Below are 57,671 nucleotides of genomic sequence, written 5' to 3' on the forward strand. Positions count from 1 at the left end.
GCCCCCGGGCCCCCGGGCCCCCGGGCCCCCGGGCCCCCGGGCCCCCGGGCCCCCGGGGTCAGCCGCGTGCCGCCGGGGTGGCCTGCGCGGCCCGGTACAGCGACTCGGTGTCCGTGAACTTGACGCGCGGCCTGCCCTGGGCCGCGCCCGCCGCCCGTTCCGCGCGGTCGATCGCGTGCCAGGCGTCCACGCCCAGCGTGTCCGTCGTCGTGCCGACGCCGCTGCCGCCGTCGCGTATGGGCCGCGTGAGGCGACCGGCGGCGAAGTCGTTCAGGAGGGACTCGACCGTCTCGTGGGCGCAGGTCTTGTTCGTCCCGATGAACCCGGTGGGCCCGCGCTTGATCCAGCCCGCGACATACACGCCGGGCGCGACCCTGCCGCCCTCATGGGGGACGGTCGCGCTGTCCTCGTCGAAGGGCAGGCCGGGCACGGGCCGGGCTCGGTAGCCGACCGAGCGCAGCACGAGCCCGGTGTCCAGGGTCCCGGTCTCGCCGGTGGGCCGGGCGCGTACGGTGCCGTCCTCGTCGGTGTGCAGCGCGGTGGCGGTGATCTCCAGACCTCGCACGGAGGTGTCTCCGGTGAGCCGCACCGGACTGGTCAGAAAGCGCAGCACGATACGGCGGCGGCCCTCGACCGGCGTCCGGGCGGCCAGCCGCGCCAGGAGCCGGGTCTTCTCGGTGGCGGCCGGGTCCAGGCCGTCCGGCCAGCCCTCGACGCGGACGTCCACGTCCTCGATGGCGGCGAGCGCGAGGAGTTCGGGCAGGGTGAACGCCGCCTGGGCGGGCCCGCGCCGGCCCAGCAGGACGACTTCGCGGATCCTGCTGTCGCGCAGCGCGGCGAGCGCGCGGTCGGAGATGTCGGTACGGGCCAGCGCCTCGGGGTCGGCGGTGAGGATGCGGGCCACATCGAGGGCGACGTTGCCGTTGCCGATGACGACGGCCCGCTCGGTGTCCAGGACGTGGTCGTCATGGGCGTGGTCGGGATGGCCGTTGTACCAGGCGACGAAGTCCGTCGCGGAGACACTGCCCCGCAGGTCCTCGCCCTCGATGCCGAGGCGCTTGTCGGTCGCGGCGCCGACGGCGTAGAGCACCGCGTGGTGCTCGCGCAGCAGATCCGCGTGGGTGAGGTGCGTGCCGACCTCGACGCCGAGGCGGTAGCTGAAGCCGGGCTGCGACTCGATCGTCCGGAAGAGCTGGGTGACCTGCTTGGTGTCCTGGTGGTCCGGTGCGACGCCGACGCGCGCGAGGCCGTACGGCGTCGGGAGCCGGTCGTACACGGTGACCCGCACGCCGGGGTGGCGCAGCAACTCGTCGGCGGCGAAGAGACCCGCGGGGCCGGCGCCGACGACGGCGACGGACAACTCGCCCGCCGGGAGGGCGCGTCGCCTGGGCACGACGTACATGGGCGTGCGGTCGGCGTGCGGATTGTCCTTGTAGTAGGTGGCGTTCAGTTCCAGGAACGGCAACTCGGCGCCACCGAGGGCCGTATGGGGCTTGAGCGCGTCGACCGGGCAGGCGGTCGTGCAGGCGCCGCAGTCCACACAGGTGAGCGGATCGACGTACAGCATCTCGGCCGTCGCGAAGCCCGGTTCGCCCGGTGCGGGGTGGATGCAGTTGACCGGGCACGCCAGCACGCAGGAGGCGTCGGCGCAGCAGGATCGGGTGACGACGTACGGCACGGCGGGCTGGTCTCCGTTCGGGGAATGGCGAGGCGGAGCCGGTGACGGCTCAGTCGGTGTGCAGGGCGGGCTCGCCGCGGAAGCGCGCCGGGCGGCCGTCGATGCGCAGGGCCCGCCACAGCGGGCGGGACACCTTGTTCATCAGGCCGATGTCCTGGGCGAGCATCCGCACGTCGGAGAAGAGGTCGTGCAGCATCCTCCGGCCGGCCTCGGACTTCCAGAACACGTCCTTGATCACCCAGGCCGGGATGCCGACCTGCGCGGCCGACTTCCGGTCGGGGATCATGATGACGTCGCACAGGGACCGCATGATCAGCGGGAAAAGGACGGACAGGGCGCCGCGGCGGACCTTGCCGAAGCGCGGCACGCGCAGCCGCAGGAACTCATGCGCGAAGGAGATGTGGCGGGCCTCCTCGGCGATGTGGATCTGCATGATCCGCTGCGGGAGGGGATGCACCGGCTCGCCGCTGCGCAGGGCGCCCTTCTGCAGATGGTCGATGGGCTCCTCGCCGGCCAGGATGCCGGTGAAGAACGCCTCCGGGTAGAGGGACCCGGCCAGCGGCAGGACCCGGCTGAGCTGCCGGAACCAGCGCTTGCCGCCCGCGGTGTCCACACCGGTGCGGTTCACCAGCTCCTGGAACATCTGGGTGTGGTGGGTCTCCTCGGTGATCTCGTGCGTGAGATACCTGAACTCCTCGTTCTGGTTGCCCAGTTGGTAGATGTAGTCGAGGGCTCCGCGCATGAGGAGGTTCTCGAACTGCATCCCGACCTTGGCGATGACCGCCCAGCGCCAGATGCCGATCCGGATCCGGGCTTCGAGGGGCTGCTCCTGGTACCAGGGGTGGGCACCCAGGGCGTCCGCGCTGGTGAGCACCCAGCGCGGGTCGTCGAGGTCCACGGCGAACTCGGGGTCGTCCCACTTGATGTCGGTGAAGGCGTTGAAGTTGACGTTCACGGAGCCCTCGGACAGAGTCCGCAGGCGCTCGTCGTAGAGCTTCCTGGTCAGGTTCGCGGTCATCTTCGTCCTCGGTTGTCTGCTCGGCCGCCGGGGGGAGGCGGGTGCGCGGGCCGGTGCGGTGGTGCGGTGGTGCGGTCGCGGGGTTGCTTTTCCGGGCTGTTCGGGCTGGTCGTACGGGCCGGACGGTCAGGCGACGCGGGGCGTTTCCTGGGGGTCGGCCGCGTCGGCCGTGGTGTCCCTGGTGTCCTTGGCGGGCGGGCTCGTGGCGGACGTGCGTGCCGAGGCCGGCGTGCCCGCCTTCTCGAAGCGCAGGGGGCCGTCTTCGATGGGGGCGTCCTGGAGCATGGCGCGGTCGCGGTAGTAGTTGTTCCACAGCCGCCACGGGGCGCGGGTGCCCTGGCGTGGCATGACCTGGTCGGCCCGGGTGATGTAGCCGGAGGTCAGCGCCTCGCCCATGACGGAGGCCGCCGAGCGGTCGCTGTCGGACGCCAGTGGGGTGGCGACGTCATGTCCGTGGCGCCGCATGTACGCGATGAGCCGGGCGGTGTAGTCGGCCGCCAGATCCGCCTTCAGGGTCCAGGAGGCGTTGGTGTAGCCGATGACGAGGGACAGGTTGGGCACGCCCTCCAGCAGGACCGCCTTGTAGAGGACGCGGTTCCTGATGTCCACCGGGCGGCCGTCGACGGTCAGCGCCATACCGCCCAGGAGGCGGACGTTCAGGCCCGTGGCGGTGACGACGATGTCGGCCTTCAGCTCCTCGCCCGACTTGAGGCGGATGCCGTCGGCGGTGAAGGTGTCGATGTGATCGGTGGCGATCGACGCCTTCTTGCCCTTGAGCACCTTGAACAGGTCGCCGCCGGGCACGATGCACAGCCGCTGGTCCCAGGGCTTGTAGTGCGGGCTGAAGTGGCGCATGTCCACGTCCTTGCCGGCCCGGGCCCGTACGAGGCCGAGGAGTATCCGGCGGGCGAGGCGCGGGTACTTGCGGCAGAAGAGGTAACTCCCGCGCTGCAAGGCGATGTTGCGGGTACGGGCGATCCTGTGCGTCAGCCGGGCCGGGGCGCGCAGCAGCTGCAGGACGCGGGTGAGCGGGTCGATCTCGGGCAGCCCGAGGATGTAGGTGGGGGAGCGCTGCAGCATGGTGACGTGCGCGGCCTTGTCGGCCATCGCGGGCAGCAGGGTGATGGCGGTGGCACCCGAGCCGATGACGACCACGCGCCGCCCGGTGTGGTCGAGGTCCTCGGGCCACTGCTGCGGATGGACCAGCGTGCCCCGGAAGTCCGCCTCACCGGGAAACCGCGGGCGGTAAGGGGTGTCGTAGTCGTAGTACCCGGTCGATCCGATGACGTGGCCGGCGCTGTACGACTCGCGTGCGCCGCTGCTCTCGTCCTCGACCTCGACGGTCCACCGGCCGGTGGCGTGCGAGAAGTCCGCGCTGATCGCCCGGCGGCCGAAGCGGATGCGCTCCAGTACGCCGTCCTCGGCCGCGGTGTCCTCTACGTACCGCCGGATCTGCGCGCCGTCGGCGAGGATGCGCGCGTCGTGCCAGGGGCGGAACCCGAATCCGAAGGTGTGCATGTCGGAGTCGGAGCGGACGCCGGGGTACCGGAAGAGGTCCCAGGTGCCGCCGACGCGGGCCCGGCGTTCGAGTACGACGAGCGAGGCGCCGGGGATGGCACGCAGGACGTGGCAGGCGGCACTGACGCCGGAGATTCCGGCGCCGATGACCAGGACGTCGACGTGCTGCTGCTCCATCGCGAAGGTTCCTCACTGACGACTGACGGTTGCTCAGAACGGGTTCGACTTCAGCGCGCTACCCGCAATTTACCTGCGACACCATGTTTCAGATACCCCCGGTAACGTGTCGTAAGTCACATCAGGGTCCCCTTTGAGGGCATGGGCTGCGCCGACCGTGCCCCGCCGGCGGCGCGGGTAACTGCGCACCCGGCCATGACGCACCCGCACCCGAAAAGACACCTCGCTCATGGGGCTCACGCCGCGCAGCGCCCCCTCTTTGTCCACTGAGTGGAAAAAGTCGTAGGTAATTCCTGCGCAACTTCTTCCCACCTCCGGCAGCCACTGCTACGTTCCCCTCGAAAGACAACAACGGCGGTGCCGATGAGGCGGGGAGGGGCTCGTGAGACGTATGACAGCGCGACCCGGGAACGCCCACCAGGCGCGCCTGCTCAGACTGCTGCGTGACGGCGGCCCCAACTCACGGGCGCAGCTGGGAGACCAGGTCGATCTCTCCCGGTCGAAACTGGCCGTGGAGGTCGAACGGCTCCTGGAGACCGGCCTCGTGGTGGCCGACGGACTCGCCGCCTCCCGCGGCGGCCGCAGGTCCCACAACATCCGGCTCGCCCCGGCACTGCGCTTCCTGGGCGTCGACATCGGGGCCACCTCGATAGACGTGGCCGTCACCAACGCGGAGCTGGAGGTGCTGGGACACATCAACCAGCCCATGGACGTACGCGAGGGCCCGGTCGCGGTCTTCGAGCAGGTCCTGTCCATGGCAGCGAAGTTGAAGGCATCGGGACTCGCCGAGGGGTTCGACGGCGCAGGCATCGGGGTACCCGGTCCTGTTCGCTTCCCCGAGGGTGTCCCGGTCGCCCCGCCGATCATGCCGGGCTGGGACGGATTCCCCGTCCGCGAGGCGCTGAGCCAGGACCTCGGCTGCCCCGTCATGGTCGACAACGACGTGAACCTGATGGCGATGGGGGAGCAGCACGCGGGCGTGGCCCGCTCCGTGGGCGACTTCCTCTGCGTCAAGATCGGTACCGGTATCGGCTGCGGGATCGTCGTAGGCGGTGAGGTCTACCGCGGTACGACGGGCAGCGCGGGCGACATCGGCCACATCCAGGCCGTGCCGGACGGCCGCCCGTGCGCGTGCGGCAACCGGGGCTGCCTGGAAGCCCACTTCAGCGGCGCGGCCCTGGCCCGCGACGCCACGGACGCCGCCCACCAGGGGCTGTCCCAGGAACTCGCGGCACGACTGGAGGCGGCGGGCGCCCTGAGCGCCATCGACGTCGCCGCCGCCGCTGCCGCGGGGGACGCCACCGCACTCGATCTGATCCGCGAGGGCGGTACCCGCACCGGCCAGGTCATCGCCGGACTCGTCAGCTTCTTCAACCCGGGCCTGGTGGTCATCGGCGGTGGAGTGACCGGCCTCGGCCACACCCTGCTCGCCGCGATCCGCACCCAGGTCTACCGCCAGTCACTGCCTCTCGCGACCGGCAACCTACCCATCGTCCTGGGGGAGTTGGGCCCCACCGCCGGAGTCATCGGCGCGGCCCGCCTCATCAGCGACCACCTGTTCTCACCCGCGTAACACCCGCTTCCGCAGCCGCACACACGCCACTTCTCCCTGAGCCGACCCTTCCCGAGCCGCCACCACCCGGCCTCGCCCTGCCTCACTCCGCCCTGCCCTGAAACCGGCCCACATGCCGAGGGGAACCGTCATGGCACCAGAACCACCCCTTCTCACGATGTCCGGCATCACCAAGTCGTTCCCCGGTGTCCGGGCCCTCGACGGCGTCGACCTCGACGTCCTGACCGGTGAAGTGCACTGCCTGCTCGGCCAGAACGGCGCCGGGAAGTCCACGCTCATCAAGGTCCTGGCCGGCGCCCACCAGCCGGACGACGGCACGATCGGCTGGCGCGGGGAGCAGGTCACCCTGCGCTCGCCCATCGCCGCCATGCGCCTGGGCATCGCCACCATCTACCAGGAACTCGACCTGGTGGAGGGACTGTCGGTGGCCGAGAACGTCTACCTCGGCCATGAACCGACCTCGGCCGGTTTCGTCGTGCGCGGCAAGGACGCCCGAGCGTCAACGGCCGCGCTGCTCAAGCGACTCGGCCATCCGGAGATCGATCCGGCGCGACTCGTCGGTGAGCTGTCCGCCGCCCATCAGCAGATCGTCTCCATGGCCCGGGCTCTCTCCCACGACGTGCGCCTCATCGTCATGGACGAACCGTCCGCGGCCCTGGACCCGGACGAGGTCGACAACCTCTTCCGCATCGTCGGGGACCTCACCGCGGACGGCGTCGCCGTCGTCTACATCTCCCACCGACTTGAGGAGATCCGCCGCATCGGCGACCGGGTCACCGTCCTCAAGGACGGCCGGGCGGTGGCCGGCGGACTGCCCGCGAAGTCGACGCCGACCAGCGAGGTCGTCGCGCTGATGACCGGCCGGAACGTCGAGTACGTCTTCCCGCCGCGACCCACGCACCAGGACCTGCCGGAACCGGTCCTGGAGGTCCAAGGGCTGTCGCGAGACGGCGAGTTCGAATCCCTCGACCTCACTCTGCGCCCCGGCGAGATCGTCGGACTCGCGGGACTCGTCGGCTCCGGCCGCTCCGAGATCCTGGAGACCATCTACGGCGCCCGTAAACCCAGTACCGGACAAGTGCTTGTCGGCGGGAAGCAGTTGAAGGCGGGCAGTGTCCGGGCCGCCGTCGCCGCCGGCCTCGGTCTCGCTCCCGAGGAGCGCAAGGCGCAGGCCCTGCTCCTGCTGGAGTCCGTCACCAGAAACGTTTCGGTGTCCTCCATGTCCCGCTTCTCCTACGGGGGTTGGCTGGACCGGACCGCCGAACGGGACGCGGCGCGCAAGGCGACCCGCGAACTGTCGCTGCGCCCCGACAACCCCTCCGCCCTCATCCGCACGCTCTCCGGCGGCAACCAGCAGAAGGCGGTCCTCGCCCGCTGGCTGCTGCGCGGCTGCCGGGTCCTGCTGCTCGACGAACCCACCCGCGGCGTCGACGTCGGCGCCCGCGCCGAGCTGTACGCCGTCATCCGCCGCCTCGCCGACGAAGGCCTGGCCGTGCTCATGGTCTCCAGTGAAGTACCCGAGGTCCTGGGCCTCGCCGACCGCGTCCTGGTGCTCCGAGAGGGCCGGGTCGTCCACCGGGCGCCCGCCCAGGAGCTCGACGAACACCGCGTACTCGACCTCGTCATGGAAGGAAGCCCGGCGTCATGACGCAGCCCGTGTCCCCGCCCCGGGACGACACCCCGAAGCTGTCATCGAAGGCGGAACCCGCTCCGTGGCGGGCGGTCGTGGCCCGCGCCGACGTCCGCACCCTGTCACTGCTCGGTGTGCTCGCCGTCCTGATCCTCATCGGAGGCATCACCAAGCCCGACGAGTTCCTCGACACCCGCAACCTCCAACTCGTCCTCACCCAGGCCTCGGTGATCGGTGTCGTCACCGTCGGGATGACCTTCGTCATCATCTCCGGCGGCATCGATCTGTCCGTCGGCGCGATCGTGGCCCTCGCCTCCGTGTGGGCCACCACCGTCGCCACCCAGGACTACGGCTTCGTGGGGGTCCTCTTCACGGCGGTGCTCGTCGGGGTCGGCTGCGGTCTGGTGAACGGGGTGCTGATCGCGTACGGCGCCATGGTCCCGTTCATCGCGACCCTCGCCATGCTCGCCTCGGCCCGCGGCCTCGCCCTGCAGATCACCGACGGCAACACGCAGGTCGTCACCATCGACGGCATCCTCGACCTCGGCGAGCGGGACTCCTACATCCTCGGTGTCCCGCCCCTGGTCCTGATGTTCGCGGTCGTGACGATCATCGGCTGGCTCGTGCTCAACCGCACCACCTTCGGCCGGCGCACGGTCGCCGTCGGCGGCAACGCGGAGGCCACCCGGCTCGCCGGTATCGACGTACGCCGCCAGCGCCTGTACCTCTACCTGCTCTCCGGACTGTGCTGCGGCATCGCGGCCTTCATGCTGATCATCCTGTCCGGGTCGGGCCAGAACACCAACGGCAACCTGTACGAGCTGGACGCGATCGCCGCGGCCATCATCGGCGGCACCCTGCTCAGCGGGGGGCGCGGCACCATCGTCGGCTCGGTGCTCGGGGTGCTGATCTTCACCACGATCACCAACATCTTCGCTCTCAACAACCTGCAGAGCGACGTCCAGCAGATCGCCAAGGGCGCGATCATCGTCGCCGCCGTGCTCGTCCAGCGCCGCACGGCGAACACCACGTAGAGCCGTATGCGGAACACCCCGCAGAGCCGCATGTGAAGCAGTACACGCAGCAGTACACCAAGCAGCACACGCAGCAGTACGTGAAGCACCCCGCACAGCACCGCCCTGCACGACCCGAGGGACTCGCCTTGAGGAAAGGGACCACCGCCATGCCAGAGCTCACGAGCCGCAGAGGACTGCTCTTCGGCACCGCCGCCGTCTCGGCCGGTGTCCTCCTCGCCGGTTGCACCAGCAACGAGTCCGACGACGAGCCGGCCTCCAACGACCAGCCCGCCGCCGACGACAAGAAGGGCAAGCAGGTCACCATCGGCTTCGCCGGCCCGCAGGCCGACCACGGCTGGCTCAACGCGATCAACGACAACGCCAAGAGCCGCGCCAAGAAGTACGAGGACGTGACGCTGGAGATCACCGAGGGCTCCAACGACACCGCGGCCCAGATCGGCCAGATAGAGACGCTGATCAACAAGAAGGTCGACGTCCTGGTCATCCTGCCCGCCGACGGCAAGGCCCTCACCCAGGTCGGCCTCAAGGCCATGCGGGCCGGTATCCCGGTGGTCAACCTCGACCGCATCTTCAACTCCCCGCAGGCGTACCGCTGCTACATCGGCGGCGACAACTTCGGCATGGGCCTCAACGCCGGTCACTACATCGGCGAGCAGCTCAAGGACAAGAAGAACGCCAAGGTCATCGAGCTGGCCGGACTCGACAACCTGGAACTCACCAAGCAGCGCACGGCCGGCTTCGACGCGGCCCTCAAGAACTACCCGAACATCAAGAAGGTGGCCCGCCAGGCCGCCGAGTTCACCGTCGAGTCGGGACAGGCCAAGATGTCCCAGCTGCTGCAGGCCCAGTCGAGCTTCGACGCCTTGTGGAACCACGACGACGACCAGGGCGTCGGCGCCCTGCGCGCCATCGAACAGGCCGGCCGGGACGACTTCATCATGGTCGGCGGGGCGGGCGCGCTGTCCGCCATGCAGGCCATCGAGTCGGACAACAGCGTCCTCAAGGCCACCGTCCTGTACCCGCCCACCATGGCCGCGTCGGCGATCGACCTCGCCCGCGCGCTCGGTCAGGGCAAGGGCGTCAGCGGCCTCGCGGAGTTCGAGATCCCCTCGTCCCTGACGCTCTACTCGGCGGTCGTGGACAAGGAGAACGTCAAGACGTACCTGCCCACCGGCTTCAAGTAGGCCGTGCTCCGCCACGGGTGCCCGTCGTAGGCGCCCGCCAGGAGCGCCCGTCAGGGGTGCGGGGAAGTGCGCGGCCGGCCACACCGGACCCGCGGTCTCCGATCCACCGCACCCCGGCGGGGCGCCACCCCCCGAGCCACGACGAAGAGGAGGACCTCCGCATGGCACAGCCGCAGCAGCCCGACGAGGCACAAGCCGGGGCACAGGCAGGGGCACAGTCCGGTGCACAGGCCGGCAGACCCCCGCTGGGCGTGGGCATGGTCGGATACGCGTTCATGGGCGCCGCCCACTCCCAGGGCTGGCGCACCGCGGACCGCGTCTTCGACCTCCCGCTCCGCCCCGTCCTCGCCGCCGTCTGCGGCCGTGACGCGCAGGCCGTGGGAGCGGCGGCCGACCGGCTCGGCTGGGCCTCCGCCGAAACCGACTGGCGGGCCCTGATCGCCCGCGACGACGTCGACCTCGTCGATGTCTGCACCCCCGGTGACAGCCATGCCGAGATCGCCATCGCCGCGCTCGCCGCGGGCAAGCACGTGCTGTGCGAGAAGCCCCTCGCCAACACGGTCGAGGAGGCCGAGGCGATGACCGCGGCCGCCGAGGCCGCCGCGGCGCGCGGCCAGGTGGCGATGGTCGGCTTCAACTACCGCCGCGTGCCCGCGACGGCGCTGGCCAGGAAGATGGTCGCCGAGGGCCGCATCGGCGCACTGCGGCACGTGCGGGTGACGTACCTTCAGGACTGGCTGGTGGACCGGGAGTTCCCGCTGACCTGGCGGCTGCGCAAGGAGACGGCGGGCTCGGGCGCGCTCGGCGACCTGGGCGCCCACATCGTCGACCTCGCGCAGTACCTGGCGGGCGAGCCGGTCATCGGGGTGTCCGCGATCACCGAGACCTTCGTACGGGAGCGGCCGCTGCTCTCCGGGGCGTCCAGCGGCCTCTCGGCGGCCGGCGGCGGCGAACCTCCCGTCGAGGCACGCGGGCCCGTCACGGTCGACGACGCCGCCCTGTTCACCGGACGGTTCGCCTCCGGAGCCCTCGCCTCCTTCGAGGCCACCCGGTTCGCGACCGGCCGCAAGAACTCCCTGCGCATCGAACTCAACGGCGAGAAGGGCTCGTTGGCCTTCGACCTGGAGCGCCTGAACGAACTCTCGTACCACGACGGCACGGAACCGGCCGCGCACGCGGGCTTCCGCCGCATCCTCGTCACCGAACCCGACCACCCGTACCTGGAGGCCTGGTGGCCGCCGGGCCACGGCCTGGGCTACGAGCACACCTTCGTGCACCAGGTCCGCGACCTGGTCCACGCGATCGCGGACGGCGGGCGGCCACTGCCCTCCTTCGCCGACGGGCTGCAGGTGCAGCGCGTCCTGGCGGCGGTCGAGGAGAGCGCCGAGAAGAACTCCGTCTTCACCCCCATAGCCAGCTGAGGAGGGCCAGTCCCATGCCGCGCACCTTCACGCTCTTCACCGGCCAGTGGGCCGACCTGCCGCTCGAAGAGGTCTGCCGCCTCGCCCGCGACTTCGGCTACGACGGCCTCGAACTCGCCTGCTGGGGCGACCACTTCGAGGTCGACAAGGCCCTCGCGGACCCCGGATACCTGGACTCCCGGCGCGAACTGCTCGACAAGTACGGCCTCAAGTGCTGGGCCATCTCCAACCACCTGGTCGGCCAGGCCGTCTGCGACGCCATCATCGACGAACGCCACCAGGCGATCCTGCCCGCCCGCATCTGGGGCGACGGCGAGGCCGAGGGCGTACGGCAGCGGGCGGCGGCCGAGATCGCCGACACCGCGCGGGCCGCCGCGGCCTTCGGTGTCGACACCGTCATCGGCTTCACCGGCTCCGCGATCTGGCACCTGGTCGCGATGTTCCCGCCGGCGCCCGAGTCGATGATCGAGCGCGGCTACGAGGACTTCGCCACCCGCTGGAACCCCATCCTCGACGTCTTCGACCACGAGGGCGTGCGGTTCGCCCACGAGGTCCACCCCAGCGAGATCGCGTACGACTACTGGACGACCCAGGCGGCGCTCAAGGCGGTCGACCACCGGCCGGCCTTCGGGCTGAACTTCGACCCGTCCCATTTCGTCTGGCAGGACCTCGACCCGGTCGGCTTCCTCTACGACTTCCGCGACCGGATCTACCACGTCGACTGCAAGGAGGCGCGCAAGCGCCTCGACGGCCGCAACGGCCGCCTCGGCTCCCACCTTCCGTGGGGCGACCCGCGCCGCGGCTGGGACTTCGTGTCCGCGGGCCACGGCGACGTGCCCTGGGAGGACGTGTTCCGGATGCTGCGCTCCATCGACTACCAGGGTCCCATCTCGGTCGAGTGGGAGGACGCGGGCATGGACCGCCTCCAGGGCGCACCCGAGGCACTCACCCGCCTCAAGGCCTTCGACTTCGAACCGCCCACCGCGTCCTTCGACGCGGCGTTCGGCGGCAACGACTAGCCACCCCCCGCGCAGAGTTCTCTCCGGGGTGACGGCGCACCCCGGCGTATCGCACCCGCATGTACCACCAGCCCCATTCTGGAGGCACCCGTGCACGCGAACGACCCCACCAGCACCGACAGAACCGACAGTCACAGAGCAGACAGCCACGAAACCGACAGCCACGGAAGCGACCGTCACAGAGGCCGCCCGAAGATACGGTTCCGCAAGGCGGTCGCCCTGCTCACCGGCGCGCTCCTCGCCGGTGCCTCACTCACCCTCGCCACGCCCCCGGCGGGCGCGGCCACCGCGGACCCCGGTGCCGCTCCCGCCGCGCCGGCCACGTCCGCGTCCGCCGCGGAGGACTTCCAGCAGGTCACCCTCGCCAAGGGCGAGCCCGAGACCGGCGAGCCCATGTCGCTGGCCGTCCTCCCGGACCGCTCGGTGCTGCACACCTCCCGCGACGGCGAGCTGCGGATCACCGACAGCGCGGGCAACACCCGCCTGGCCGGCAAGCTCGACGTCTACTCGCACGACGAGGAAGGCCTCCAGGGCGTCGGCATCGACCCCGGCTTCGCCGACAACCGCTTCATCTACCTCTACTACGCCCCGCCGCTGGACACCCCGGCGGGCGACGCCCCCGAGACGGGCACCGCGGCCGACTTCGCGCCCTTCGACGGCGTCAACCGCCTCTCGCGGTTCGTCCTGAACGCGGACGGCACCCTCGACAACGCCAGCGAGAAGAAGATCCTCGACGTCCCCGCGACCCGCGGCATCTGCTGCCACGTCGGCGGCGACATCGACTTCGACGCGGACGGCAACCTGTACCTGTCGACCGGCGACGACTCCAACCCGTTCCAGTCGGACGGCTACACCCCCATCGACGAGCGGGCGAACCGCAACCCCGTCTTCGACGCCCAGCGCACCTCCGGCAACACCAACGACCTGCGCGGCAAGATCCTGCGCGTCAAGGTGAACGCCGACGGCTCGTACTCGATCCCGGACGGCAACCTCTTCGCGCCCGGCACGGACAAGACGCGGCCCGAGATCTACGCGATGGGCTTCCGCAACCCGTTCCGCTTCAGCGTCGACAAGAAGACCGGCATCCTCTACGTCGGCGACTACGGCCCGGACGCCGGTGCGGCCGACCCCGCGCGCGGCCCCGCCGGACAGGTCGAGTTCGCCCGCGTGACCGAGCCCGGCAACTTCGGCTGGCCGTACTGCACCGGCGACAACGACGCCTACGTGGACTACGACTTCGCCACGAAGACCTCGGGCGCCGCCTTCGACTGCGCCGCGCCCAAGAACACCTCGCCGAACAACACCGGTCTCACCGACCTGCCCCCGGCGCAGGCAGCCTGGATCCCCTACGACGGCGGATCGGTGCCCGAGTTCGGCACCGGCTCCGAGTCCCCGATGGGCGGACCGGTCTACCACTTCGACCCCTCCCTCGACTCGCCGGTCAAGTTCCCCGAGGCGTACGACGGCGACTTCTTCGCAGGTGAGTTCGGCCGCCGCTGGATCAAGCGGATCTCCTCGGACGGCGACGGCACCGTGCAGTCCATCAACGACGTGCCGTGGACCGGTACCCAGGTCATGGACATGGCCTTCGGCCCGGACGGCGCGCTGTACGTCCTCGACTACGGCGTGTCCTGGTTCGGCGGCGACGAGAACTCCGCCCTCTACCGCATCGAGAACGCCACCGACGGCCACTCGCCCGTCGCCCAGGCCGCGGCCGACAAGCAGTCCGGTCAGGCGCCGCTGAAGGTCAAGTTCTCCTCGGCCGGCTCCACGGACGCCGACGGCGACACCCTCACGTACAGCTGGGACTTCGGCGACGGCGGCACGTCGACGTCCGCCAACCCGACGCACACGTACAAGGCGAACGGCACGTACACCGCGACCCTGACGGCGAAGGACCCCGACGGCCGCACCGGCAGCTCCAGCGTGCAGATCGTCGTCGGCAACACCGCCCCCAAGGTGACGCTCCAACTCCCCGAGGACGGCCAGCTGTTCGCCTTCGGTGACGCGGTGCCCTTCAAGGTGAGGGTGACCGACCCGGAGGACGGCACCATCGACTGCGCCAAGGTGAAGGTCACCTTCGTCCTCGGCCACGACAGCCACGGCCACCCGGTGACCTCGGCGAACGGCTGCTCCGGCACCATCCAGACCAGCGCCGACGGCGGCCACGACGAGGACGCGAACATCTTCGGTGTCTTCGACGCCGAGTACACCGACGGCGGAGGCGGCGGCCAGCAGGCCCTCACCACGCACGACCAGTCCGTCGTCCAGCCCAAGCACCGGCAGGCCGAGCACTTCGGCAAGTCCCAGGGCGTGACGATCACGGAGCGGGCCGGCGCCCACGGCGGAAAGACCGTCGGTGACATCAACAACAGGGACTGGATCTCCTTCGAGCCGTACGTCCTGAGCAACGCCACGAAGCTCACGGCACGCGTCTCCTCCGCGGGCACGGGCGGCAAGCTCGAAGTCCGCGCCGGATCGCCCACCGGACGCCTGCTGGGCAGCGCGACCGTCCCGGTGACCGGTGGCTGGGAGACCTTCCAGGACGTCACCGCCTCCCTGTCCAAGGCGCCGCGCGGCACGACCACGCTCTACCTCGTCTTCAAGGGACGCGGCACCGGGGTCCTGTACGACGTGGACGACTTCACCTTCACCACCCGCTGACCCGTCGATCCGCTGAAGGAGGTCTTTCATGCGAGCAACTGGCCGTACCGTGACCGCGGTCGTCGGCGCCGCCCTGCTCATCGGGTGTGTGTCGGGACCGGCCGCGTCGAACGGGTCGAAGGGGCACGCGGCCGGTGAACGGGTCCTCGTGTTCTCGGAGACCGCCGGGTTCCGGCACGACTCCATCCCCGAGGGGATCGCCGCCGTGCGGGCCCTCGGGGCCGAACACGCCTTCACGGTGGACGCCACCGAGGACTCGCGCGCCTTCTCCGCGCGGAACCTCGCCCGGTACGACGCCGTGGTGTTCCTCTCCACGACCGGTGACGTCCTCACCGCCGGGCAGCAGAAGGCGTTCGAGAAGTACATCGGGCAGGGCGGCGGTTACGTGGGCATCCACGCCGCCGCCGACACCGAGTACGACTGGGAGTTCTACGGTGGCCTGGCCGGCGCCTACTTCCAGTCGCACCCGGCGATCCAGCCCGCCCGCGTCGAGGTCGAGGACCGGGGCCACCCGGCCACCTCGCACCTCGGGGAGTCCTGGAACCGCACGGACGAGTGGTACAACTACCGCTCCAACCCGCGCGACCGGGCCCATGTGCTGGCCTCGCTCGACGAGTCGTCGTACACCGGCGGCACGATGAGCGGCGACCACCCGATCGCCTGGTGCCAGGAGTACCGGGGCGGCCGCTCCTTCTACACGGGCAGCGGCCACACCAAGGAGTCGTACGCCGATCCCGCCTTCCGGCAGCACCTGCTGGGCGGCATCCGCTGGGCCGCCGGTGACGCCCAGGCCGACTGCCGTCCGGAGAAGGGCTACACGCCCCTCTTCGACGGGAGTGCCGAGTCACTGGCGGACTGGCAGCAGGCGGGGCCGGGTTCGTTCTCGCTCTCGGACGACGGAACGCTCACGTCGTCCGGCGGCCTGGGCATGCTCTGGTACGGCGCCTCGGAGTTCGGCTCGTACTCGCTGAAGCTCGACTGGCGGATGGCGAGCGCCTCCGGAGACGACAACTCCGGTGTGTTCGTGGGCTTCCCGGCCTCCGACGACCCGTGGTCGGCCGTCGACAACGGGTACGAGATCCAGATCGACGCGACCGACGCCCCCGACCGCACCACCGGGGCCGTGTACAGCTTCCAGTCCGCCGACATCAAGAAGCGCGACCGTGCGCTGAACCCGCCGGGGGAGTGGAACACGTACGAGATCCGCGTGGAGGGCGAACGACTCCGCGTCTGGCTCAACGGCGTGAAGATCAACGACTACACCAACACCGATCCGGCGCGGAGCCTGCGGGACGGTCATGTCGGCATCCAGAACCACGGTGCCGAGGACCGGGTGTCCTTCCGCGACGTCCGGATCAAGCAACTGCCGGTACGGCCGGTGCGAACCGCCGTACAGGGCGATTGAGCGACGGCGGGCGAGGGACGCCGGACCCCCGCCCGCCGTCTTGTCTTCTCCACCTCCACCCTCCGGCACCGGCTTTTCCGCGTTGCGTTCGCGCTGAGTTCGCGTTTGAGAGGGAGGCTGCCCATGTCCGCCGAACCGTCTGTTTCCCCTTCTCGGGTCGGAGTGTGGCTGATCGGAGCACGAGGCTCCGTCGCCACGACCGCCGTCGCGGGCTGCGCGGCCGTCACGGCCGGGCTCCATCCACCGACCGGCATGGTGACCGAGACCGGCGCCTTCCACCGGGCGGGCCTGCCCTCCTTGCCCTCGCTCGTCTTCGGCGGCCACGACGTCGTCGACTGCCCACTGCCGAAACGGGCCGAGTCGCTGGCCGCGGGAGGTGTCCTGCCCCACGACCTGCCGTCCGCCGTCGCCGCCGAACTGGCCGCCGCCGACCGGGAGATCAGCATCGGCGGGCCCCTGCCGGGCGACACCCGGACCGAGGACGAACTGATCGAGGCCCTCGCCCAGGACATCCGCGACTTCACCCGCCGGGGCGGCCTCGCCCGGACCGTCGTGGTGAACGTGGCCTCCACGGAACCCGTCCCCGAGGGCGACGCCCTCCCCGCCAGCTCCCTGTACGCGGCTGCCGCGCTGCGGGCCGGCTGCCCGTACGTCAACTTCACCCCGTCCGCGGGTCTGCACCACCCCCGGCTCGCACCGGCGGCGGCCTCCTCCGGACTGCCGTACGCCGGCCGGGACGGCAAGACGGGCCAGACCCTCCTGCGGTCGGTCCTCGGCCCGATGTTCGCGCAGCGCGCCCTTGCGGTCCGCGCCTGGTCCGGTACGAACCTGCTGGGCGGCGGTGACGGCGCGGCCCTCGCCGACCCGGCAGCCGCCGCGGCCAAGAACGCGGGCAAGGAACGCGTCCTCGCCGACACCCTCGGCACGGTCCCCGAGGGTGAGACCCACATCGACGACGTACCGTCCCTCGGCGACTGGAAGACCGCCTGGGACCACATCGCCTTCGACGGCTTCCTCGGCACCCGGATGGTCCTCCAGACGACCTGGCAGGGCTGCGACTCCTCCCTCGCCGCCCCGCTGATCCTGGACCTGGCCCGCATGGTCGCCCGCGCCCACGAACTCGGCCTCTCGGGCCCGCTCGCCGAACTCGGCTTCTACTTCAAGGACCCGGTGGGGGAGGGGCCCGCGGCCCTGGGCGAGCAGTACGCCCACCTGATCGGCTTCGCCGAACGGCTGCGGCAACTCGCGCCCCCGCCGGGGCCGGGAACGGGCCCCGCGGTCCCGGAAGGCGTCGCGGGTGAGCACCGGTGAACGCGCTGCTCGGCTTGCTACGCCCCGGTAGGAGCCGTGCCCCCGGGCGGGGCGGGCGCGGTACGACACCCGTTCGCACCTGGCCGAAAGAGCCGAAAGGCAGGGAACAGGTGCAAAAGCCGCGGCCGGCGCCGCGCGCGGCGGGTGCGGGACTGCGCGCGTGGGTGGAGCTCCTGCGCCTGCCCGCCCTGTTCACGGTCCCCGGCGACGCCCTCGCGGGCGCCGCGGCCGCCGGGGCCCGTCCGAACCCCCGGACCCTGCTGGCCATCGGTTCCTCCCTCTGCCTGTACGAGGCCGGTATGGCCCTCAACGACTGGGCCGACCGCGCCGAGGACACCGTCGACCGCCCGCACCGCCCCCTGCCCTCCGGCCGCGTCAAGCCGGCCGCCGCCCTCGCGGCGGCCGGGGGCCTGACGCTGGCGGGCCTGGCCCTCGCGTCCCGCGCGGGCCGCCGCCCGCTCGCGGTCGCCGGCGCCCTGGCGGCCACGGTCTGGTCGTACGACCTGGTCCTCAAGCGCACGCCCGCCGGTCCCGTGGCGATGGCCGCGGCCCGGGGCCTGGACCTCCTCCTCGGCGGGGTGACCTCGGGCGGCGACACCCGCAAGGCGGTGCCGTCCGCCCTGACGCTGGCCACGCACACCCTGGCCGTCACCACGGTCTCCCGCCACGAGACCCAGGGCGGCTCCCCGTGGGCCCCGCTGACCGCCCTGGCCACCACGACAGCCCTGACCTGGTCCCTGACACACGACCCCGCCGACCGCGCGGGCGCCCCCCGCGCGAGTGGCCCGCCACCGCAGAACGCATCGACCGCCACCGCTCCCACCTTCAGGGACCCCCCTCCCCGGCCCAGGGGACTCACCCTGGACATCGCCACCCTGAGCGGGGCACTCACCACCCTCTATGCCGTGACCTCGGCCCGCCCTCTCCTCCACGCCGCCCTCAACCCGTCACCCCCACTGACGCAGAGAGCCGTCGGCGGCGGAATCCGGGCCATGATCCCGCTCCAGGCGGCCCTCGCCGCCCGCTCCGGAGCCCCCGTCACGGCCCTGCTGACAGCAGCCCTCGCCCCGGCCGCCCGCAGGTTCAGCCGAAAGGTGAGCGTGACATGAACCCTCAGCCGAGCCCTCAGTCGCGCCCTCACCCCGACGCCCTGCCGACCCCCCACCCCCTCCGCTTCTCCTACGGCACCAACGGTCTGACCGACCTGCGCCTGGACGACGCCCTCTCCCTGCTCGCCGACCTCGGCTACGACGGCGTGGGTCTGACCCTCGACCACATGCACCTCGACCCGTTCGCCCCCGACCTCGCCGCCCGCACGCGCGGCATCGCCCGCAGGCTCGACGAACTCGGCCTGGGTGTCACCCTTGAGACCGGCGCCCGCTATGTGCTCGACCCGAGGCGCAAGCACGGCCCGTCCCTGCTCGACCCGGACCCGGCGCAACGAGCCCGGCGCGTCGACCTCCTCGTCCGTGCCGTCGGGATCGCACGCGACCTGGGCGCCCACGCCGTGCACTGCTTCAGCGGCGTCCTCCCGGAGGAGGAGTCCGGAACGGTCGCCGAGGACACCGCCTGGAAACGCCTCGCCGAAGCACTCACCCCCGTCCTCGACGCCGCCACCGACGCCGCGATCCCCCTGGCCGTCGAACCCGAACCCGGTCACCTCCTCGCCACACTCGACGACTTCCACCGTCTGCGCACCACACTCGGCAGCCCGGACGCCCTCGGACTCACCCTCGACATCGGCCACTGCCAGTGCCTCGAACCGCGGTCACCCGCCGACTGCGTACGCGCCGCCGCGCCCTGGCTGAAGCACGTCCAGATCGAGGACATGCGCCGCGGCGTCCACGAACACCTCCCTTTCGGCGACGGCGAGATCGACTTCCCGCCCGTACTCGAAGCCCTCGCCGCCGTGGGCTACCAGGGCCTGGTCTCCGTCGAACTGCCCCGCCACTCCCACGCCGGCCCCCATTTCGCCCAGCAGTCCCTCCCGTTCCTCCAGCACGCGGCCTCGTCCTCCGCCCCTCGGGGCGTCACCCTGCCGACCGTCCCCGGTGAGGGCCCCACCGCCTTCGAAGGCGCCGCCGAGACCGCCTTCGAAGGTGCCTTTGAAGGGAGAACCCCGTGAACGACCTTCACGACGCTCCAGGCACCGCCGACACCACCCTCCCGGCGGAGACCCCGCCCGCCCTCACCACCCTGCACGCCCGTCTGAACTCCCTCCTCGGCGGCGCCGCCCGGGCCTGGCTCGACCAGGCCCTCGACGAGGCGGCCGCCCACCCGGGCAGCCACGGCCCCATCTCCGTGTGGGAGCTGCGGATCGCCGAGGCGGGCCGCCGGTGCGGACCCGAGTACGCGGAGGCGGCCCGCGTACTGCTCCTCCACGCGGCCCGGGCCGACGCCCCGACCCTCGCCCGCGTCTACCGCCAGGGCACCGCCGACGAACGCCGCGCCGTCCTGGAGGCCCTGCCCCACCTGGTGACCGGACCCGAGGCCCTGCCGATCGTCGAGGACGCCCTGCGCACCAACGACACCCGGCTGGTGGCCGTGGCCGTCGGCCCGTACGCAGCCCGGCACCTGGACGCCCACAACTGGCGGCACGCCGTCCTGAAGTGCCTGTTCACCGGGGTGCCCGTGGACGCCGTGGCCGACCTTCCCCGCCGGGCCCGCGGCGACGCCGAACTCGCCCGCATGCTCGGCGACTACGCCGCCGAACGCACCGCCGCCGACCGCCCCGTCCCCCACGACCTGCACCGCGTCCTCGCCCTCACCGGGCACCCGGCCACCCCCACCGGAACCGACGCGCCGGGGGCCCCGACCACCCCCGACGGCGTGCGCGGCACCGAAGGCAAGGAGTCCTGATGCGCATCTTCGACCCCCACATCCACATGACGTCACGGACCACCGACGACTACGAGGCCATGTACGCCGCCGGCGTCCGGGCCGTCGTCGAACCCGCCTTCTGGCTGGGGCAGCCCCGCACCTCACCCGCCTCCTTCTTCGACTACTTCGACGCCCTCCTCGGCTGGGAGCCCTTCCGCGCGGCCCAGTACGGCATCGCCCACCACTGCACCATTGCCCTGAACCCCAAGGAGGCGAACGACCCGCGCTGCGTGCCCGTCCTCGACGAACTGCCCCGGTATCTCGTCAAGGACCACGTGGTGGCCGTCGGCGAGATCGGCTACGACTCGATGACGCCCGCCGAGGACACCGCGCTGGCCGCACAGCTCCAGCTCGCCGCCGACTACGCGCTGCCCGCGATGGTCCACACGCCCCACCGCGACAAGCTGGCGGGCCTGCGCCGCACTCTCGACGTGGTCCGGGAGTCCGCACTGCCCCCGGACCACGTCCTGATCGACCACCTCAACGAGACGACGGTCAAGGAGGCCAAGGACGGCGGTTGCTGGCTCGGCTTCTCCGTCTATCCGGACACCAAGATGGACGAGGAACGGATGGTCGCGGTCCTTCAGGAGTACGGACCGGAGAAGGTGTTGGTCAACTCCGCGGCCGACTGGGGCAAGAGCGATCCGCTGAAGACCCGCAAGGTCGCCGACGCCCTGCTGAAGGCCGGGTTCACCGAGGACGACGTCGACCAGGTGCTGTGGCGCAACCCCGTCGCCTTCTACGGCCTCAGCGGGCGCCTCGACCTCGACATCGCGGACACGGACGCCACCCACGAGGGCAACTCCATCCTCCGGGGAGTCCCGAAAACCTCCCCGGTGACCGCGACCGCGACCACGGAGGCGTGAGCGATGCGCTTCCGCCACCCCGACGGCTCCACCGTCCACCTCGCCTACTGCACCAACGTCCACCCCGCCGAAACCCTCGCCGGGGTCCGCGCCCAGCTCCGCGACCACTGCGAACCCGTGCGCAGGCGGCTCGGCCGCGACCGGCTCGGCATCGGCCTGTGGCTCGCCAAGGACGCCGCCCGCGCCCTCGTCACCGACCCCTCCGCCCTGCGCGGCCTGCGCGCGGAACTCGACAGCCGAGGCCTCGAAGTCGTCACCCTCAACGGCTTCCCCTATGAGGGATTCGGCGCCGAGGAGGTCAAGTACCGCGTCTACAAGCCGGACTGGGCCGACCCCGAACGCCTCGACCACACGACGGCCCTCGCCCGCCTGCTCGCCGGACTCCTCCCCGACGACGTCACCGAGGGCACCATCTCCACGCTGCCGCTCGCCTGGCGCACCGTGTACGACGACGACCGCGCCGCCCTGGCCCACACGGCCCTGCGCACGCTCGCCGAACGCCTCGACGCGCTGGAGGAGCTGACCGGACGCTCCATCCGCATCGGCCTGGAACCGGAACCCGGCTGCACCGTCGAGACCACGGCCGACGCCATCGCCCCGCTCGCCGCCATCGGCCGCGACCGCATCGGCATCTGCGTCGACACCTGCCACCTCGCCACCTCCTTCGAAGATCCGCACACCGCCCTCGACCGGCTGGCCGCCGCCGGCGTCCCGGTCGTCAAGTCCCAGCTGTCGGCCGCCCTGCACGCCGAACACCCCCACCTCCCCGAAGTCCGCGAGGCCCTCGCCGCCTTCGACGAACCCCGCTTCCTGCACCAGACCCGCACCCTCACCGCCGCCGGGCTCCGCGGCACCGACGACCTGGGCGAGGCCATCAAGGAGGACGCACTGCCCGACGCCTCCCCGTGGCGCGCCCACTTCCATGTGCCGCTGCACGCGGCCCCCGCCGCACCCCTCACCTCCACGCTGCCCGTACTCAAGGACACGCTGACCCGGCTGGTCGGCGGCCCACAGCCGCTCACCCACCACCTCGAGGTCGAGACCTACACCTGGCAGGCACTCCCGCCGGAACTGCGCCCGCGTGCCCGGGCCCAGCTCGCCGACGGCATCGCCGCCGAACTCACCCTCGCCCGCGACCTGTTGACGGACCTCGGCCTGAAGGAGCTGCCGTGAGCACCCCCGAAACCCCGGCCGAGCCCCTGGTGGCCGAGCCGGCCACCGCCGCCGGCGCCTCTTCCCCCACTCCTCTCCTCGTCCTGGACGTCGTCGGCCTCACCCCCCGGCTCCTCGATCACATGCCGCACCTCAAGTCCCTGGCCCAGTCCGGCTCGAAGGCCCACCTCGGGACCGTCCTGCCCGCCGTCACCTGCGCCGCCCAGTCCACGTTCCTGACCGGCACCCACCCCTCCGAGCACGGCATCGTCGGCAACGGCTGGTACTTCCGCGACCTCGGCGACGTCCTCCTGTGGCGCCAGCACAACGGCCTGGTGTCCGGGGACAAGATCTGGGACGCCGCCCGGCGCGTCCACCCCGGCTACACCGTCGCCAACATCTGCTGGTGGTACGCCATGGGCGCCGACACCGACATCACCATCACCCCCCGTCCGGTCTACTACGCCGACGGCCGCAAGGAACCCGACTGCTACACCCGGCCCCCGGCTCTGCACGACGAACTCACCGAGAAATTCGGCACGTTCCCGCTCTTCCACTTCTGGGGCCCGGGCGCCGACCTCGTCTCCAGCCAGTGGATCATCGACGCCACCCGTCACGTCATCGCCACCCGCTGGCCGGACCTGACCCTCTGCTACCTCCCCCATCTCGACTACGACCTGCAGCGCTTCGGCCCCGACGACCCGCGCTCCCTGAAAGCGGCCGCGGACCTCGACGCGGCCATGGCCCCCCTGCTCGACGACGCCCGCGCCGAAGGCCGTACCGTCGTCGCCCTGTCCGAGTACGGCATCACCCGCGCGGACCGCCCCGTCGACATCAACCGCGCACTGCGCCGCGCCGGACTCCTGGAGGTGCACACCCAGGACGGCATGGAGTACCTCGACCCGATGACCTCACGGGCCTTCGCCGTCGCCGACCACCAGATCGCCCATGTCTACGTCCGCCGCCCCGAGGACATGGAAGCCACCAGGGCGGCACTCGCCGACCTGCCCGGCATCGAGCAACTCCTCGACGACGAGGGCAAGAAGACCCATCACCTCGACCATCCCCGCTCCGGCGAGCTGGTCGCCGTGGCGGAGCCGGACGCCTGGTTCACGTACTACTACTGGCTCGACGACGCCCGCGCGCCCGACTTCGCGCAGCTCGTCGAGATCCATCGCAAACCCGGCTACGACCCGGTCGAGCTCTTCATGGATCCGCTCGACCCGTACGTCAAGGTCAAGGCCGCGGGCGCGCTGGCCCGCAAGAAGCTCGGCATGCGCTACCGCATGGCGGTCGTGCCCCTCGACCCCTCACCTATTCGAGGCAGCCACGGCCGCCTCCCCCTGAGCGACGACGAAGGTCCGCTCATCATCTGCTCCACCCCCCGCGCTGTCGGGGACCGCGTCGCGGCCACCGATGTGAAATCCCTGCTGCTCGACCTGGCCGGCCTCGGGTGACATCACCCGGGAGCGACCGGACGGGCGAACACGAAAATTGAAACACACGGCACCGACAGTGTGCTCGGCCTGTGGACAACTCACGTACGCCTCTGTATTCACCCTGGTCAGAGGCCTGCGACCGCAGCTGAGCACGACCCCGCACCTGGCTGGACATCCAACCGAAAGAGAGACACCGTGACCGCGTTCAACGACGAATCCGGATCCGGCGACGCCCTGCGTCGCTCGCTCGGCGTCAACCGCCGCCGCTTCCTCAGCACCTGCACCGCCGTCGCCGCCGGGGCGGTCGCCGCCCCGGTGCTGGGAGCCTCACCCGCCCTGGCCCAGGACCGGGGCAGAGGCCACGGCCATGACCACGGTCACGGCCGCGGTCACGTCCTCGTCCCGCCCGGCAGGCGCGGCATCATCCTCTACACCGTCCGCGACGCCACGGCCCGCGACCCGCTCGCCTCGGACCTGCCCTCCGGCTTCCGCGAGGTGTTCAAGCAGCTGGCCCGCCACGGCTACCGCCAGGTGGAGTTCGCGGGTTACAACCAGCACGCGAACGCGCCCGGCGGCGCCAGCCTGGAGTCCGTCGCGGGCGCCAGGCTGCTGCGCTCCTGGCTCGACGACTACGGCCTGCGCGCCCAGGGCAACCACGGCTTCATACCGCCCTCCTGGCCGCTCACCAGCGCAGACGTGGACAGGTTCAAGCAGCACCTGGAGATCGCCAACATCCTGGGCATGGACCACATGGGCACCGGTGGCGACCCCACCGGCAGCTCCTACCGGGCCGACTGGGACGTGGCGGCCGACAAGTGGAACGCGCTGGGCGCCATCGCCCGCCGCGAGGGCATCAAGCTGTACACGCACAACCACGACGCGGCCTACGGCTTCCTGCTCGACGGCGGTCCGCTCGACGACCAGGGGCGGCCCACCCGCAGCTCCGGCATCCGCAAGCTGGAGTACTTCCTGAAGGTCACCGACCCGAAGCTGGTCTGGCTGGAGATGGACATCTTCTGGGCGCACGTGGCCCAGTACAAGTTCCACACCTACACCGCCCACGACGGCTCCACCCGCAAGAAGGTCTTCGACCCGGCGGGGCTCGTCGCCCGCCACAACAAGCGCTACCCGCTGTTCCACGCCAAGGACGGTGTCGTGAGCACCACCAACGGCATGGGCTACGACATGGTGCCCTTCGGAACCGGTGTCATCGACTACACGACGTTCTTCTCGCGGGTCGGGGACCGGAACTACCACAACCCGATGGTCGAGGACGACAACTCGCCCAGCGCCACCGACCCCGCGCAGTCGCTGCGCGAGGCCAAGATCAGTTACGACAACCTCGCGGCCCTGCGCGCCAGGCGCCACTGAGGCGGGACACACCCCGGACGTACAACAGGCGGTCCTTCCCACGCACTGTCGTGGGGAGGACCGCCGTCGTTCTCAAGGACCGAAGCGGATCTTGGGGTTCCAGGAGGTCGGGGACGGATGCGGCGTGGGGAGCACCGGTCAGGCCATCTCCTCACCGATGGGGTGCGGGTTGGGTACGACCCGCTTGGCGTTGGGCCGGCCGGGAGCCCGGAGGAAGAGCGCCAGGACCGCGGACCCGAGACCGATGCTGCCGGCCAGCGCGAAGGCGCCGCCGTAGCCCCAGGCGCTCACGACGATGGCTCCCACGCCGGAGCCGACGAGACCCGAGATGAGCTTGGAGCTGTAGACCATGCCGTAGTTGGAGGCGTTGTTGTTCTCACCGAAGTAGTCGGCCGTCATCGCCGCGAACAGCGGGAAGATCGCGCCGCCGCCGAAGCCGGAGACCATCGAGCAGACCAGGAAGAACGGCATCGAGCCGAGGTTCCCGGAGAAGAACACGCCGAACTGAGAGCAGCCGAGCACGATACAGACGATGACGAGGGTGTTCCGGCGGCCGTAGCGGTCCGAGATCCAGCCGATGACACCTCGTCCGGTGCCGTTCACGATGGCCTTGAGCGACATGGCGGTGGCCACGATGCCGCCCGCGAATCCCATCTCCTTCCCGAAGGGGACCTGCATGGCGATACCGAAGATGTTGATGCCGGCCGTGCACAGCAGGCAGAACCACATCATCCACAGCACGGGCGTCCTGGCCGCCTCGCGCGGGGTGTACTGCTTGACCGCCGGCGGGTTCTTCGCCAGCGCCCGGACGACCCGGGGGTCGGTCGAGGTCTTCAGCGGGTCCACGTGCGCGGGCCACCAGTTCTTCGGCGGGTCCTTGAAGAACCAGCCGGCGAACGCGACGACCGTGCAGCAGATCACGCCTACGAAGACCAGCACCGTCTCGTAGTTGGACAGGTCCATGTACGAGGTGAACAGGAACACGAAGGGCACGGAGCCGTAGGCGAAACCGCCGTTGACCATGCCGGTCTTGCCGCCCTTGCGCTCCGGATACCACTTGCCGACCATGTTCACGCAGGTCGCGTAGACAAGGCCGGCGCCGATGCCGCTGAACATGCCGAAGCCTATGTAGGCGACGATCACATGTGGTGCGTACGCCAGCGAGAGATAGCCCAGCAGCGTGCCGCACGCGCCGAGCATCATGGCGTACCGCGCGGGGAGCCGTCCGCTCTCGCGCAGCTGGCCTGCCGGGAAGGCCACGGCCGCCTGGAAGAACACCCAGACGCCCATCAGCCAGAAGATGTGCCCACTGTTCCAGAGGTGGGCCTCGTGCAGGGTGTCCTCGGCGGAGGTGAACGCGTACTCCGAGGAGCTGATGCCGAGCATGCCCATCCAGGGGAAGAGCACCATGGTCCAGCGGGGTCGCCCCATGATGTCCCGGTCGGTCTCGCCGATCCGGTAGAGGCGACCGTTGCGGTCCGTCACCTCCCTGTAGGGGACGGGTGTCGTGATGTCGGTGGTTGTCATGTCTCGTAGCACCCCTTGCGTCGAAAGATCTGGCCAGCGCCCCCTGTCCAATGCCTTTCGTGTGCGCACGGGTCCCGGGGCGGGCCGACGCGCACCGTCGGCCCGCCCCTTCGCCGGATCAGGTCATGAACCGCCCCCCAACAGCCCCGCGGCCCCGCCGCCGCGTCACAACAGCCCCGCGGCCCGCGCCCAGCGGGCTGCGGCACGCCCGGGGGACAACCCCCGGACCCCCGGCCGGCCGGTTCGCCGCCCGCCGCCGCGTCACAACAGCCCCGCGGCCCGCGCCCAGCGGTACTTCGCGCCGAGCACCGCCACCGGCTTCTCGGTCGTGTACGGGTAGGCCACGACCCCGTGCTCGAAGAGGTACTGGCAGGCCTCCTCGACCTCGACGTCGCCCGCGAGCGACGCCACGACGGGCTTCTCGATCCCGCGCTCCCTGAATTCGGCCACCACGCGCGCGGTGAGCTCGGCGAAGACCATGGGAGGGGTCACGATGGTGTGCCAGTAGCCGAGGACCAGCGAGTGGATCCGCGGGTCCTCCAGACCGAGCCTGATCGTCGCCTCGTACGTCGACGGGGGTTCGCCGCCCGTGATGTCCACCGGGTTGCCGGCGGCCCCGAACGGCGGGATGAACGTCCGGAAGGACGCGTCCAGGTCCGGCGGGATCTCCATCAGGGAGAGGCCGTTGTCGGTCACCGCGTCGGACAGCAGTACGCCGCTGCCGCCGGCGCCCGTGATGATCACGATGTTGTCGCCCTGGGGAGTGGGCAGCACCGGCAACGCGCGCGCGTACTCCAGCATCTCGTTCAGGCCGGGCGCCCGGATGACACCGGCCTGTTTGAGGATGTCCTCGTACACGGCGTCGTCGCCCGCGAGGGCGCCCGTGTGCGAGCCCGCAGCCTTCGCCCCGGCCGCCGTACGGCCCGCCTTGAGGACGACCACCGGCTTCTTGGGGACGGTCGCCCGCGCGGCCTCCACGAAGGCACGCCCATCCTTGAGGTCCTCCAAGTGCATGGCGATGCACTTGGTGTTGGGGTCCTCGCCGAACCAGGTCAGCAGGTCGTCCTCGTCCAGGTCCGACTTGTTGCCGAGCCCCACGATCGCGGAAACACCCGTCTTCGTAGTGCGCGCGAAGCCCAGGATGGCCATCCCTATGCCACCGGACTGCGAGGTGAGCGCGACCCCGCCCTTCACGTCGTACGGCGTGCAGAACGTGGCGCACAGGTCCTGCCACGTCGAGTAGTAGCCGTAGATGTTCGGTCCGAGCAGCCGGACGCCGTACCGCTCGCCGATGGCCACGATCTCGTCCTGGAGCTCGTGCTCGCCCGTCTCCGCGAACCCGGAGGGGATCAGCACGGCGTTGGCGATCCCCTTGCGCCCCACCTCCTCCAGGGCCGAGGCCACGAACTTGGCCGGGATGGCGAAGACCGCCACATCCACCTCACCGGGAACGTCGGTGACACTCTTGTACGCCTTGCGGCCGAGAATGTCATCGGCCTTGGGGTTCACCGGATGGATCTCTCCGGAGAAACCGCCGTCGATGAGGTTGCGCATGACCGAATTGCCGATCTTGCCCTGTTCGTTGGAGGCGCCGATCACGGCCACCGACGACGGCTGCATCAGCCGGCGCATCGAGGTGAGGATCTCGTCGCGGCCGTACGTGCGGCGGGGCTTCGGCACCGACTCGGCGAGGATGACGCGGATGTCCGCCGCCACCGCGCCCTCCGGGGTGGCGATCACCGGGTTCAGGTCCACCTCGGCGATCTCGGGGAAGTCCGAGACCAGTTCGGAGACCCGGCGGATCTGCTCGGCGATAGCCCACCGGTCCACCGCCGGAGCGCCCCGCACCCCGCGCAGGATCTCCGCGGCCCGGATCGAGTCCAGCATCGACAGCGCCTCGTCCGGATCGACGGGCGCCAGCCGGAACGTGACGTCCTTCAGGACCTCGACGAGTACACCGCCGAGCCCGAACGCCACGACCTTCCCGAACGTCGGATCGGTCACCGCGCCGACGATCACCTCCTGCCCCTGGGGCAGCAGTTCCTGCACCTGCACGCCCTCGATACGAGCCGTGGCGTCGTACGCCCGGGCGTTCTCGATGATCTTGTGGAAGGCGGTGCGTACGTCCGCCGCGCCCTCCACGCCCACGATCACGCCGCCCGCGTCGGTCTTGTGCAGGATGTCCGGAGAGACGATCTTCATCACGACGGGACCACCGAACCGCGCCGCGTACGCGACCGCCTCGTCGACGTCGGTCGCCAGTTCCTCACCCGGGACGGCGATCGCGTACGCGTCGGCGACCACCTTGCCCTCCGGGGCGGTCAGCGCCGTCCGTCCTGAAGCCCGCACGGCGTCGAGGAGCTTGCGTACCCTCAGCACCCGGTCCTCGGCCATCAATCAGATCACTCCGTTCGACTTGAGCAGGCGCAGCTCCTCGTCGCCGAGCCCCAGCTCGCCGACGTACACCTCTTCGTTGTGCTCGCCGAGCAGCGGCGAACTGGTCACGTCCACGGGGGAGTCGGAGAGCTTCAGGGGGCTGCCCACGGTCACGAAGTCGCCCCGCTCGGGGTGCGGCACCGTCACGACCATCTCGTTGGCGACCAGCGACTCGTCCTCGATGATCTCCTTGGTGGAGAGGATCGGGCCGCACGGGATGTTGTGGGCGTTGAGCTGCTCCAGCACCTGCCACTTGGGGAGCGTGGCCGACCACTCCTCGATCAGCTGGAACATCTTGGTGAGCTGGGGCAGGCGTGCCTCCGGGGTCGCCCACTCGGGGTCGTCCGCCAGCTCGGGCCGGCCGATCAGCTCGGAGAGCGGCTTCCAGCCGACGGGCTGCACGATGACGTACACGTAGTCGTTGGGGCCGCCCGGCGCGCACTTGACGGCCCAGCCGGGCTGGCCGCCGCCGGACGCGTTTCCGGACCTGGGAACTTCGTCGCCGAAGTCGTCGTTGGGATATTCAGCCAGCGGCCCATGCCCGAGGCGCTGCTGGTCCCGCAGTTTCACCCGGCACAGATTCAGTACCGCGTGCTGCATCGCCACGTTCACGCGCTGCCCGCGCCCCGTGTTCTCCCGCTGGAACAGGGCGGCGAGGATCGCGGCCACCGCGTGGACGCCCGTGCCCGAGTCACCGATCTGGGCTCCCGTCGCCAGCGGCGGCCCGTCCTCGAAGCCGGTGGTCGACATCGACCCGCCCATGGCCTGAGCGACGACCTCGTACGCCTTGAACTTGGTGTACGGGCCGTCCCCGAACCCCTTGATGGAGGCATAGACGATCCGCGGATTGATCTCCTGGATGCGGTCCCAGGTGAAGCCCATGCGGTCGACCGCGCCCGGCCCGAAGTTCTCGACCATGACGTCGGAGCGCCGGATCAGCTCGGTGAGGATCTCCTTGCCGCGTTCGGTCTTGGTGTTCAGGGTGATGCTCCGCTTGTTGCAGTTGAGCATCGTGAAGTAGAGGGAGTCGACGTCCGGGAGGTCGCGCAGCTGCTTGCGCGTGATGTCCCCGGTCGGCGCCTCCAGTTTGACGACGTCCGCGCCGAGCCAGGCGAGCAGCTGGGTGGCGGAGGGACCGGACTGGACGTGTGTCATGTCGAGGACGCGGACGCCTTCGAGCGCCTTGGCCGAGGCCGCCGAGGTCACCGGCGGGGTTGCCGTTTCCGGCGTGGCAGTCGTTGCTGTCGCTTTCGTCAACGGTTCCACCTCACTTGTACATCGTCTGGTTCATGGTTCCGGGGGCGAACGCGTCCGGGTCGACCCAGACGTTGATGAGCGACGGCTTGCCCGACTCGCGGGCGCGCTGGAGGGCCGGGCCGATGTCGGCGGGGTCGCGGACCTCCTCGCCGTAACCGCCCAGCATCTGCGCGAACTTGTCGTAGTGGACGTCGCCGAGGGTGTTGCCGACGCGCTCGCGTTCCAGGCCGTACTTGGCGGCCTGGCCGTAGCGGATCTGGTTCATGGAGGAGTTGTTGCCGACGATGCCGACGAAGGGGAGGTCGTAGCGGACGAGGGTCTCGAAGTCCCAGCCGGTGAGGGAGAAGGCGCCGTCCCCGAAGAGGGCGACGACCTCCTTGTCGGGCCGTGCCTTCTTGGCGGCCAGCACGAAGGGGACGCCGACGCCGAGCGTGCCGAGCGGGCCCGGGTCCATCCAGTGCCCGGGTGACTTGGGCTGCACGACCTGCCCGGAGAAGGTGACGATGTCGCCGCCGTCGCCGATGTAGATGGAGTCCTCGGTCAGGAAGTCGTTGATCTCGCTGACCAGCCGGTACGGGTGGATCGGCGAGGCGTCGGACTTCAGGCTCGGCAGCCGCTTCTCGATGGCGGTCTGCTCGGCGGCGCGCAGCTCGTCGAGCCACTCCTTGCGCTTGGACGCGCCCCCGTTGAGGCGCCCGGAGGCGGCCTCCGCGACCGACTTGAGGACGAGCCCCGGGTCCCCGACGATGCCGAGGTCGATGTCCCGGTTCTTGCCGACGGTCCGGTAGTCGAGGTCGATCTGCACGACGGTCGCGCTCTGCGACAGCCGCTTGCCGTAGCCCATGCGGAAGTCGAAGGGCGTACCGACGATGACGATGACGTCGGCGTTGGAGAAGGCGTACCGGCGCGAGAGCTGGAAGTGGTGCGGGTCGCCGGGCGGCAGCGTGCCGCGTCCGGCGCCGTTCATGTAGGCGGGGATGTTGAGGGTGCGGACGAGGTCGATGGCGGACTCGGTGCCCCGGGTCGTCCACACCTGGCTGCCCAGCAGGATCGCCGGCTTCTCGGCGTGCACGAGGAGGTCGGCGAGCTTCTCGACGGCCTCGGGGTCACCGGCCGAGCGGGTCGAAGCCCGGTACTGGCCGGCGGCGGGCACCCGCGCCTTCTCCACCGGCACCTTGGCGTCCAGGACATCGCGTGGGATCTCCAGGAAGGACGGTCCGGGCGCCCCGTGGTAGCACTCGCGGAACGCCATGGACACCATGTCGGCGGCCCGCGCGGTGTCCGGCACGGTCGCCGCGAACTTGGTGATCGGCGTCATCATGTCGACGTGCGGCAGGTCCTGAAGGGATCCCATCTTGTGCTGCGTATGGGCGCCCTGGCCGCCGATCAGCAGCATCGGGGACTCCGCGCGGAAGGCGTTGGCGACCCCCGTCACGGCGTCGGTCGTGCCGGGGCCGGCGGTGACGACGGCGCAGCCGGGCTTGCCGGTGATGCGTGCGTAACCGTCGGCGGCGTGGGCGGCGACCTGCTCGTGGCGTACGTCGACGACCTCGATGCCCTCGTCGACGCAGCCGTCGTAGATGTCGATGATGTGGCCGCCGCAGAGCGTGTAGATGACCTCCACACCCTCCGCTTTGAGTGCCTTGGCGACCAGGTGCCCACCGGAGATGAGGTTCTGGCTGTTGTCGTCGGGCATGGCGAAGTCCTGTCCCTTCGTAGGGGATTGGGCGCGCGGAAGCGCAGCTCATACGTGCAGCTCATACGGGGTGCGCGCACTGTTCGTGGATGCCGTCGCGGTACATTGCATACAGTCGACGAATACTGTATGAAGCTTGTTATCCCGCATCCGGTGGGTGGTGTCCAGGGGGCGTGCGGCACTTTTAAGAGGGAGCCGAGATGGACCTGTTCGAGCACCAGGCAAGGGAACTCTTCGAGGAACACGGCATCTTGGTGCCGAGGGCGGAGGTCACCGACTCGCCCAAGCAAGCCCGCGAGATCGCCCGCGGGCTGGGCGGCCGCGTCGTCGTCAAGGCGCAGGTGAAGACCGGCGGACGGGGCAAGGCGGGCGGCGTGAAACTCGCCGCCGACCCGGCCGCCGCCGAACTGACGGCGCGCCAGATCCTCGGCATGGACATCAAGGGCCACACGGTCGGCAAGGTGATGCTGGCCCAACCGGTCGACATCGACAGCGAGTTCTACGTCAGTTACGTACTCGACCGCGCCGTCGGCCGGTTCCTCGCCATCGCCTCCGCCGAGGGTGGCATGGACATCGAGGAGGTCGCCGCCACCCGTCCGGACGCGGTGGCGCGGATCCACATCGACCCGGCCGAGGGTGTCACCTCGGCGAAGGCCGCCGAGATCGCCGGGGCCGCGGGCCTGCCCCCGCAGACCGTCGACGTCCTGGTCAGGCTCTGGGACGTACTCATCCGCGAGGACGCCGTCCTCGTCGAGGTCAACCCCCTCGTCCGTACCGCGCAGGGGCAGATCCTCGCCCTCGACGGCAAGGTCACCCTCGACGACAACGCCCGCTTCCGGCAAGCACGTTGGGGCGGTCAGGAAGCGGCACACGACGACCCGCTGGAGGCTGCCGCCGCGGCCAAGGGCCTCAACTACGTGAAGCTGGACGGCGAGGTCGGCATCATCGGCAACGGCGCCGGCCTCGTCATGTCGACCCTCGACGTGGTCGCCGGCTGCGGCGCGCGCCCCGCCAACTTCCTCGACATCGGCGGCGGCGCCTCCGCCCAGATCATGGCCGACGGCCTCTCCGTCATCCTCTCCGACCCGGCCGTCAAGTCGGTCTTCGTCAACGTCTTCGGCGGCATCACCGCCTGCGACGCGGTCGCCGACGGCATCGTGCAGGCCCTGGACGCCGTCCAGTTGAGCAAACCGCTGGTCGTCCGCCTCGACGGCAACAACGCCGTACGGGGCCGCGCGATTCTCGACGACCGGGCGCACCCGCTGGTCCAGCAGTCCACCACCATGGACGGTGCGGCGCGCCGCGCCGCCCAACTCGCCCACGCCGGCTGAAGGAGTAGGACATGGCCATCTACCTCACCAAGGAGAGCAAGGTCCTCGTCCAGGGCATGACCGGCGGCGAAGGCATGAAGCACACCCGGCGCATGCTCGCCGCGGGCACCGACGTCGTCGGCGGCGTCAACCCGCGCAAGGCGGGCCACAGCGTCGACTTCGACGACCGCGCCGTCCCCGTCTTCGGCTCCGTACGCGAAGGCATCGAGGCGACCGGCGCCGACGTCAGCGTCGTCTTCGTGCCACCGGCCTTCGCCAAGGCGGCGGTCGTCGAAGCCGCCGACGCCGGTATCGGCCTCGCCGTCGTCATCACCGAGGGCATCCCGGTGCACGACTCGGTCGCCTTCACGACGTACGCGCGGGCCAAGGGCACCCGGATCGTCGGCCCCAACTGCCCCGGTCTGATCACCCCCGGGCAGTCCAACGCGGGCATCATCCCCGCCGACATCACCAAGCCCGGCCGTATCGGCCTGGTCTCCAAGTCCGGCACGCTCACCTACCAACTCATGTACGAGCTGCGGGACATCGGCTTCTCCACCTGTGTCGGCATCGGCGGCGACCCCGTCGTGGGCACCACCCACATCGACTGCCTGGCCGCCTTCCAGGACGACCCCGACACCGAACTCATCGTCCTCATCGGGGAGATCGGCGGCGACGCCGAGGAACGCGCGGCCGCGTACGTCCGCGACCACGTCACCAAACCCGTGATCGGCTACATCGCGGGATTCACCGCTCCCGAGGGCAAGACCATGGGCCACGCGGGTGCCATCGTCTCCGGCTCGTCCGGCACCGCCCAGGCCAAGAAGGAGGCCCTGGAGGCGGCCGGCGTTCAGGTGGGCGGCACCCCGACCGAGACGGCCCGGCTGGTACTGGCCCGCCTCGAAGCGGAACGTGATGTCACTCATAGTTGACCTGACGTCACTTACGGACGCCGCGGCGCGTCGCTAGCGTCGCCGGTACGACGTCCCGTTGCCGGGCGCGCACCCTCAGCGCCCGCGTACGCGGGACCAGCCATGAACGACCGCCCCCGACTGTGCACCGAGAGCGGAGCAACCGAATGGCACCCACCCTCACACCCATCCACACGCCACCCCTCACCCTCAAGGCCCACACCTCGTGGGCCGACGCCTGGCAGCGGTGTCTCGCCGTGGCGCCCGAGGCCTTCCAGGACGACCGCGTCCGCAACCTCTGGGGCGCCGCCTGGCAGGCGGACGGCCGGGCACTGCCCGCCACCAGCCCCGTCGACGGCAGCCCCATCGCCGGACCCCCGCGACTGGACGGCGCCACGGCCCACCAGGCCGTCCGCGCCGCCCTCGACCACCACCGCGCCTGGCGCCACGTACCCCTCGAAGAACGCCGGGCCCGCGTCGCGGCCACCCTCGACGCGCTCACCCAGCACCGGGAACTGCTCGCCCTCCTCCTCGTCTGGGAGATCGGCAAACCCTGGCGGCTCGCGCAGGCCGACGTCGACCGCGCCATCGACGGCGTGCGCTGGTACGTCGACGGCATCGAACCGATGCTCGCGGACCGGACCCCGCTGGACGGACCCGTGTCCAACATCGCGAGCTGGAACTACCCGATGAGCGTGCTCGTTCACGCGATGCTGGTACAGGCACTGGCAGGCAACGCGGTCATCGCCAAGACCCCGACCGACGGCGGCGTCGCATGCCTCACCCTGGCCAGCGCGCTCGCCGCCCGTGAGGGGATACCCGTCACCCTCGTCAGCGGCAGCGGAGGCGAACTGTCCCAGGCGCTCGTGCGCGCGCCCGAGATCGGCTGCGTCTCCTTCGTCGGCGGCCGGGACACGGGCGCCGCGGTGGCCACGGCAGTCGCCGACCTGGGCAAACGACACGTACTCGAACAGGAGGGGCTGAACACCTGGGGCATCTGGAACCACACCGACTGGGACGCGCTGACGGCCGTCATCCCGAAGCTCTTCGACTACGGCAAACAGCGCTGCACGGCCTACCCGCGCTTCGTCGTCCAGCGTGAGCTGTTCGACGAGTTCCTCGCGGCGTACCTCCCGGCGGTCGGCACCCTCCGCGTCGGCCACCCCCTGGCCGTCGAGCACCCCCACGACCCGTACCCGCAGTTGGACTTCGGGCCGGTGATCAACGCGGCCAAGGCGAAGGAGCTGCACGACCAGGTCGCCGAGGCCATCGACCGCGGCGCCGTACCCCTGCACCGCGGCAAGCTCACCGACGCCCGCTTCCTTCCCGGCCAGGACACCTCCGCGTACGTCCAGCCGGTCACGATCCTGAACCCGCCCCCCTCCTCCCCGCTCCACCACGCGGAACCCTTCGGCCCGGTCGACACGATCGTCCTGGTCGACACGGAGGCGGAACTGCTGGCCGCGATGAACGCGTCGAACGGCGCACTGGTCGCGACCCTGTCCACCGACGACGAGGCCACGTACAAGCGGCTGGCCCCGCAGATCCGCGCCTTCAAGGTCGGCCACGGGAAGCCCCGCTCGCGGGGCGACCGCGACGAACTGTTCGGCGGCTTCGGCGCGTCCTGGCGCGGCGCGTTCGTGGGCGGCGAACTGCTGGTGCGCGCGGTCACGCACGGGCCGGCGGGGGAGCGGCTGCCGGGGAACTTCCCGGAGTACCACCTGATGCCGTGACCGGCTCCACCGCCGCGTAGTTCTCCGGTCACCTCGCGTGACGCCGCAGAGCGTCGTCCGCGCCCCGTGCGGTACCCCGCCGGGGCGCGGAAACGCAGGTGAAAGCCACTCCGAAAGCTTGGTATTGTTGTCCATGTCGCCGCGGGGAACACCCCCGTCCAGGCGGCAGACACCTAGTCCGGGTGGCGGAATGGCAGACGCGCTAGCTTGAGGTGCTAGTGCCCTTTATCGGGCGTGGGGGTTCAAGTCCCCCCTCGGACACAGAACAGAACAGAAGACAGAAGCTGAGCAAGACGAAGTACCTCACACCTGTGCGGGTCGGGCGTAGCCCCGGCCCGCACAAGCTGTTTTTCAGGGCGGCGGCGAACCCCGCCGTCCTGTTTGCGAGGCGGCTCGAACACCGTCGTCGGCTCGGTGGCCCGGGCCCTCCGTCAGCGGAGGCCGCGTGCCGCCAGCAGACCGCACGCGCCCGTCGGGCTCTCGCAGGCGGCGTTGCCCGCGGCCAGTACGGCTCGGGTGCCGGGAACGCCCTCGATGTCGAAGACCGTGCTGCCCTCACTGGTCGAGGTGAGTTCCCCGGGCAGCTCCTCCTCGGTCCAGGTGGCGCCGTCCCAGCGGGAGAACACCGTGTGGGCGCTGCCCCGCGGGCGCCAGCCCGCGACCCATACACCGCCCGAACCGTCCGAGCCGGACGCGTTGACCTCGTCGACCCCGGGCACCGGCAGCTCCTTCCAGGTACGCCCGTCCCAGCGCATGGCGAGCAGCCCGCTCGGCACCTGCGGATCGTTGGTCTTGCCGAACACGTGGACCGTTCCGCGCCTGGCCGACACGGCGTGGTTGGCCACCCAGCCGGGGTCGTACGCGAAGGGGACGGGGACGGTGCGCACCGTCCAGCGCCGGCCGTCGAAGTGGTAGAGCAGAGGTGTGGCGACGGCGCCCGTCTCGGTCAGGGCGCTGACCCAGACGCCGTCGGGGCCGGTGCCGGTGATGCTGAAGGGCTGGACCGGCCTGCCGTCCGGCGCCTCGGGGAGTGCCGTACGGCTCCACTTACGGCCGTCCCAGTGCTCCAGCTGCCCGGAGTACGCCTTGTCCGGGTCGGCGGGGTCCGCCGTCGGGTTCCAGTCCATGGTGGTCAGCCATACGGAGTCGGCGCTCACCGACTCCAGTTCCAGGACGAAGCGGAGCGAACCCTCGACGGGCGCCGGACGTGCGACCGACGTCCAGCGGGTGCCGTCCCAGTGCTGGAGCACGATCGGGTCGGCGGCCTCGGGGAGCGCGGTGCCCGCGCGGAGCCGGTCCGCCTGGGCGGCCGGCAGACGCTTCAGAAGCGCGTCCGGCAGTCGGTCCGCCGTGCGGCCCTCCGGCAGCGGGCCGGGGGTGGAGGAGGCGGCGCCGATCTCGATGTCGGTGTACGTTCCCGCCGCCCAGACGTCGTCCGGACCCGAGGCGGCCACCGCCTCCCATCGCGCGGCTCGGCCGCCGATACCCGCGGTCGGGACATCGGTCCAACGGGTGCCGTCCCAGTGCTTGGCCACCGGAGTCATGGCCCAGGACTCGTCCGACTTTCCGCCGACCGCCCACGCGTCGCTCCGGCCCGTCGCGGTGACGTCGTAGAAGTCGGTCGACTCCGCCCCGGACAGCGGCAACGCCAGCTTCCAGGGCGTTCTCGCGGCGAGAGAGGCCTGCTGGACGGCCCGTACGCCCGCTGGCGGCTGCGCCTGTGCCTGCGGCTGTGGTTGTGCCTGTGCCTGCGCGGCGTACGGCGTGAGCACTATCGCGCAGGCCACGAGTGCGGTGGCCACGCGGGCGGCGGGCAGAGACAGCCGCCGTACGGGGTGTCGGGCGGGGCGCCCCACGGGCAGGCGTGCAGGTCGTCGTGCCGGTGTCGTCATCTTCTCGCGTGCTCCTACTGGATCCAGTGCCCTCAGTGATCTGTGCTGCGGTGGTCTGTGCTGCGCCGCGTCGCTCGCGCTCACCGCTGGGCGTTCTTCGGCACCGTGATCTGGTGTTCGCCCCAGCTCATCCGGGTCGTCGCCGAGTAGTTGACCGTCGTGCCCGCGTCGAGACCGGCCTTCTCGGCCCTGGCGGACGGTTCGACCAGCACGCTCAGCTCAGCGAGCATCTCGCCGCTGGAGGGGTCCACGACCAGCCGCTGCTCCACCGTCCCCAGCGGGGTCGACGGTGTGCCGGGGAAGGTGAAGCCGACGCCCTCGCGCCCCAGCGGATCGGTGACACGGCCGAGGCCGCGGACGCCGGGCAGTTCCGCCATCACCCGGTACGCGGCCGCCCGGACGGCGGGTTCGACGGGCATCGTGATGAGGTTGGCCGCCTGCCGCAGCACGTACCCCGTGCGGCCGACGCCGGTGTCGGCGCCGCTGTCCTGCGCGTACAGCCTCTCCAGCTCTCGGTGCAACTTGCCGCTGTCGGACGGTAGTTCACGCAGGTCCTGGTAGGTGATGTTCTGCGGGCCGAGGGCGTAGATCTTGTCGTCGGCGTCCGTGCGCATGACCATCGGCCGCCGGGTCCCCATCGTGTAACCCAGCGTGCCGCCCTGCTCGTTGCCGGACACTTCGGCCTGCAGCGTCCCGGGTGAGCCGGCGGCCCGCCAGCGTGCCTCGTCCGCCGCGGTACGGGGCTCGGTCACGCCGTCCAGACCCGAGACCATCAGACTCCGGGTTCCCGGGCGCACGCCCACCGACCACTTGTCGGTCGACGTGGTCCGCACGGCGAGGAGTTGGTCCTTGTCTCCCGCCGGGGCGACGACGTTCACGTCCTCCGAGCGCGTGGTGGTCTGCCAGTACGTGCCTTCGCCGGCCGGCGTCTCCGCCTTCTTCGCCACGCTGAGCAGTTCGAGGCGGCCGTCGACGCGTACGTCACCATCTGCGCCCGGTCCCGTGGCGCCCGGGTCCGCGGCGGCGGACGAGGACTGCGGGGCCGCTCCCGCGCGGGTGCCCGAAGAGTCCCGGTCGAGCGTGGTCACCACCACCGCGGACGCCGCGACCGCGGTGAGGGCCGCGACTGCCCCGAGCGGTCGGATCCCGCTCCACAGAGGGCCGCGTACCCCGGAGCGTGCCGTGCGAGTGTCCGTCGTCCGGGCCAGGATGCGGGCCAGGTCCTCGTGCTGACGTGGGGAGCCGGCCAGCCGGGACGGGTCCAGTTCGTCGGGCCGGGCGTCCGCGAGCACCTTCATGACGTCGGGCCGTCCGGCCCGTTCGCGGGTGTTCTTCATGTGAGTGCTCCTCTGCGGTCAGTGCGGTCAGTGCGGTCAGCGCGATCGGTGCGATCAGCGCGGTGAGTGCGGTCAGTGCGGGTCGGGTGTTGCGTGTGGTGCAGGTGTTGCGGGGTTCGTTCCTGGGGTGCGGAGTCCGGTCTTCGCGCCGGGGCCGTGTCTGCCAGGTACGCCGGTTCCAGGGCCTTCTCCAGACGGCGGCGGGCCCGGTGCAGCCGGACCGTCAGCGTCGCGGTGGTGCAGCCCAGCACCCGGGCGGCCTGCTTGGTGCTCAGGCCGTGCCAGGCGATGAGCGTCAGCAGTTCCCGGTCGGCGTCCGACAGCCCCGCCAGGGCCTGCAACGCGGCTTCCCGGTCGGTCACGTCCGCCGCGACATCGCCGACCTCGGCCGGACCGCCGCTGCCGCCGTTGCCGAGGCCGATGCGCCGTGCCTCCTCGGCGGCGAGCAGGTACTGGTGGCTGTCCCGGCGACGCATCTCGCGCACCAGGTTGCGGGCCACTCCCAGCAGCCAGGGCAGCGCGGGCTGCGGCAGGTCCCGCACCCGACGCCAGGCCACCGTGAACGTCTCGCTGGTGATGTCCTCTCCTACCTGCCGTCCCACCAGGCTGGTGGTGTAGGCGAGGACGCGCGGATAGCACTCCTCATAGATGTCCCGGAAGCGTTGGGCATGGGTCACGCGCCGTCCCCTCTTGTCGGCTCTCTCACCAAGCAATGCGCGCAGCGGCCCACTTCTTACAGGTGGAGCAGAAATTCATGTGATGCGGTCCCGAGCCGTATGAGATGGGGCCGCACATGGCGAAGCGGGGCCCGGCGTACCGGGCCCCGCTCACGTGACACTTCGTGCCTGACACCGTCCGGGCCGGTCCAGCCCTGCCCGGACACTCCCCAGTGATGCCCGGACAGGGCTGATCGGTTCCGGCGTACCCCTGGCAGACGGGCCGGTGTCCACCACCAGAGGCCGCCGCGACGCTTCTAGCTTGGTGCGCGGTGCGGCGTACGGGCAACCGTTTCAACGCAGACTGAAAACCGCAGGTCGTGACGGTCGACAGGAGGCGTCGCGCGCGTTCCTGCGCGAAGCGCCGAAAGCGGCCCGCCGCTGCCCCCGCTGCCGGGCCCGCGACCGGCCCGCTGCTGCGCCCGGGCTTCTTCGCCGAGCTGTCGTTCCGACGTCAGTTCCCACCGCTATGCTCGCCGGTGTTCGAGTGATACATGGGGCCGGTGGCGAGGAAGCCATCGGGAGGGGCGTGAGGCGGGCATGTTGTCCGGCAGTGATGATCAGCAGGGTGCGGCGCACGCGGCACGGGGTGCCGGGCGTCTGATCGCGGGTCGGTACCGGCTGATCGACCAGCTCGGCAGGGGCGGCATGGGCACCGTCTGGCGCGCCCACGACCAGCTGCTCGCGCGGGATGTCGCCGCCAAGGAGCTGCACGTCTTCACCCAGGGCGACGAGGACCACCGCGTGTGGCTGCGCCGTGCCGTACGGGAGGCACGGGTGGTGGCCCGGGTACCGCACCCGCATGTGGTCGGCGTCCACGACCTCGTCGAGTACGAGGACCGGCTGTGGATCGTCATGGAACTCATCGACGGCCCCTCGCTCGCCCAACTCCTCGCCCGGAACGGCCCGTTGGAGCCGACACGGGTCGCCGCACTGGGGGCGCAACTGCTCGGCGCGCTCGACGCCGTGCACGCCGCCGGAGCCCTGCACCGGGACGTCAAGCCGGCCAACATCCTGCTCCGCCGCGACGGCAGCGCGGTTCTGACGGACTTCGGCATCGCCGTCCTCGACGACGGCGAGGCACTCACCAACTCCGGTGAATTCGCGGGCTCCGTCGAGTACATGGCGCCCGAACGCGTCAACGGCGGTGAGGTCGGGCCCGCTTCGGACCTGTGGTCACTGGCCGCGACACTCGTCACCGCCGCCACCGGGGCGTCCCCCTTCCGCCGTCCCGCACACGCGGCCACCCTGCACGCCGTCGCGTACGAACAGCCCAATCTCCCGGCGCAGTTGGGTCCGCTGCTCCCGGCCGTGGAGGCACTGCTGCGCAAGGCGCCCGAGGAGCGGCCCTCCATCCCCGACGCGACGACCGCCCTGCGGCACGCCGCCGAGGGGCTCGCGGCCGACCCGAGGTCGCTGCCGTCGGCCACCGTCCGGATAGCGATCCCGGCCGGCGCCTCCCTCGCGGACGCGGAGACCCGGACCCGGCAGCACGTTCCGTGGACGGACCACACGGCACCCACCGCCGCACCCACGTCGCGGTACGACGCCGCGACCGCGGCGGCGCTGCTGCGCAGGGAGGAGAGCCGGCGTGACAGACGGGTCCTGGGGCTGGTGGTCTCCTCGGTCGCCCTCGTCTTCGCGGGGACCGGCCTCGGCCTCTTCCTCGCCGGGGTGCCGCCCTTCGAACGGGCCGCCCAGGCCGACGCGTCGGACAGCGAGGACACGGGAAGCGAAGCCGGGATCTCCCTGCCGGCCGGTACGCCCCTGCCGGCGACGCCCGTCGTCAACGAGTCGGTGGTCCATGGCGCCGAGGGCTGGCAGCGCGTCACCGACACGCTCATCCAGTCCGGCGACACGGTCACCGTCCGCTTCACCTCTGGGCAGTGGACCGTGGACAGCCCCGAGATGCCGCTGACAGGACCGGACGGTTACGACGCCGAGACCGACAAGTCGCTCGACTTCGCCGCGGCGGACTGCAAGGTCAACGAGTCGGCTCCCTTCGGCGCGCTCCTCGGGCGTTTCACCGAGAGCGGGGAGGGCGAGGAGAGCCACGTCGTGGGGAAGGAGTGGACCTTCGAGGCGGCGGCCGGGGGCACGCTCGAACTGCGCATCAACGACGCCGACGGCGGCTGCGTCGCCGACAACTCGGGTGACCTGTCCGTGACGGTGACCGTCGCCAAGGGCGCCTAGATGAATGGCACTTCGGCTCCGTACGGCGTCGTACCCGGCGGCCCCGCCTCACCGGTGGTCCTGCACGTACCGCACTCCTCACGGACCGTCCCCGCGGACGTTCGGAAGGACATCCTGCTCAACGACACCGCGCTGGAACGGGAGTTGGACCACATCACCGACTCGCACACCGAGCGGATCGCGGCGGAGGCCGCCGCCCGGTGCGCGGTGACGCCCTGGCAGTTCGTCAACCACTTGTCCCGACTGGTCGTCGACCCCGAACGCTTCCCCGACGAACGGGAGGAGATGCGGGCCGTCGGCATGGGAGCCGTCTACACCCGCACCACGCACCGCAAGCCACTCCGGCGGGGCGGCCACCTGGGCCACCTGGACGCGGCGGCCGAACAGCCGCTCCTGGAACGCTACTTCGACCCGTACGCCGCCGCCATGACCGAGGCGGTGACCCGGCGCCTGGAGACTGTCGGGCGAGCCGTGATCATCGACGTGCACTCCTACCCCACCGAGCGGCTGCCGTACGAACTCCACGGCGACGGCCCCCGGCCGCCCGTCTGCCTCGGGACCGACGCCTTCCACACCCCGCCCGACCTCCGCACCCGCGCCGAGGAGGCGTTCACCGGCTTCGGCGGTACGGGCATCAACAGCCCCTTCGCCGGAACGTACGTACCGCTGACGTACTACGGCACCGACCGCCGGGTCAGCGCCCTGATGATCGAGATCCGACGCGATGTCTACATGACCGAGCCCGGCGGCCCTGCGGGCCCGGGCCTCGACCGGCTGGCGGCCGCACTGGCGGAACTGGTCGACGCGGTCACCGCGCCCGGGACCGGACCACGCCCGGGACCGGGACCGGCTGAGCCTCCCGGTCACCGCCGGACCCCGCCCTCTGATACCACCGACGTATGGGAATCGAGCGGTTCATCGGCATCGATCTGGCCTGGGCGCACGGCGGAACCCGCAGGCCCAACGAGACGGGTGTGGCCGCCGTCGACGCCTCCGGCACGGTCGTCGACTGCGGCTGGACCCGCGGCCTCGACGAGACGACGGAATGGCTGACCGGGACAGCCGTCGACGGATCGACCCTGGTCTTCGTCGACGCGCCGCTGGTCGTCGACAATCCGGCGGGCCAGCGGACGTGCGAGCGGGAGGTGGGACAGCGGTACGGCCGTTGGAAGGTGAGCGCGAACAGCACCAACCTGGGCTCCGCCCGCCTGGCCGGTGTGCTCCTGCTCGAACGGCTCCGGAAGGCGGGCTGGTCCTACGACGACGGCAGGGAAGGTCCGCCGGCCAGCGGCCTGGTCCTGTCCGAGTGCTACCCGTACACCACGCTCGTCGGAGCGCCCGAGCTGGGTTACGGCCAGGAGCGCCCCACCTACAAACGCCGGCCGGCGCGCGTGCCGGCGGCCGACTGGCGAGCGGTGCGGGCGCAGGCGTGCGACCGGCTGATCGGCCGGATGGCGGGCCTCGCCACCGCCGACCCGCCCCTGCTGCTCGCCTCGCACCCGGTCTCCCGTCGGCTGACCGAGGAGCCCTCACCTCAGCGGGCGGCCGACTACAAGCACCGGGAGGACCTCATCGACGCGCTGCTCTGCGCGTGGACGGCCGCGTTGTGGTCACGGCACGGGCTCACACGCTGTCAGGTACTCGGGGCGGGCGGCCCCGCCCCGCGGGGGTACGCGCCCACGATCATCGCCCCGGCCCGCGCCGAGCAGCGCCGGGACAGGGAGCCCGGACGCGAATAACCCCATGCGTCGGGCTGGTCTCGTTCCCTACACTCGCCTCACCACGCGCACCGCACACCAACGCGGCGCGTCCCGTGACCATGTGAGAGGAGCCCGGCCATGCGGTACCGCACCGCTGTCGTCGTTCCTCTGTCGCGGTACGAGGTGATCCTCGTGTCTTCGTGGCACCGGTGCGGGCTGCGCGGCTCGCATCGGATGCCCGTCACGAATGTCTGACATCTGACATCTGACGTGTCCGGACCTCTGATACGTCCGATGCGTCCGGACCTCCGACACGTCCGACGACACGTCCGACACGTCCGACACGTACGGGAATCGCGCCGACCCCATCCGGATCAGTCAGTCCTGGAAGGCCTTGGGCCGTGCGTACCGAACTCCACCTTCATCACCTCGATCACCTCGATCCCCTTCATGACAGCGGCTCCGCGCCTCGCGTCGCCCCGCTGGATGCCGTCCGCAATCTGGGCATCCTCGCCCACGTCGACGCGGGCAAGACCACCGTCACCGAGCGGATCCTGTATGTCACCGGGACCACGCACAAGCGTGGTGAGGTCCATGAGGGTACGACCGTCACCGACTTCGACTCCCAGGAGCGCGACCGCGGGATCACCATCTTCGCCGCCGCCGTCAGTTGTGACTGGGACGGGCATCGGATCAACCTGATCGACACTCCGGGGCACGTCGACTTCTCCGACGAGGTCGTACGTTCGCTGCGCGTGCTGGACGGGGCGGTCGCGGTGTTCGACGCCGTCGCGGGGGTCGAACCGCAGAGCGAGTCGGTGTGGCGGCAGGCCGACCGGTTCGGCGTACCGCGGATCGCGTTCGTCAACAAGCTGGACCGGGCCGGGGCCGACCTCGACTCGGCGGTCGCGTCCATCCGGGAACGGCTGCATCCGGCGCCGCTGGTCGTGCAGTTGCCCATCGGCTCGGAGGACGGGTTCCGCGGAGTCGTCGACCTGCTGCGTATGCGGGCGCTGGTCTGGGCCGACGGCCAGGGCGAAGGAGGGTTCCAGGACGGGCCCGTACCCGAGGAGCTGCGCGAGGAGGCGGGTCGGCGACGGCGACTGCTGGAGGAGGCCGTCGCGGAGCTGCATCCCGGCGCCCTGGAGGAGTTCTGTACGCCGGCCGGCCTCTCCGCGCGGACGCTCGCGGGCGCGCTGCGCGACCTGACCCGTACCGGTGACGGTGTGGTCGTGCTGTGCGGCTCGGCCTACCGCAACCGGGGCATCGAACCGCTGCTGGACGCCGTGGTCGCGTATCTGCCCGCGCCGTCGGACGTGCCCGCCGTACGCGGCACGCTGGACGATGCCGAGCAGGTGCGGGCCGCCGATGCGGACGCGCCGTTCGCGGCCCTGGCGTTCAAGGTGAACGCCACCGCCACCGGGCGGCTGACGTATCTGCGGGTGTACTCGGGGACGATCCGGAAGGGAGAGGTGGTGGCCGTGCGGGACGCGAGTGCGACGCGCACCGAACGGATCGGCCGGATCCTGCGGGTCCAGGCCGACCGGCACGCCCAGCTGGACCGGGCCGTGGCCGGGGACATCGTCGCCGTGGTCGGACTGAAGTCCGCCCGCGCGGGATCGACCCTGTGCGCACCCGGCGCTCCGCTGGTCCTCGAACCGCCGGCCACCCCCGACCCCGTCGTCTCGGTCGCGGTCGAGGCCCGGACGAGCACGGACACGGATCGTCTGGTGACCGCGCTGGCACGGCTCGTCGAGGAGGATCCCTCCCTGGCGGTCCGGACCGACGACGAGACCGGTCAGACGGTCCTGTCGGGCATGGGTGAACTGCATCTGGAGGTGGCGGTCGAGAAGATCCGCCGCGCCCAGGGGCTGGACATCCGGGTCGGCCGGCCGAGGGTGGCCTACCGGGAGACCGTCGTACGCGGGGTCGCCGGGCTGGTCTACCGGCATGTCAAACAGGACGGCGGAGCGGGTCAGTTCGCCCATGTCGTGCTCGACGTCGAGCCGTTGGAGGGTGCCGCCGACCGCGAGGACGGTACCGGTGCGACCGGGTTCGAGTTCCGGTCGACCGTCGTCGGGGGCCGGGTGCCGCAGGAGTACGTACGGGCCGTGGAGGCCGGTTGCCGGGACGCGCTGGGCGAAGGTCCGCTCGGCGGGCATCCCGTGACCGGGCTGCGGGTCGTCCTGCGGGACGGTGCGACCCATGCGAAGGACTCCTCGGAGATGGCGTTCCGTACGGCCGGACGGCTCGCGCTCCGTGAGGCGTTGCGGGCGAGCGCGATGGCGGTGCTGGAACCGGTGGTCGAGGTCACGGTCACCGCTCCGGACGAGGCCGTGGGCGGGGTCCTCGGCGACCTCGCGGCGCGGCGCGGCCGGGTCACCGGGTCGACCACGCGGGCGGGCGCGGCGGTCGTCACCGCCACCGTGCCGCTCGCCGAACTGTTCGGCTACGCGACACGGTTGCGCAGCCGCACGCAGGGTCGGGGGGTTTTCACCACCCGACCCACGGGGTACGCCCCGGCACCGGGGTCGGCACCGGGGCCGGGGCCGGGGCCGGGCGAAGGGACTCCGGCGCCCCGGTAGTCCGGACGGCCCCGGGGGCCCCGAGCTCAGGGCTCTGGGGTCCGGGCTCCAGCCCCGGGTTTCGGGCTCAGGGCTCAGGGTTCCGGGCTCAGATTCCGGCCCCGGGTTTCGGGCTCCGGCCCCGCCGCTCACGTCTCCGGCTCCGGCCCCGGGCTCCGGGGTGGGGCGAGGGGACACGGGCGCCCCGCCGGACGGGCTCGCCCCGGATTCCGGGGCGGGCCCAGGTTCTCCAGGTTCTGGGGTGGGGCGAGAGGACACCGGAGCCCCGGTAGTCCGGACGGTCTCCGGGTCGGGCTTCGAGCTCCGAGGCGGGCACCGGTCGGGCTCCGGGCGGGGATCGTGCTTCGAGGTGGGGTCCGGGCTCCGAGGGGGGCCGGAGGGAGGCCGGGTTCCAGTGTGGAGCCCGGCCGGTCGGCCTCGCCCTCCCCTGCGGCAAGGGCGCCGGGGACAGCGCGGACGACGACGGCGCCTTCGCCGGTCCCGGCGGGGTCTGGGCAGGTTCAGGGGCGAGGTCCGACGGCCTCGCCCCGACGGTCCCTGCCCAGGCGGCTCAGTTCCGGCGGACCCAAGCGGCAGCCCCAAGCGCCGGCCCTGAACGTCGGCCCCGCCCACGCAAGGGCGGGACCGCCGCTCCCCGAGTGGGCCTCAGCGCAACGCGTCCCGCACCGACTCCCCAGCCCCCGCGACATGACGTTCCGCCAGGTCCAGCGCGCACCCCCGTAAGCCCAAGTCCCCCTGTCCGAAGGCGACGGACAGGTCGGCGAGTAATCTGTCCGCGCGCGCCGGATGCCGCTGGATCGCGCGGTCCAGCCAAGCCAGTTGCGTGCGCACCAGCTTTCTCTCCGGGCGGAGCAGGAGCCGTTCGCATGCCTCGGTGAGTGCGTCGGGCTCCAGCACTCCCGACTCGTCCAGGCCGGCCAGGACCTCCTGGGCGTGCGCGGCCACCGGCAACGACCGGTCGAGCAGCGCCAGATGGTCCCGTACCAGGAGCGCGTTCTCGGCCGGTGTGGAGCGCAGGGCCCGCAGGAACGCCAGGAACGGCGCGGGCTCCGTGTGCGTGCCGTCGTCCCGCAGGCGCCCGAGCAGGCGGGCGGCCAGCGCGGCCCGTGCGGGGGCCACCCGGGCGTGTTCGGCCGGGGTGAGCGCCACCGCCTCCAGCATGGCCGCCGCCTCGGCCCCTCCCGGCGGATCGCCGGCCATGTCCCGGAAGAGGTTGTCGACCAGCTCGGCACGGTCGGCGAAGCCCTCGGCGGTGAGGGCGACGACGGCCTCCAGCAGCCACCCCGGACGGCCGAAGACGACACGCCCGGGTCTCGCCACCGCCAAGGGGACGAGTGTCGGGGTGAAGGGGTCCGCGCGCAGCCGCTCCAGGAGGTCGGCACCCGGTACCCCGCCCCGTACCCGCGCGGGCCGCTCCCGGTTGTTCGCGCGGTTGTACAGCCAGGCCAGGACGAACTTCCGGGAGGCCGGCGGCGGGCAGCCGGTGTCGTGGACGAGGTGTTCGGTGATCGTGTACACCGTGTCCGAGGCCGTCGCCCGCTCCCCGAGCCGTGCCGCCAGCTCGGCGCGCCAGGCGACGGGCTGCAGGTCAAGGACGTCCACGGTCCAGGTGTCCACCTTGAAGTACCGGTACGTCAGGAGCCAGGACGCCGCGGCGTCGGGGGTGACCTGGCAGCCCAGTTCGGCGGCGAACAGGGCTGTTTTCACCTCGGCGGTGTTGGCCCGCCGGGAGACCGCCTCGCGGTGGGCCCTCAGCCCGGCCGCGCACGCCCCACGCTGCTCCGGTGACAGCGCGCCCAGCTCCCGGACCACTCCGGCGAGGTCGCCGGCCTCCACAAGTTCGACCAGCTTCATCGTGCCGCCTTCGTCATTTACGTATCGGTAAGTAGGCCCGGGGGGTGGTGAGTTGGGCCATGCATGCGGACACGCTAGGGCCGGGGGCCGGCAGGACGAAGAAAACGTTCAGAGGGCAGCGATCGAGGGCGGGGGCCCCGGGGCCGCTTCCGGCGGACCGTACGAAGATGAGACCCGCCGTCTCGATTTCTGAGACGCATGTTTGACATTAGGTGACCTTATGAACGATAAAGGACATGCTTTGACCATCTATTCACGATCCGTGTTCGCCCCATCGGTGATCCGGCGATCCGGGATCGCCGCCACCCCCTAGCCGAATGAGTCCGCCGTGTCCCAGTCCACCGCCTCCGCGGCTTCCGTCGACCCGGGGGAGGAGTGGGAGGCCTGGCGTGCCGAGCGCCACCGCTCGCTCACCTCGCCGACCGGGAACCTCGCCCTCGTCGAGACCCGCTGGCTGCCGGCCGGCGAGGAGCCCGACGTCGAGGCGGCCCGTGCGGAGCAGCCGGACCGTGTGACGGTCACCACGCTCCGGCGCACCGACCTCGTCACCGGCGCACCCGAGCACGGTCTGCGCCTGTGGGACGCGGACTCGCCCGCCATCCGGCACTTCGAGGGCGTCTCCGCCTTCCCGTACGACCCGGCGTGGGTCCTGGAAGCGGCCTACACCCCGGTGCCCGGCGCCCGCCGCGTCGCGTTCGAGCACCTCCGGGACAACGGCGGCACCCGTGAGCTGGTCGTCCCGGGTGACATCACGCTCACCGTCGACGGCCGCGCGTACACGCTCAGCGCCTTCGACGACGACGGCACCCTGCTCCTCGTCTTCGGCGACCCCACGAACGGGGACACCACCTACGGCGCAGGCCGCTTCCTGTTCGTACGGCGGACCGAGGACGACAACCGGGTGATCCTCGACTTCAACCGGGCCTTCGTGCCGCCCTGCGGGTTCTCCGATCAGTACAACTGTCCGATGCCGCCGCGGCAGAACCGCTTCCACCTGGCCGTCGAGGCCGGCGAGAAGCTTCCCCTCTTCCGCGACGGCTTCCCGGCCCAGCACTGATCGCCCCCTCCGCACCGAATCCCGCAGCACCGGGCGGCTCCCGGCAGCACCCCGCGGCTCCTCGTACCGAAGGCACCTGACACCCATGAGCAAGAACAGCAGGACCAGAGCGTCCCTCTACGGCACCGCCACCGTCGCCACCCTCGCCCTCGGCCTCACCGCCTGCGGCGGCGGCTCCGGCGGCAGCGGCGCCTCGTCCGGCACCTGGGACAAGAGCGCGACCGTGAACATCGGCTCCCTCTACGAGCCGCAGAACCTCGACAACACCGCGGGCGGCGGCCAGGGCGTCACCGAGGCCCTGAACGGCAACGTCTACGAAGGCCTGTTCAGGCTCACCGACGACGGCAAGGTCGAGAGCCTCCTCGCCCAGGACCACGAGGTGAGCAAGGACGGCCTCACCTACACCTTCACCCTGCGCGACGGCGTGAAGTTCCACAGCGGCAAGGAACTGACCAGCGCGGACGTCAAGTACAGCCTGGAGAAGGTCCTCGCGAAGGACTCGCAGTCCGCCCGCAAGAGCAACCTCGAAGTCGTCAAGGACATCGCCACCCCCGACACGAAGACCGTCAAGGTCACCCTGTCGAAGAAGTCGATCTCCTTCGTCTACAACCTCTCCTACGTCTGGATCATCAACTCCGAGGCGAAGGACCTCAAGACGACCGAGGACGGCACCGGCCCCTACAAGCTCGCCAAGTGGACCCGCGGCTCCGCGCTGAGCCTGGACCGCTTCGCCGGCTACTGGGGTGACGCGGCGGCCAACAAGAAGGTCGTCTTCCACTACTACAAGGACGCCTCCGCGCTGAACAACGCGCTGCTGACCAACGCCGTCGACGTGGTCACCAGCGAGCAGTCGCCCGACGCCCTGGAGCAGTTCAAGAGCAACCAGAACTACAAGGTCAACGACGGCGACTCCACCACCAAGCTGCTCCTCGCCTTCAACGACAAGGCCAAGCCGTTCACCGACGTCAAGGTCCGCCAGGCCGTCTCCGCCGCCATCGACGACAAGAAGCTCCTGGAGTCCGTCTGGGGCGGCTACGGCAAGCTCATCGGCTCGATGGTGCCGCCCACCGACCCCTGGTACGAGGACCTCACCGACGTCAACGCGTACGACGTCACCAAGGCGAAGAAGCTGCTCGCCGAGGCCGGTTACGCCAAGGGCCTCAGCTTCACCCTCGACACCCCGAACTACGACCCGCACCCCACCGCCGCGACCTTCATCAAGTCGCAGCTCGCCAAGGTCGGCATCACCGTCAAGATCAACACGATCACGCCGGACGAGTGGTACACGAAGGTCTACAAGAACCACGACTTCACGGCCACGCTCCAGGAGCACGTCAACGACCGCGACCTGGTCTGGTACGGCAACCCCGACTTCTACTGGGGCTACGACAACAAGCAGGTCACCCAGTGGGTCGAGCAGGCCGAGGAGGCCGCCACGACCGACGAGCAGACCGACCTGCTGAAGAAGGTCAACCGCAGGACCGCCGAGGACGCGGCCAGCGACTGGCTCTACCTCTACCCGCAGATCGTGGTCGCGAGCAGCAAGCTCTCCGGCTACCCGCTCAACGGCCTGAACTCCCAGTTCTACGCCTACGACATCAAGAAGAAGGGCTGATGGGGCGCTATCTCCTGCGCCGCCTCGCGTTCCTCCTGGTGTCGCTGGCCCTGGCGAGCGTGGTGCTCTTCGTACTGCTGCGCCTGCTCCCCGGCGACCCGGCCAACGCGCTCACCTCGGTGGGCGCCAGTCCGGAGCAGATCGCCGCGGCCCGCCACTCCATCGGCTCCGACCGTCCGCTGCCCGAACAGTTCACCCACTGGCTCGGGCAGCTGGCGAGCGGCGACCTCGGCACGTCGTTCGTCAGCTCGCTGCCGGTCGGCCCCGAGGTCAGCGCCCGCCTGAACGTCACCGTCCCGCTGACCCTGGCCGCGTTCGTGCTGGCCGTCGTCGTCGCCGTACCCGTCGGCTTCGTCGCCGCGTACAAGCGTCACACCTGGTACGGGGCGGTCCTCAGCGGGATCTCCCAACTGGGCATCGCCGTACCGGTGTTCTGGCTCGGCATGATCCTCATCGCCGTGTTCGCGCTGAACGCGGGCTGGCTCCCGTCCGGCGGCTTCCCGCAGGACGGCTGGGCCGAGCCCGCCGAGGCGATCCGTTCCCTGGTCCTGCCGGTGGTCACCATCGCGCTGGTGATGGGCGCCTCCCTGATCCGGTACGTGCGCTCCGCCACCCTCGACGTCCTCGGCAGCGACTATCTGCGTACCGCCCGGGCCCTCGGCGCGTCCTTCCCGCGGGCCATGTGGCGGCACGGGCTGCGCAACGCCTCCGTACCCGTCATCTCCATCCTCGGGATCGAACTCGCCTCGACCCTGCTCGGCGCGGTCGTCGTGGAGTCGGTGTTCGCGCTGCCGGGCCTCGGCTCGCTGCTCGCCACCGGTATCGCCCAGCACGACTACCCGGTCGTCCAGGGCGTCCTGTTCGTCTCGACCCTCGCCGTGCTCCTGATCGGCTTCGCCGCCGACCTGGTCCAGCGGCTCATCGACCCGCGCCTGCGCGGACGGCTCTCCGGAGGTGCCCGATGACCCTGCCGGCCGCCCCGCTCAAGGAGACGGAACCCACGGAGTCGAACGCGCCGGTCTCACGTCGCCGTCGTTCCGCCACCCTGTGGGCCGGCTGCTCGCTGACCGCCCTGATCGTGCTGCTCGCCCTGCTCTCGCTCGTCTGGCTGCCCTTCGACACCGACGACACCTCCGGCGGCCGGCTCGCCGGACCCGGCGACGGACATCTGCTCGGCACCGACAAGCTGGGCCGGGACCTGTTCACCCAGCTGATGACCGGCGCCCGTATCGCCGTCCAGGCGGGTCTTGGCTCGGTCGCCGTCGCCGCGCTCGTCGGGGTGACCCTCGGGGTGCTCGCCGCGTTCGCGCAGGGCTGGCTCGACGACACCCTCGCCGCGTTCCTCGACATCCTCATCGCCTTCCCGACGCTGCTGCTCGCGATGCTCGTCGTCGCCGCCCGCTCGGCCACCCTCAGCTCCGCGATCCTCGCCATCGGCCTGGCGCAGAGCGCGGTGGTCGCCCGGCTCGTGCGGATCCTCGTCAAGCGGGTCCTGGCCAGGGACTACGTGACCGCCGCCCGGACCTCGGGCACCTCCTGGCCGCGTACGGTCGCCGGGCACGTCCTGCCGAACATCTGGCCCACCCTCGTGGTCAACCTGGCCCTCCAATTCGGTCTCGCCGTGCTCGCCGAGGCCGGACTGTCCTACCTCGGCCTCGGCGCCCCGCCGCCCAACGCCTCCTGGGGCCGCATGCTCCAGGAAGCCCAGGCCACCTTCACCACCGCGCCCGCGGGCGCGCTGGCCCCCGGCATCCTGCTGGTCGTGCTCGTCGTCGGCGTCAACCTCATCGCCGACGGACTGCGCGACACCCTCGACCCGGCCACGAGAAGGAGGCGCACATGAGCCCCCGCGACACGTCCTTCCACACCTCCGGCGACACTCTTCTCGACGTACGCGGCCTGACCGTGCGCACCGACGACGGGCGCGTCCTCGTCGACGACCTCTCCTTCACCGTCGCGAGCGGCGAACGGCTCGGTCTGATCGGCGAGTCCGGCTCCGGCAAGTCCCTGACCACCCTCGCCCTGCTGGGCCTGCTGCCCGACGGCATGACCGCCACCGGGAGTGTCGAACTGGCCGGTACGCAGGTCGTCGGCGCCCCCGAGAAACGCCTCACCGCCGTACGCGGCCGGGACGCGGCCGTGGTCTTCCAGGAGCCCCTGACCGCCCTCGACCCGCTGATGCGGATGGGCCGCCAGATCGCCGAACCCCTCGCCCGCAGGACCGGCCTCAGGGGCCGGGAACTGAACAGCGCGGTCACCGAAGCACTCGTACGGGTCCGGCTGTCCGAACCCGACCGGATCGCCCGTGCCTTCCCGCACGAGATCTCCGGCGGCCAGCGCCAGCGTGTCGCCCTCGCCATGGCGCTGGCCTGCGACCCGGGACTGCTCATCGCCGACGAACCCACCACCGCGCTCGACGTGTCCGTCCAGGCCGAGATGCTGGACCTGCTCGACACCCTCGTCCGCGAACGCGAGATGGCCGTGCTCTTCGTCAGCCACGACCTCGCCGTGGTCGCCAAGGTCACCGACCGGGTGCTGGTGCTGAAGGACGGCCGGGCCGTCGAGGAGGGCCCCGTCCTGGACGTCGTCACCGCGCCGCGGGCCGAGTACACCAGGGCGCTCGTCGCCGGCGCCCGGAAACTGGAGTCCGCCCTGGACCTGAGGAGCCCGCGATGACACCCGAGCCGAAGCCGGCGCCCGTGCTGGAACTGACGGACGTGGCCGTACGCTACCGGGGCGCCGCCGCCGACGTCGTACAGGATGTGTCCCTGGCCGTCGAGCCGGGGCAGTCGCTGGCCCTGGTGGGGGAGTCAGGCGCCGGCAAGACCACCCTGCTGCGGATCCTGCTGGGACTCGCCCGCCCCACCGCCGGTACCGTCCGCTTCGACGGCGAACCGCTCGCCCCGCGCGACAGGCGGCAGATGCGGCGCTTCCGGCGAGGCGTCCAGTGCGTGTTCCAGGACCCGTACTCCTCCCTCGACCCCAGCCGCCGCGTCGCCGCGATCGTCGCGGAACCGCTGCGCTCCCTGGGCATCGACTCCCGGACGAGTGCCGCGCCGAAGGTGGCCGCCGCGCTGGAACGGGTCGGGCTCCCGGCGGACACCGCCTCCCGCTACCCGCACGAGTTCTCCGGCGGCCAGCGCCAGCGCATCGCGATCGCCCGCGCCATCGTGTGCGACCCGCGTGTACTGCTCGCCGACGAACCCGTGAGCGCGCTCGACGTGACCACCCGGGTCAAGGTCGTCGACCTGCTGGCCGAGCTGAAGGAGGAGCGGGACCTGACCCTCGTCATGGTCTCCCACGACCTGTCGGTCGTCGCCTCCCTGTGCGAGCGCACGGCGGTGCTGGAGCGCGGCCGGCTGGTCGAACAGGGCGACACCGCACAGGTGTTGGGCGAGCCGGCCCACCCGTACACCCGGCGGCTGATCGACAGCGTGCCGCGGCTGCCGGTCTGAACGGCGGTCCGCAGCGGGGCACTTGAGCGGGACGCGCCCCTACCTGTGAAGCCTTCCTGTGAGGCTCGGAGTTGACCCCGTGCGAGCGCGGAGCTGTGGCTAGACTCGCGCCCCATGCGTAACTCCGGCCCCGCCAGCCAGTGGCAGCAGACTTCTTCCCGCGCATCGGCCACCGACGCCGGGGAGGGGAGAAGAGCGGCCGGGGGGAGGGGCGGCGCTTGGTGAGGGCCCGGCACAAACAGTCCCGCGACCCGCGAGGGCACTGGCTGCTCCTGATACTCGTCCTGCCCGCGATGTTCGCGGCGCTCCTCTTCGAGGGCTGGACCAACCACGAGGTCGACGCCGCCGACACGCGGTCCGCCTGCACCTCGCCCGCACCCGACGCCGTCACCCGCGGCGGTCCCGTCATCGGCATCAACCGCAACGGCGTACAGACCGCCTCGATGCCCGCCCGTACCGTCGCGCTCACCTTCGACGGCGGCCCCGACCCCCTCTGGACCCCGCGCCTCCTCGACCTGCTGAAGAAGCACCGGGCCCGCGCGACCTTCTTCCTCCTGGGCTCCCAGGCAGCCCGTCACCCGGACCTCGTACGGCGGATCCGCGCCGAGGGCCACGAGATCGGCTCCCTCACCTACACCGGAGCCGTCCTGGGCGAGACGTCCGCACTCCGCTTCTCCGCCGAACTGGAGCTGACGCAGAGCGTGTTGGCGGGCGCCACGGCCCTGCACACCAACCTGCTGCGGATGCCGAGGACCACCTCGCCCGACACCCTGTGCGGCCGCGAGTGGACGGCGGCCCGGCGCGCCACCGCCCAGGGCTATGTCCTGGTCGCCGCCGACAAGGCGTCCCGCACGCCCGCACAGGGCCTGGTCCGTCAGCTCGGCCAGACGGCGACCGCGTACCGGGAGACGGAGAAACTGCTTAGCGATCCGGATGTCGACCGCTTCACCACCGTCTCGGCCGGGACCCTGCTCACCCCGTACGCGCCGGTGTCGGCCGTCGAGCGCTGGAGCGGCACCGCGCTGATCCGGGCCGCCTGGCTGGGGCGCCAGTTCTCGCACGCGATGACCTGGACACTCGGCATCGCCGGGGCGCTCGGCGTGCTGCGGCTGATCCTGCTCGTCCACTTCGCCCGCGCCCATGTGCGCCGCCTGGAACGCTCCCGGCCCGGCGCGCCCTGGCTGCGGGAGGTGACGGAACCGGTCACCGTGCTCGTCCCCGCCTACAACGAGGAGGCCGGGATCGAGGCCACCCTCCGCTCGCTGCTCGCCTCCGACTACCCCCGGCTGCAGATCATCGTGATCGACGACGGCTCCACGGACCGCACGGCCGAACTCGCCGAAAACGTCGGCGACCCGCGGGTGCTGGTGATCCGCAAGGCCAACGCGGGCAAGGCCGCCGCCCTCAACACCGGCCTGGAGCACGCCCGTCACGACCTCCTCGTCATGGTGGACGCCGACACCGTCTTCGAACCGGACGCCGTCCACCACCTCGTCCAGCCGCTCGCGCACCCGGCCGTCGGCGCGGTCAGCGGCAACACCAAGGTCGGCAACCGGCGGGGCCTGCTCGCCAAGTGGCAGCACCTGGAGTACTGCTTCGGCTTCAACCTCGACCGCCGGATGTTCGAGGTGCTGGAGTGCATGACCACCGTGCCCGGCGCCATCGGGGCCTTCCGCAGGGACGCATTGACCGGGGTCGGCGGAGTCAGCGACGACACCCTCGCCGAGGACACCGACCTCACGATGGCCCTGTGGCGGGCGGGCTGGCGCGTCCTCTACGAGGAGTCCGCCGTCGCCTGGACCGAAGTACCCACCTCGCTGCGGCAGTTGTGGCGGCAGCGCTACCGCTGGTGCTTCGGCACGATCCAGGCCATGTGGAAGCACCGCGGCGCCGTCCTGGAGACGGGCGTCGCCGGACGCTTCGGCCGGCGCGGACTCACCTACCTCGCGATCTTCCAGGTCGCGCTGCCGCTCCTCGCCCCCGTCATCGACGTGTTCGCCCTGTACGGCGTGCTGTTCCTCGACCCGTTCAGCTCGGCCGCGGTGTGGTTCGCCTTCATGGCCGTCCAACTGCTGTGCGCCGGTTACGCGTTGCGGCTCGACGGGGAACGTGTACGGACCCTGTGGTGGATGCCGTTCCAACTCGTCGTCTACCGGCAGCTGATGTATCTCGTCGTCATCCAGTCCGTGGTCGCCGCCCTGCTCGGCAGCCGGCTGCAGTGGCAGATCATGAAGCGTTCCGGCACCGCCGCTGAACAGATCGGCGGCCCCGCCCCGTATAAGAGTCTGCCCACGAGATGACCCCGTGACGGGGTGACCCCAGGTGCCGAAGGACTGGACAGGCGGATGAACGACGGGACCGACCACGGGACGGGCCACGGCTCGTGGTCGGGGCGCGGAACCGGCGCCCCGGCCTCCACACGTACGGCACCCCTGCCGGGCATGCCCTCACCGGCCACCCCGGGCCGTACGCACGAGGGCCGTACGGACGACGGGAGCCGGCCCCACCGGGGCGCGGGCGGCGGCAGATCCCCGAAGCCCCGCCCCACCCGGCGCCGCAGGGTCGTGCGGCTGGGAGTCCTGCTGCTCGCCGCGCTGCTCGCGTCCTCCGCCGGCACCTATGTGTGGGCCGACACCGAGCTGGACCAGGAGGTCGACCTCGGCGCGCTCCCGGACCGCGCGCCGGCCGGCAAGGGCACCAACTACCTGATCGTGGGCTCCGACAGCCGGGCGGGACTGTCCGAGCAGGCCAGGAAGGACCTGCGGACCGGCTCCGCCGAGGGCCGCCGCACCGACTCGATGATCCTGCTGCACACCGGCGCGAACGGCACCACCATGCTGAGCCTGCCGCGCGACTCCTGGGTGACCGTCCCGTCGTACGTCCGCCCCGAGACCGGGCGCAGCTACCGCGCCGAGCCGGACAAGCTCAACGCCGCGTTCTCCCTCGGCGGCCCCGACCTGCTCGTACGGGCCGTCGAGAGCAACACCGGGCTGCACGTCGACCACTACGCGGAGATCGGCTTCGCGGGCTTCGTCGGCGTGGTCGACGCGGTCG

41 protein-coding genes, 1 tRNA gene and 1 pseudogene (1 of these 43 running past the window's edge) are annotated in these 57,671 nt (G+C 71.2%); 32 read left to right on the forward strand and 11 right to left on the reverse strand.

Translation table 11 applies throughout. The features are described 5' to 3' along the window. Positions 1-58: 58 nt before the first annotated feature. From IE278_RS33095 to IE278_RS33105, 3 genes are all read right to left on the reverse strand, one after another. Complete coding sequence (locus tag IE278_RS33095) at positions 59-1,678, reverse strand: FAD-dependent oxidoreductase (RefSeq protein WP_189777668.1); 1,620 nt, start codon at positions 1,676-1,678, stop codon at positions 59-61. Positions 1,679-1,727: 49 nt separating this feature from the next. After that, a complete protein-coding gene (locus IE278_RS33100) occupies positions 1,728-2,696 on the reverse strand; it encodes an AurF N-oxygenase family protein (RefSeq protein WP_189777670.1) in 969 nt (322 codons plus the stop codon). Between the two features lie 126 nt (positions 2,697-2,822). After that, entirely contained in the window at positions 2,823-4,391 is a 1,569-nt protein-coding gene (locus IE278_RS33105; protein WP_189777672.1) for a flavin-containing monooxygenase, read from the reverse strand. Positions 4,392-4,782: 391 nt separating this feature from the next. On the opposite strand from IE278_RS33105, the gene IE278_RS33110 reads away from it, so the two are divergent. The 16 genes from IE278_RS33110 (at position 4,783) to IE278_RS33185 (ending at position 25,343) form a co-directional block, all read left to right on the forward strand. Then, complete coding sequence (locus tag IE278_RS33110; RefSeq protein ID WP_107016858.1) at positions 4,783-5,964, forward strand: ROK family transcriptional regulator; 1,182 nt, start codon at positions 4,783-4,785, stop codon at positions 5,962-5,964. Between the two features lie 130 nt (positions 5,965-6,094). Further along, the gene (locus tag IE278_RS33115) at positions 6,095-7,612 is read left to right on the forward strand and encodes a sugar ABC transporter ATP-binding protein (RefSeq protein WP_189777674.1); all 1,518 of its coding nucleotides are present in this window, start codon (positions 6,095-6,097) and stop codon (positions 7,610-7,612) included. Continuing rightward, positions 7,609-8,628 carry an ABC transporter permease gene (locus IE278_RS33120; protein WP_189777676.1) on the forward strand — a complete coding sequence of 340 codons (1,020 nt, stop codon included), beginning with the start codon at positions 7,609-7,611 and terminating at the stop codon, positions 8,626-8,628. The genes IE278_RS33115 and IE278_RS33120 overlap by 4 nt, the downstream gene beginning before the upstream one ends. Before the next feature lie 149 nt (positions 8,629-8,777). Continuing rightward, positions 8,778-9,815: a substrate-binding domain-containing protein gene (locus IE278_RS33125; protein WP_189777678.1), complete on the forward strand. Its 1,038-nt coding sequence runs from the start codon at positions 8,778-8,780 to the stop codon at positions 9,813-9,815. A gap of 161 nt (positions 9,816-9,976) precedes the next feature. Then, positions 9,977-11,236 (forward strand): Gfo/Idh/MocA family protein, encoded by a 1,260-nt coding sequence (locus IE278_RS33130; protein WP_189777680.1) that lies wholly within the window; start codon positions 9,977-9,979, stop codon positions 11,234-11,236. Positions 11,237-11,250: 14 nt separating this feature from the next. Further along, complete coding sequence (locus IE278_RS33135; protein WP_189777682.1) at positions 11,251-12,255, forward strand: sugar phosphate isomerase/epimerase family protein; 1,005 nt, start codon at positions 11,251-11,253, stop codon at positions 12,253-12,255. Positions 12,256-12,450: 195 nt separating this feature from the next. Beyond that, positions 12,451-14,919, forward strand: a complete 2,469-nt coding sequence (locus IE278_RS33140; protein WP_373312157.1) for a PQQ-dependent sugar dehydrogenase — start codon at positions 12,451-12,453, stop codon at positions 14,917-14,919. A gap of 28 nt (positions 14,920-14,947) precedes the next feature. Further along, positions 14,948-16,324, forward strand: coding sequence for a ThuA domain-containing protein (locus IE278_RS33145; RefSeq protein WP_189777686.1), 1,377 nt, complete (start codon positions 14,948-14,950; stop codon positions 16,322-16,324). 123 nt (positions 16,325-16,447) lie between these two features. After that, positions 16,448-17,635: an inositol-3-phosphate synthase gene (locus IE278_RS33150; protein WP_189777688.1), complete on the forward strand. Its 1,188-nt coding sequence runs from the start codon at positions 16,448-16,450 to the stop codon at positions 17,633-17,635. Positions 17,636-17,745: 110 nt separating this feature from the next. Next, positions 17,746-18,744 (forward strand): SCO3242 family prenyltransferase, encoded by a 999-nt coding sequence (locus IE278_RS33155; protein WP_189777690.1) that lies wholly within the window; start codon positions 17,746-17,748, stop codon positions 18,742-18,744. Further along, on the forward strand, positions 18,741-19,760 hold the full coding sequence (locus IE278_RS33160) for a sugar phosphate isomerase/epimerase family protein (RefSeq protein WP_189777692.1): 1,020 nt from the start codon (positions 18,741-18,743) through the stop codon (positions 19,758-19,760). The genes IE278_RS33155 and IE278_RS33160 overlap by 4 nt, the downstream gene beginning before the upstream one ends. Continuing rightward, a complete protein-coding gene (locus IE278_RS33165; protein ID WP_189777694.1) occupies positions 19,757-20,494 on the forward strand; it encodes an EboA domain-containing protein in 738 nt (245 codons plus the stop codon). Before IE278_RS33160 ends, IE278_RS33165 begins: the two co-directional genes overlap by 4 nt. Continuing rightward, positions 20,494-21,381 carry a TatD family hydrolase gene (locus IE278_RS33170; RefSeq protein WP_189777696.1) on the forward strand — a complete coding sequence of 296 codons (888 nt, stop codon included), beginning with the start codon at positions 20,494-20,496 and terminating at the stop codon, positions 21,379-21,381. Before IE278_RS33165 ends, IE278_RS33170 begins: the two co-directional genes overlap by 1 nt. Before the next feature lie 3 nt (positions 21,382-21,384). After that, positions 21,385-22,554: a metabolite traffic protein EboE gene (gene eboE / locus IE278_RS33175; protein ID WP_189777698.1), complete on the forward strand. Its 1,170-nt coding sequence runs from the start codon at positions 21,385-21,387 to the stop codon at positions 22,552-22,554. Further along, the gene (locus IE278_RS33180) at positions 22,551-23,990 is read left to right on the forward strand and encodes an alkaline phosphatase family protein (protein ID WP_373312153.1); all 1,440 of its coding nucleotides are present in this window, start codon (positions 22,551-22,553) and stop codon (positions 23,988-23,990) included. The genes eboE and IE278_RS33180 overlap by 4 nt, the downstream gene beginning before the upstream one ends. 177 nt (positions 23,991-24,167) lie before the next feature. Continuing rightward, positions 24,168-25,343, forward strand: a complete 1,176-nt coding sequence (locus IE278_RS33185; protein WP_189777700.1) for a sugar phosphate isomerase/epimerase family protein — start codon at positions 24,168-24,170, stop codon at positions 25,341-25,343. A gap of 138 nt (positions 25,344-25,481) precedes the next feature. On the opposite strand, the gene IE278_RS33190 is transcribed toward IE278_RS33185, so the two are convergent. The 4 genes from IE278_RS33190 to IE278_RS33205 form a co-directional block, all read right to left on the reverse strand. Continuing rightward, complete coding sequence (locus tag IE278_RS33190; protein ID WP_189777702.1) at positions 25,482-26,870, reverse strand: OFA family MFS transporter; 1,389 nt, start codon at positions 26,868-26,870, stop codon at positions 25,482-25,484. A gap of 261 nt (positions 26,871-27,131) precedes the next feature. Continuing rightward, on the reverse strand, positions 27,132-29,264 hold the full coding sequence (locus tag IE278_RS33195; RefSeq protein ID WP_189777704.1) for an acetate--CoA ligase family protein: 2,133 nt from the start codon (positions 29,262-29,264) through the stop codon (positions 27,132-27,134). Positions 29,265-29,267: 3 nt separating this feature from the next. Further along, positions 29,268-30,512, reverse strand: coding sequence for a formyl-CoA transferase (gene frc / locus IE278_RS33200; RefSeq protein ID WP_189777823.1), 1,245 nt, complete (start codon positions 30,510-30,512; stop codon positions 29,268-29,270). 61 nt (positions 30,513-30,573) lie between these two features. After that, the gene (locus tag IE278_RS33205) at positions 30,574-32,259 is read right to left on the reverse strand and encodes a thiamine pyrophosphate-binding protein (protein ID WP_189777706.1); all 1,686 of its coding nucleotides are present in this window, start codon (positions 32,257-32,259) and stop codon (positions 30,574-30,576) included. Between the two features lie 200 nt (positions 32,260-32,459). On the opposite strand from IE278_RS33205, the gene sucC reads away from it, so the two are divergent. From sucC to IE278_RS33225, 4 genes are all read left to right on the forward strand, one after another. After that, positions 32,460-33,590: an ADP-forming succinate--CoA ligase subunit beta gene (gene sucC, locus IE278_RS33210; RefSeq protein WP_189777708.1), complete on the forward strand. Its 1,131-nt coding sequence runs from the start codon at positions 32,460-32,462 to the stop codon at positions 33,588-33,590. Between the two features lie 11 nt (positions 33,591-33,601). Beyond that, a complete protein-coding gene (sucD, locus tag IE278_RS33215) occupies positions 33,602-34,501 on the forward strand; it encodes a succinate--CoA ligase subunit alpha (protein WP_189777710.1) in 900 nt (299 codons plus the stop codon). A gap of 146 nt (positions 34,502-34,647) precedes the next feature. Continuing rightward, positions 34,648-36,213 carry an aldehyde dehydrogenase family protein gene (locus IE278_RS33220; RefSeq protein WP_189777712.1) on the forward strand — a complete coding sequence of 522 codons (1,566 nt, stop codon included), beginning with the start codon at positions 34,648-34,650 and terminating at the stop codon, positions 36,211-36,213. A 176-nt stretch (positions 36,214-36,389) separates the two neighbouring features. Continuing rightward, positions 36,390-36,474 (forward strand) — tRNA-Leu (locus IE278_RS33225). Positions 36,475-36,644: 170 nt separating this feature from the next. Here IE278_RS33225 and IE278_RS33230 read toward each other — a convergent pair. The 3 genes from IE278_RS33230 to IE278_RS33240 all read right to left on the reverse strand — a co-directional run bounded on the left by IE278_RS33230 (position 36,645) and on the right by IE278_RS33240 (position 40,119). Beyond that, a complete protein-coding gene (locus tag IE278_RS33230) occupies positions 36,645-38,015 on the reverse strand; it encodes a hypothetical protein (RefSeq protein WP_189777825.1) in 1,371 nt (456 codons plus the stop codon). Between the two features lie 170 nt (positions 38,016-38,185). Further along, the gene (locus IE278_RS33235; RefSeq protein ID WP_189777714.1) at positions 38,186-39,442 is read right to left on the reverse strand and encodes a CU044_5270 family protein; all 1,257 of its coding nucleotides are present in this window, start codon (positions 39,440-39,442) and stop codon (positions 38,186-38,188) included. Then, positions 39,439-40,119 (reverse strand): RNA polymerase sigma factor, encoded by a 681-nt coding sequence (locus IE278_RS33240; RefSeq protein WP_189777716.1) that lies wholly within the window; start codon positions 40,117-40,119, stop codon positions 39,439-39,441. The genes IE278_RS33235 and IE278_RS33240 overlap by 4 nt, the downstream gene beginning before the upstream one ends. 579 nt (positions 40,120-40,698) lie before the next feature. Here IE278_RS33240 and IE278_RS33245 point away from each other — a divergent pair. The 4 genes and pseudogenes from IE278_RS33245 (at position 40,699) to fusA (ending at position 46,636) form a co-directional block, all read left to right on the forward strand. After that, entirely contained in the window at positions 40,699-42,351 is a 1,653-nt protein-coding gene (locus IE278_RS33245) for a serine/threonine-protein kinase (protein WP_189777718.1), read from the forward strand. Continuing rightward, positions 42,352-43,164, forward strand: a pseudogene (locus tag IE278_RS33250) (N-formylglutamate amidohydrolase); the annotation flags it as partial. A 161-nt stretch (positions 43,165-43,325) separates the two neighbouring features. Further along, entirely contained in the window at positions 43,326-44,090 is a 765-nt protein-coding gene (locus tag IE278_RS33255; protein WP_246571027.1) for a DUF429 domain-containing protein, read from the forward strand. Between the two features lie 443 nt (positions 44,091-44,533). Next, a complete protein-coding gene (fusA, locus tag IE278_RS33260; protein ID WP_246571040.1) occupies positions 44,534-46,636 on the forward strand; it encodes an elongation factor G in 2,103 nt (700 codons plus the stop codon). A gap of 645 nt (positions 46,637-47,281) precedes the next feature. Here fusA and IE278_RS33265 read toward each other — a convergent pair. Beyond that, a complete protein-coding gene (locus tag IE278_RS33265; RefSeq protein WP_189777725.1) occupies positions 47,282-48,490 on the reverse strand; it encodes a hypothetical protein in 1,209 nt (402 codons plus the stop codon). A 328-nt stretch (positions 48,491-48,818) separates the two neighbouring features. Between IE278_RS33265 and IE278_RS33270 the strand changes: the two genes are divergently transcribed. The 8 genes from IE278_RS33270 to IE278_RS33305 form a co-directional block, all read left to right on the forward strand. Further along, positions 48,819-49,547, forward strand: coding sequence for a DUF1684 domain-containing protein (locus tag IE278_RS33270; protein ID WP_189777727.1), 729 nt, complete (start codon positions 48,819-48,821; stop codon positions 49,545-49,547). 85 nt (positions 49,548-49,632) lie between these two features. After that, complete coding sequence (locus tag IE278_RS33275) at positions 49,633-51,162, forward strand: ABC transporter substrate-binding protein (RefSeq protein ID WP_189777729.1); 1,530 nt, start codon at positions 49,633-49,635, stop codon at positions 51,160-51,162. Beyond that, positions 51,162-52,127 carry an ABC transporter permease gene (locus tag IE278_RS33280; RefSeq protein WP_189777731.1) on the forward strand — a complete coding sequence of 322 codons (966 nt, stop codon included), beginning with the start codon at positions 51,162-51,164 and terminating at the stop codon, positions 52,125-52,127. The genes IE278_RS33275 and IE278_RS33280 overlap by 1 nt, the downstream gene beginning before the upstream one ends. Continuing rightward, on the forward strand, positions 52,124-53,005 hold the full coding sequence (locus tag IE278_RS33285) for an ABC transporter permease (RefSeq protein ID WP_189777733.1): 882 nt from the start codon (positions 52,124-52,126) through the stop codon (positions 53,003-53,005). The genes IE278_RS33280 and IE278_RS33285 overlap by 4 nt, the downstream gene beginning before the upstream one ends. Continuing rightward, positions 53,002-53,838 carry an ATP-binding cassette domain-containing protein gene (locus IE278_RS33290; protein WP_189777735.1) on the forward strand — a complete coding sequence of 279 codons (837 nt, stop codon included), beginning with the start codon at positions 53,002-53,004 and terminating at the stop codon, positions 53,836-53,838. The genes IE278_RS33285 and IE278_RS33290 overlap by 4 nt, the downstream gene beginning before the upstream one ends. Then, the gene (locus IE278_RS33295) at positions 53,835-54,617 is read left to right on the forward strand and encodes an ABC transporter ATP-binding protein (RefSeq protein WP_189777738.1); all 783 of its coding nucleotides are present in this window, start codon (positions 53,835-53,837) and stop codon (positions 54,615-54,617) included. Before IE278_RS33290 ends, IE278_RS33295 begins: the two co-directional genes overlap by 4 nt. 221 nt (positions 54,618-54,838) lie before the next feature. Further along, positions 54,839-56,917: a bifunctional polysaccharide deacetylase/glycosyltransferase family 2 protein gene (locus IE278_RS33300; protein ID WP_373312159.1), complete on the forward strand. Its 2,079-nt coding sequence runs from the start codon at positions 54,839-54,841 to the stop codon at positions 56,915-56,917. 45 nt (positions 56,918-56,962) lie between these two features. Further along, positions 56,963-57,671, forward strand: the 5' portion of a protein-coding gene (locus IE278_RS33305; RefSeq protein WP_189777740.1) for an LCP family protein. The gene runs 479 nt beyond the window's last position; 709 of the gene's 1,188 nt are visible here — the first part of the coding sequence; it begins with the start codon at positions 56,963-56,965; the stop codon falls past the right edge of the window.

Source organism: Streptomyces tauricus (assembly GCF_014650955.1).
Lineage (GTDB): Bacteria > Actinomycetota > Actinomycetes > Streptomycetales > Streptomycetaceae > Streptomyces > Streptomyces tauricus.

Coding starts and splice junctions, on each gene's coding strand:
- IE278_RS33100 (WP_189777670.1), bottom strand. CDS start 2,696: ATGACCGCGAACCTGACCAGGAAGCTCTACGACGAGCGCCTGCGGACT.
- IE278_RS33105 (WP_189777672.1), bottom strand. CDS start 4,391: ATGGAGCAGCAGCACGTCGACGTCCTGGTCATCGGCGCCGGAATCTCC.
- IE278_RS33110 (WP_107016858.1), top strand. CDS start 4,783: ATGACAGCGCGACCCGGGAACGCCCACCAGGCGCGCCTGCTCAGACTG.
- IE278_RS33115 (WP_189777674.1), top strand. CDS start 6,095: ATGGCACCAGAACCACCCCTTCTCACGATGTCCGGCATCACCAAGTCG.
- IE278_RS33120 (WP_189777676.1), top strand. CDS start 7,609: ATGACGCAGCCCGTGTCCCCGCCCCGGGACGACACCCCGAAGCTGTCA.
- IE278_RS33125 (WP_189777678.1), top strand. CDS start 8,778: ATGCCAGAGCTCACGAGCCGCAGAGGACTGCTCTTCGGCACCGCCGCC.
- IE278_RS33130 (WP_189777680.1), top strand. CDS start 9,977: ATGGCACAGCCGCAGCAGCCCGACGAGGCACAAGCCGGGGCACAGGCA.
- IE278_RS33135 (WP_189777682.1), top strand. CDS start 11,251: ATGCCGCGCACCTTCACGCTCTTCACCGGCCAGTGGGCCGACCTGCCG.
- IE278_RS33145 (WP_189777686.1), top strand. CDS start 14,948: ATGCGAGCAACTGGCCGTACCGTGACCGCGGTCGTCGGCGCCGCCCTG.
- IE278_RS33150 (WP_189777688.1), top strand. CDS start 16,448: ATGTCCGCCGAACCGTCTGTTTCCCCTTCTCGGGTCGGAGTGTGGCTG.
- IE278_RS33160 (WP_189777692.1), top strand. CDS start 18,741: ATGAACCCTCAGCCGAGCCCTCAGTCGCGCCCTCACCCCGACGCCCTG.
- IE278_RS33170 (WP_189777696.1), top strand. CDS start 20,494: ATGCGCATCTTCGACCCCCACATCCACATGACGTCACGGACCACCGAC.
- eboE (WP_189777698.1), top strand. CDS start 21,385: ATGCGCTTCCGCCACCCCGACGGCTCCACCGTCCACCTCGCCTACTGC.
- IE278_RS33190 (WP_189777702.1), bottom strand. CDS start 26,870: ATGACAACCACCGACATCACGACACCCGTCCCCTACAGGGAGGTGACG.
- IE278_RS33195 (WP_189777704.1), bottom strand. CDS start 29,264: ATGGCCGAGGACCGGGTGCTGAGGGTACGCAAGCTCCTCGACGCCGTG.
- IE278_RS33205 (WP_189777706.1), bottom strand. CDS start 32,259: ATGCCCGACGACAACAGCCAGAACCTCATCTCCGGTGGGCACCTGGTC.
- sucC (WP_189777708.1), top strand. CDS start 32,460: ATGGACCTGTTCGAGCACCAGGCAAGGGAACTCTTCGAGGAACACGGC.
- sucD (WP_189777710.1), top strand. CDS start 33,602: ATGGCCATCTACCTCACCAAGGAGAGCAAGGTCCTCGTCCAGGGCATG.
- IE278_RS33220 (WP_189777712.1), top strand. CDS start 34,648: ATGGCACCCACCCTCACACCCATCCACACGCCACCCCTCACCCTCAAG.
- IE278_RS33235 (WP_189777714.1), bottom strand. CDS start 39,442: ATGAAGAACACCCGCGAACGGGCCGGACGGCCCGACGTCATGAAGGTG.
- IE278_RS33245 (WP_189777718.1), top strand. CDS start 40,699: ATGTTGTCCGGCAGTGATGATCAGCAGGGTGCGGCGCACGCGGCACGG.
- IE278_RS33265 (WP_189777725.1), bottom strand. CDS start 48,490: ATGAAGCTGGTCGAACTTGTGGAGGCCGGCGACCTCGCCGGAGTGGTC.
- IE278_RS33275 (WP_189777729.1), top strand. CDS start 49,633: ATGAGCAAGAACAGCAGGACCAGAGCGTCCCTCTACGGCACCGCCACC.
- IE278_RS33280 (WP_189777731.1), top strand. CDS start 51,162: ATGGGGCGCTATCTCCTGCGCCGCCTCGCGTTCCTCCTGGTGTCGCTG.
- IE278_RS33285 (WP_189777733.1), top strand. CDS start 52,124: ATGACCCTGCCGGCCGCCCCGCTCAAGGAGACGGAACCCACGGAGTCG.
- IE278_RS33290 (WP_189777735.1), top strand. CDS start 53,002: ATGAGCCCCCGCGACACGTCCTTCCACACCTCCGGCGACACTCTTCTC.
- IE278_RS33295 (WP_189777738.1), top strand. CDS start 53,835: ATGACACCCGAGCCGAAGCCGGCGCCCGTGCTGGAACTGACGGACGTG.